49 protein-coding genes and 7 pseudogenes (1 of these 56 running past the window's edge) are annotated in these 57,671 nt (G+C 59.3%); 24 read left to right on the forward strand and 32 right to left on the reverse strand.

Annotated elements, in window-relative coordinates:
• Positions 1-545: HEPN domain-containing protein (locus AC1DMK_RS14670; RefSeq protein ID WP_477859909.1), on the forward strand; the 545-nt coding region annotated here is incomplete at its 5' end.
• 58 nt (positions 546-603) lie between these two features.
• On the opposite strand, the gene AC1DMK_RS14675 is transcribed toward AC1DMK_RS14670, so the two are convergent.
• From AC1DMK_RS14675 to AC1DMK_RS14690, 4 genes and pseudogenes are all read right to left on the reverse strand, one after another.
• Positions 604-1,431: a hypothetical protein gene (locus AC1DMK_RS14675; protein WP_477859910.1), complete on the reverse strand. Its 828-nt coding sequence runs from the start codon at positions 1,429-1,431 to the stop codon at positions 604-606.
• Positions 1,432-1,439: 8 nt separating this feature from the next.
• A complete protein-coding gene (locus AC1DMK_RS14680) occupies positions 1,440-1,640 on the reverse strand; it encodes a hypothetical protein (protein WP_080725581.1) in 201 nt (66 codons plus the stop codon).
• Positions 1,641-1,818: 178 nt separating this feature from the next.
• A pseudogene (locus AC1DMK_RS14685) lies at positions 1,819-2,487 on the reverse strand (IS30 family transposase); the annotation flags it as partial.
• A 70-nt stretch (positions 2,488-2,557) separates the two neighbouring features.
• On the reverse strand, positions 2,558-3,697 hold the full coding sequence (locus AC1DMK_RS14690; RefSeq protein ID WP_037065082.1) for a sn-glycerol-3-phosphate ABC transporter ATP-binding protein UgpC: 1,140 nt from the start codon (positions 3,695-3,697) through the stop codon (positions 2,558-2,560).
• Positions 3,698-3,884: 187 nt separating this feature from the next.
• Here AC1DMK_RS14690 and AC1DMK_RS14695 point away from each other — a divergent pair, with 187 nt between their 5' ends.
• Positions 3,885-4,865 carry a DMT family transporter gene (locus AC1DMK_RS14695; RefSeq protein WP_477859913.1) on the forward strand — a complete coding sequence of 327 codons (981 nt, stop codon included), beginning with the start codon at positions 3,885-3,887 and terminating at the stop codon, positions 4,863-4,865.
• A gap of 3 nt (positions 4,866-4,868) precedes the next feature.
• Here AC1DMK_RS14695 and AC1DMK_RS14700 read toward each other — a convergent pair whose 3' ends face one another.
• Complete coding sequence (locus tag AC1DMK_RS14700; protein ID WP_477859915.1) at positions 4,869-6,071, reverse strand: ROK family protein; 1,203 nt, start codon at positions 6,069-6,071, stop codon at positions 4,869-4,871.
• 185 nt (positions 6,072-6,256) lie between these two features.
• Between AC1DMK_RS14700 and AC1DMK_RS14705 the strand changes: the two genes are divergently transcribed.
• A complete protein-coding gene (locus tag AC1DMK_RS14705; protein WP_477859917.1) occupies positions 6,257-7,231 on the forward strand; it encodes an ROK family protein in 975 nt (324 codons plus the stop codon).
• Positions 7,228-8,973: a glycogen debranching protein gene (locus AC1DMK_RS14710; RefSeq protein ID WP_196246789.1), complete on the forward strand. Its 1,746-nt coding sequence runs from the start codon at positions 7,228-7,230 to the stop codon at positions 8,971-8,973. Before AC1DMK_RS14705 ends, AC1DMK_RS14710 begins: the two co-directional genes overlap by 4 nt.
• A 118-nt stretch (positions 8,974-9,091) precedes the next feature.
• Here AC1DMK_RS14710 and AC1DMK_RS14715 read toward each other — a convergent pair whose 3' ends face one another.
• Genes AC1DMK_RS14715 through AC1DMK_RS14725 form a run of 3 tightly spaced genes read right to left on the reverse strand, consistent with a single transcriptional unit; the run spans position 9,092 to position 12,098 of the window.
• Positions 9,092-9,910: a carbohydrate ABC transporter permease gene (locus tag AC1DMK_RS14715; protein ID WP_477859919.1), complete on the reverse strand. Its 819-nt coding sequence runs from the start codon at positions 9,908-9,910 to the stop codon at positions 9,092-9,094.
• Positions 9,907-10,860: a carbohydrate ABC transporter permease gene (locus AC1DMK_RS14720; protein WP_477859921.1), complete on the reverse strand. Its 954-nt coding sequence runs from the start codon at positions 10,858-10,860 to the stop codon at positions 9,907-9,909. Before AC1DMK_RS14720 ends, AC1DMK_RS14715 begins: the two co-directional genes overlap by 4 nt.
• Positions 10,857-12,098 carry an ABC transporter substrate-binding protein gene (locus tag AC1DMK_RS14725; protein WP_477859923.1) on the reverse strand — a complete coding sequence of 414 codons (1,242 nt, stop codon included), beginning with the start codon at positions 12,096-12,098 and terminating at the stop codon, positions 10,857-10,859. The genes AC1DMK_RS14720 and AC1DMK_RS14725 overlap by 4 nt, the downstream gene beginning before the upstream one ends.
• A gap of 216 nt (positions 12,099-12,314) precedes the next feature.
• Here AC1DMK_RS14725 and pglB point away from each other — a divergent pair, with 216 nt between their 5' ends.
• Positions 12,315-13,622: a polygalacturonase PglB gene (gene pglB / locus AC1DMK_RS14730; protein WP_477859925.1), complete on the forward strand. Its 1,308-nt coding sequence runs from the start codon at positions 12,315-12,317 to the stop codon at positions 13,620-13,622.
• 188 nt (positions 13,623-13,810) lie between these two features.
• On the opposite strand, the pseudogene AC1DMK_RS14735 reads toward pglB, so the two are convergent.
• From AC1DMK_RS14735 to AC1DMK_RS14765, 7 genes and pseudogenes are all read right to left on the reverse strand, one after another.
• A pseudogene (locus AC1DMK_RS14735) lies at positions 13,811-14,385 on the reverse strand (IS6 family transposase); the annotation flags it as partial.
• A gap of 72 nt (positions 14,386-14,457) precedes the next feature.
• Positions 14,458-14,567: pseudogene (locus AC1DMK_RS14740) on the reverse strand (FMN reductase); the annotation flags it as partial.
• Between the two features lie 249 nt (positions 14,568-14,816).
• The gene (locus AC1DMK_RS14745; protein ID WP_037065094.1) at positions 14,817-15,554 is read right to left on the reverse strand and encodes an ABC transporter ATP-binding protein; all 738 of its coding nucleotides are present in this window, start codon (positions 15,552-15,554) and stop codon (positions 14,817-14,819) included.
• The gene (locus AC1DMK_RS14750) at positions 15,551-16,399 is read right to left on the reverse strand and encodes an ABC transporter ATP-binding protein (protein ID WP_477859928.1); all 849 of its coding nucleotides are present in this window, start codon (positions 16,397-16,399) and stop codon (positions 15,551-15,553) included. The genes AC1DMK_RS14745 and AC1DMK_RS14750 overlap by 4 nt, the downstream gene beginning before the upstream one ends.
• Positions 16,386-17,288, reverse strand: a complete 903-nt coding sequence (locus AC1DMK_RS14755) for an ABC transporter permease (protein ID WP_477859930.1) — start codon at positions 17,286-17,288, stop codon at positions 16,386-16,388. Before AC1DMK_RS14755 ends, AC1DMK_RS14750 begins: the two co-directional genes overlap by 14 nt.
• On the reverse strand, positions 17,288-18,313 hold the full coding sequence (locus AC1DMK_RS14760; RefSeq protein ID WP_477859931.1) for an ABC transporter permease: 1,026 nt from the start codon (positions 18,311-18,313) through the stop codon (positions 17,288-17,290). The genes AC1DMK_RS14755 and AC1DMK_RS14760 overlap by 1 nt, the downstream gene beginning before the upstream one ends.
• Positions 18,314-18,327: 14 nt before the next feature.
• Positions 18,328-19,929: an ABC transporter substrate-binding protein gene (locus AC1DMK_RS14765; protein ID WP_477859933.1), complete on the reverse strand. Its 1,602-nt coding sequence runs from the start codon at positions 19,927-19,929 to the stop codon at positions 18,328-18,330.
• A 127-nt stretch (positions 19,930-20,056) separates the two neighbouring features.
• Between AC1DMK_RS14765 and AC1DMK_RS14770 the strand changes: the two genes are divergently transcribed.
• The 5 genes and pseudogenes from AC1DMK_RS14770 to AC1DMK_RS14790 form a co-directional block, all read left to right on the forward strand.
• Positions 20,057-20,776, forward strand: a complete 720-nt coding sequence (locus AC1DMK_RS14770; protein ID WP_477859935.1) for a FadR/GntR family transcriptional regulator — start codon at positions 20,057-20,059, stop codon at positions 20,774-20,776.
• A 60-nt stretch (positions 20,777-20,836) separates the two neighbouring features.
• The gene (locus AC1DMK_RS14775) at positions 20,837-21,811 is read left to right on the forward strand and encodes a mannonate dehydratase (protein WP_477859937.1); all 975 of its coding nucleotides are present in this window, start codon (positions 20,837-20,839) and stop codon (positions 21,809-21,811) included.
• Positions 21,812-21,862: 51 nt separating this feature from the next.
• Positions 21,863-22,765 (forward strand): 5-dehydro-4-deoxyglucarate dehydratase, encoded by a 903-nt coding sequence (kdgD, locus tag AC1DMK_RS14780; RefSeq protein ID WP_477859939.1) that lies wholly within the window; start codon positions 21,863-21,865, stop codon positions 22,763-22,765.
• A 51-nt stretch (positions 22,766-22,816) separates the two neighbouring features.
• Positions 22,817-24,118 carry a GH1 family beta-glucosidase gene (locus AC1DMK_RS14785; RefSeq protein WP_477859941.1) on the forward strand — a complete coding sequence of 434 codons (1,302 nt, stop codon included), beginning with the start codon at positions 22,817-22,819 and terminating at the stop codon, positions 24,116-24,118.
• 190 nt (positions 24,119-24,308) lie between these two features.
• A pseudogene (locus tag AC1DMK_RS14790) lies at positions 24,309-24,469 on the forward strand (leucine zipper domain-containing protein); the annotation flags it as partial.
• 84 nt (positions 24,470-24,553) lie between these two features.
• Here AC1DMK_RS14790 and AC1DMK_RS14795 read toward each other — a convergent pair.
• The 3 genes from AC1DMK_RS14795 to AC1DMK_RS14805 all read right to left on the reverse strand — a co-directional run bounded on the left by AC1DMK_RS14795 (position 24,554) and on the right by AC1DMK_RS14805 (position 27,694).
• Positions 24,554-25,450 (reverse strand): SMP-30/gluconolactonase/LRE family protein, encoded by an 897-nt coding sequence (locus AC1DMK_RS14795; RefSeq protein WP_477859943.1) that lies wholly within the window; start codon positions 25,448-25,450, stop codon positions 24,554-24,556.
• Between the two features lie 254 nt (positions 25,451-25,704).
• Positions 25,705-26,736 (reverse strand): L-idonate 5-dehydrogenase, encoded by a 1,032-nt coding sequence (locus tag AC1DMK_RS14800; RefSeq protein ID WP_477859945.1) that lies wholly within the window; start codon positions 26,734-26,736, stop codon positions 25,705-25,707.
• A gap of 10 nt (positions 26,737-26,746) precedes the next feature.
• Positions 26,747-27,694 carry a 2-hydroxyacid dehydrogenase gene (locus AC1DMK_RS14805; RefSeq protein ID WP_037065119.1) on the reverse strand — a complete coding sequence of 316 codons (948 nt, stop codon included), beginning with the start codon at positions 27,692-27,694 and terminating at the stop codon, positions 26,747-26,749.
• A gap of 86 nt (positions 27,695-27,780) precedes the next feature.
• Here AC1DMK_RS14805 and AC1DMK_RS14810 point away from each other — a divergent pair, with 86 nt between their 5' ends.
• From AC1DMK_RS14810 to AC1DMK_RS14840, 7 genes are all read left to right on the forward strand, one after another.
• A complete protein-coding gene (locus tag AC1DMK_RS14810) occupies positions 27,781-28,539 on the forward strand; it encodes an SDR family oxidoreductase (RefSeq protein WP_477859947.1) in 759 nt (252 codons plus the stop codon).
• Complete coding sequence (locus AC1DMK_RS14815; RefSeq protein ID WP_477859949.1) at positions 28,508-29,044, forward strand: gluconokinase; 537 nt, start codon at positions 28,508-28,510, stop codon at positions 29,042-29,044. The genes AC1DMK_RS14810 and AC1DMK_RS14815 overlap by 32 nt, the downstream gene beginning before the upstream one ends.
• Positions 29,041-29,928, forward strand: coding sequence for an NAD(P)-dependent oxidoreductase (locus AC1DMK_RS14820; protein WP_477859950.1), 888 nt, complete (start codon positions 29,041-29,043; stop codon positions 29,926-29,928). The genes AC1DMK_RS14815 and AC1DMK_RS14820 overlap by 4 nt, the downstream gene beginning before the upstream one ends.
• Positions 29,925-30,257, forward strand: coding sequence for a hypothetical protein (locus AC1DMK_RS14825; protein WP_037065122.1), 333 nt, complete (start codon positions 29,925-29,927; stop codon positions 30,255-30,257). The genes AC1DMK_RS14820 and AC1DMK_RS14825 overlap by 4 nt, the downstream gene beginning before the upstream one ends.
• A 185-nt stretch (positions 30,258-30,442) precedes the next feature.
• Complete coding sequence (locus AC1DMK_RS14830) at positions 30,443-31,462, forward strand: LacI family DNA-binding transcriptional regulator (RefSeq protein ID WP_037065163.1); 1,020 nt, start codon at positions 30,443-30,445, stop codon at positions 31,460-31,462.
• 45 nt (positions 31,463-31,507) lie between these two features.
• Positions 31,508-32,170, forward strand: coding sequence for a helix-turn-helix transcriptional regulator (locus tag AC1DMK_RS14835; protein ID WP_477859952.1), 663 nt, complete (start codon positions 31,508-31,510; stop codon positions 32,168-32,170).
• 187 nt (positions 32,171-32,357) lie between these two features.
• Positions 32,358-32,651 carry a substrate-binding domain-containing protein gene (locus AC1DMK_RS14840; RefSeq protein ID WP_477859954.1) on the forward strand — a complete coding sequence of 98 codons (294 nt, stop codon included), beginning with the start codon at positions 32,358-32,360 and terminating at the stop codon, positions 32,649-32,651.
• Between the two features lie 116 nt (positions 32,652-32,767).
• On the opposite strand, the gene AC1DMK_RS14845 is transcribed toward AC1DMK_RS14840, so the two are convergent.
• The 3 genes from AC1DMK_RS14845 to AC1DMK_RS14855 are packed head-to-tail and all read right to left on the reverse strand — an operon-like array spanning position 32,768 to position 36,498.
• Positions 32,768-33,868 (reverse strand): ABC transporter substrate-binding protein, encoded by a 1,101-nt coding sequence (locus AC1DMK_RS14845; RefSeq protein ID WP_477859956.1) that lies wholly within the window; start codon positions 33,866-33,868, stop codon positions 32,768-32,770.
• Between the two features lie 47 nt (positions 33,869-33,915).
• A complete protein-coding gene (locus AC1DMK_RS14850) occupies positions 33,916-34,980 on the reverse strand; it encodes an ABC transporter permease (protein WP_477859958.1) in 1,065 nt (354 codons plus the stop codon).
• A gap of 21 nt (positions 34,981-35,001) precedes the next feature.
• Positions 35,002-36,498 carry a sugar ABC transporter ATP-binding protein gene (locus tag AC1DMK_RS14855; RefSeq protein ID WP_477859959.1) on the reverse strand — a complete coding sequence of 499 codons (1,497 nt, stop codon included), beginning with the start codon at positions 36,496-36,498 and terminating at the stop codon, positions 35,002-35,004.
• Between the two features lie 174 nt (positions 36,499-36,672).
• Here AC1DMK_RS14855 and AC1DMK_RS14860 point away from each other — a divergent pair.
• A pseudogene (locus tag AC1DMK_RS14860) lies at positions 36,673-37,367 on the forward strand (IS66 family transposase); the annotation flags it as partial.
• 165 nt (positions 37,368-37,532) lie between these two features.
• Here the strand turns inward: AC1DMK_RS14860 and AC1DMK_RS14865 are convergent.
• Together AC1DMK_RS14865 and AC1DMK_RS14870 are read right to left on the reverse strand one after the other, a co-directional pair.
• Complete coding sequence (locus tag AC1DMK_RS14865) at positions 37,533-41,693, reverse strand: lysozyme inhibitor LprI family protein (RefSeq protein ID WP_477859961.1); 4,161 nt, start codon at positions 41,691-41,693, stop codon at positions 37,533-37,535.
• Positions 41,694-42,812: 1,119 nt separating this feature from the next.
• Positions 42,813-43,712 carry a LysR family transcriptional regulator gene (locus AC1DMK_RS14870; RefSeq protein WP_037068405.1) on the reverse strand — a complete coding sequence of 300 codons (900 nt, stop codon included), beginning with the start codon at positions 43,710-43,712 and terminating at the stop codon, positions 42,813-42,815.
• A 96-nt stretch (positions 43,713-43,808) separates the two neighbouring features.
• On the opposite strand from AC1DMK_RS14870, the gene AC1DMK_RS14875 reads away from it, so the two are divergent.
• A complete protein-coding gene (locus AC1DMK_RS14875; protein WP_477859963.1) occupies positions 43,809-45,011 on the forward strand; it encodes an MFS transporter in 1,203 nt (400 codons plus the stop codon).
• Between the two features lie 13 nt (positions 45,012-45,024).
• Positions 45,025-45,312 (forward strand): annotated as a pseudogene (locus tag AC1DMK_RS14880) (SDR family oxidoreductase); the annotation flags it as partial.
• On the opposite strand, the pseudogene AC1DMK_RS14885 reads toward AC1DMK_RS14880, so the two are convergent.
• From AC1DMK_RS14885 to AC1DMK_RS14915, 7 genes and pseudogenes are all read right to left on the reverse strand, one after another.
• Positions 45,277-45,507, reverse strand: a pseudogene (locus AC1DMK_RS14885) (bifunctional methylenetetrahydrofolate dehydrogenase/methenyltetrahydrofolate cyclohydrolase); the annotation flags it as partial. The pseudogenes AC1DMK_RS14880 and AC1DMK_RS14885 overlap by 36 nt on opposite strands.
• A 124-nt stretch (positions 45,508-45,631) precedes the next feature.
• Positions 45,632-46,516 (reverse strand): formyltetrahydrofolate deformylase, encoded by an 885-nt coding sequence (gene purU / locus AC1DMK_RS14890; protein ID WP_477859965.1) that lies wholly within the window; start codon positions 46,514-46,516, stop codon positions 45,632-45,634.
• Between the two features lie 87 nt (positions 46,517-46,603).
• Complete coding sequence (locus AC1DMK_RS14895) at positions 46,604-47,686, reverse strand: ABC transporter permease (protein ID WP_037068410.1); 1,083 nt, start codon at positions 47,684-47,686, stop codon at positions 46,604-46,606.
• Between the two features lie 21 nt (positions 47,687-47,707).
• On the reverse strand, positions 47,708-49,228 hold the full coding sequence (locus tag AC1DMK_RS14900; RefSeq protein WP_477860160.1) for a sugar ABC transporter ATP-binding protein: 1,521 nt from the start codon (positions 49,226-49,228) through the stop codon (positions 47,708-47,710).
• Positions 49,229-49,320: 92 nt separating this feature from the next.
• Positions 49,321-50,244, reverse strand: a complete 924-nt coding sequence (locus AC1DMK_RS14905; protein ID WP_477859967.1) for a sugar ABC transporter substrate-binding protein — start codon at positions 50,242-50,244, stop codon at positions 49,321-49,323.
• A gap of 112 nt (positions 50,245-50,356) precedes the next feature.
• Positions 50,357-51,169 carry a TIM barrel protein gene (locus tag AC1DMK_RS14910; protein ID WP_477859969.1) on the reverse strand — a complete coding sequence of 271 codons (813 nt, stop codon included), beginning with the start codon at positions 51,167-51,169 and terminating at the stop codon, positions 50,357-50,359.
• 163 nt (positions 51,170-51,332) lie between these two features.
• Positions 51,333-52,364 carry a LacI family DNA-binding transcriptional regulator gene (locus tag AC1DMK_RS14915; RefSeq protein WP_037068421.1) on the reverse strand — a complete coding sequence of 344 codons (1,032 nt, stop codon included), beginning with the start codon at positions 52,362-52,364 and terminating at the stop codon, positions 51,333-51,335.
• A gap of 171 nt (positions 52,365-52,535) precedes the next feature.
• On the opposite strand from AC1DMK_RS14915, the gene AC1DMK_RS14920 reads away from it, so the two are divergent.
• From AC1DMK_RS14920 to AC1DMK_RS14935, 4 genes are read left to right on the forward strand one after another with little or no spacing between them, the layout of a single operon-like run.
• Positions 52,536-53,627: a fatty acid desaturase family protein gene (locus AC1DMK_RS14920; protein ID WP_477859971.1), complete on the forward strand. Its 1,092-nt coding sequence runs from the start codon at positions 52,536-52,538 to the stop codon at positions 53,625-53,627.
• Between the two features lie 32 nt (positions 53,628-53,659).
• Complete coding sequence (locus AC1DMK_RS14925) at positions 53,660-53,974, forward strand: MocE family 2Fe-2S type ferredoxin (protein ID WP_477859973.1); 315 nt, start codon at positions 53,660-53,662, stop codon at positions 53,972-53,974.
• 1 nt (position 53,975) lies between these two features.
• Entirely contained in the window at positions 53,976-55,196 is a 1,221-nt protein-coding gene (locus AC1DMK_RS14930) for an NAD(P)/FAD-dependent oxidoreductase (RefSeq protein ID WP_477859975.1), read from the forward strand.
• Positions 55,197-55,221: 25 nt separating this feature from the next.
• Entirely contained in the window at positions 55,222-56,043 is an 822-nt protein-coding gene (locus tag AC1DMK_RS14935) for a 3-methyl-2-oxobutanoate hydroxymethyltransferase (RefSeq protein ID WP_037068448.1), read from the forward strand.
• A gap of 167 nt (positions 56,044-56,210) precedes the next feature.
• Here the strand turns inward: AC1DMK_RS14935 and AC1DMK_RS14940 are convergent, their stop codons facing one another.
• Entirely contained in the window at positions 56,211-56,507 is a 297-nt protein-coding gene (locus tag AC1DMK_RS14940) for a calcium-binding protein (protein WP_477859977.1), read from the reverse strand.
• A 232-nt stretch (positions 56,508-56,739) separates the two neighbouring features.
• On the reverse strand, positions 56,740-57,671 hold the final stretch of the coding sequence (locus tag AC1DMK_RS14945) for a hypothetical protein (protein WP_477859979.1). The gene runs 1,438 nt beyond the window's last position; the window shows 932 of its 2,370 coding nt (coding positions 1,439-2,370); its start codon lies beyond the right edge, outside the window — the gene reads right to left on this strand; the stop codon is at positions 56,740-56,742.

Here is a 57,671-nt window from a genome sequence, read left to right on the forward strand (position 1 = left end):
AAAACGACAAGCTCGCACGCGGGCTGCCGTTTTTCGTCGACATTGCCCGTGACGGTATTGTTCTCTACGAGACGCCCGGCCATCCGCTGGCCGAGCCGAAGCCGCTCACGCCCGAGGCGGCACGACAGGAAGCGCAACGGCATTTCGATCAATGGTTCACGCTGTCCACCGACGCACTGGCATTCGCCGAGTTTGGAATAGCGAGCGAGCGATGGCGTCACGGCGCGTTCATGCTGCATCAGGCTACCGAAGAAGCTTACCACTGCGCCCTTCTCGTTCTCACCCTCTATTCGCCGAAATCACATCGGCTAAGCGTGCTTCGAACCCATGCGGAACGCGTTGAACCGCGGCTGATAGAAGCTTGGCCGCGGGATACCAAGTTCGCGCGAAGATGTTTCTCCCGGCTTGATCGGGCCTATGTCGATGCGCGTTACTCAGCGCAATACGTCATCACGACGGACGAACTTGCCTGGCTCGTTGAACGTATCAAGATGCTGCAAAGCCGGGTTCATGACGTTTGCCGCGAGCGCCTGCAGCAGAACTAAATTTAGGGGCTTGGTCGCTCGAGCGAGTCTTCACCGGATTCGCATGATTTCCCAAATCTCAGCCGAGCGATTTAGGAGCGTGGCCACTGTTTCTTCGGTCAGCGACTTCCTGTTTGTGCGTGAGGCGGTCCAGAATTCCCTGGAGCAGCCTTTCCCGCACTTTCTCGTGGATACGCTCGTCATCGATATAGTGGCGAATGATGGCGACGGGATCGAGCCTGTCGCCGAAAGCCTGCTGCGTTGTCTTTCCAACGTGGTAATCCCTGATCACGTATTCCAAGTCACGCAGGGCATCAAGGGCACGCCTGTTGGCGGCCTTGTCTTCGGTGTTCAATTGGTCGTCGATATAACAGTCGAGAATAAGCAAGCTGGCTTCAGCCTGCACGATTGAGTGCTCTTCGGTTCGACCGAGCGAGTTGATGTTGCTCAACCTGCTCCGCACGCAATCCATCGGATGCATCAGAGTGATCGACACGCTATCTGGATTGTCGGCGTCGGCAAATGTGATCGAGTTCTGTAGAATTGACTTGTCGTCGACACCTTTCACATGTGCCATAAAGTCGACAACCACCTCTTTGTCTCCAAGCATGCCGGTCACAACGGCGGCACTGGGGGTGTGGTCATCGCCCTGGGGGAGTTTCAGCTGTCCGTTTTCGAGGCTTTGAGCGAGTGCGCGCTCGGCGGATTTGTTGTGGAAGAAATCTAGGTCTTTGCTAGTCAGCGGTCCTAGTTCGTCGAGTTCCTCGTTCTTGCCGTAAAACAACTCTGCCCAGATATTGATCGATTGTCCGCCGACAATGATCGGACGGCATTTCTCAACAAATCTAAGGAGGGTAAGGACTTCTTCGGGAGTAAGGTGCGGCGCAGCGGCTGAATCGTCGTTCACAGCGTATGTTATCGATGCACGATCGACTTGCCGCCAATCGCGACCATCTGATAACGATTGAGAGGAAGCGCCGAAAAAAACGAGTTTTCCCTACGAAGCTCGGCTCGGTTCACTGAACCCTCACGCAGACGCGCAGCATCTCTATCACGACTCTCTTGCTTTTCAAGAGCGCGCTTCCGAGGATCGAGAGGGGCGACTACATAGCTCATGTCATTCTTCCTAGAGGGAAAAGCTTTATATTATTTCCATATCGATATCAACAATCGAAAGTTCAAGCTGGTTTCCCGATGTCATGACGAAACCCTGGCTTCTGCTATCTGCGCATGGTTCATGATGTGTTGGAAAACCTAACCGAAGTGCATCATGCCTGTTTTGTAGGGTAGGAGATCACTCCTCTCCCTGCAAATGTGTAGCAAAAACCTCTGCCGGGGTTCTGTAACCGAGGCACTTTCGCGGCTGGTTGTTGAGGTCGCGCGCCAGCCGATTGAGCGCGTGCTGCGGTATGACCGCGAGGTCCGTATTGCCTGGCATGAAGCGGCGGATGCGCTTGTTGGTGTTCTCGACTGTCCCTTTTTGCCACGGTGCGCTGGGGTCGCAGAACCAACTGCGTGCGCCGATGCCATCTTCCAAAGCCCTGAATCCGGCAAACTCCTTTCCGCGATCAAAGGTGAAGCTCTGCCGAGCCAAGGCTGGCAAAGGAGAGAATGCTTCGATGATCTTGTCCATGATCGGTCGCGAATGCCGGCTCTGGTTTTTGATCATCACGGTGTAGCGGCTTTTGCGCTCAACCAGGGAGGTGACGTTGGCAGTACCAAGGTCCCGTTGGAAGATCAGAAGGTCGCCCTCCCAGTGGCCGAACTGCGATCGATCATCAATAAAATCAGGCCGTTGCGATATCCTGCAGGCTCCAGGAAAACCGCCGTCACGGGGTTTCCTGGAGCTGCGAGGGCGCCGTTTGCGGCGGCCTTCCGGCAAATGCCGATAGAGCTCCAGCGCATAATCTTCCTTGCCGTAGATGAAGCGATAGATCGTCTCGGTGCAGACACGCGATCGGCGAGGGTGATCTGCGTATAGCATCGAGACATGCCAAAATCTCCAAAGTGAAGCCATCGCCCTCAGAGCGCCTTCATGCGAGCCCAACTTTACCAATCGGAGCCGCAATACGAGTCCTCGGAAACGAAAGACCGCTTTCGCTATGGAATAAGTGGCAACGGGAGGGTGCCACAGCGAGCTGCAGTTCGGAGCCATCCTCGATTGCAACGTGATCTGGCAGGTGAACGACGACGGGAGCATCACTTCCCCCAACCTTGCCATAGACATAGGTTTCGGTGCCGACGCTTTCTGCGTAATCGACATGGAAGTGTATTTTCCTGCTGTCATTTCCATCGTGCTTCGCCATCTCGAAATGGTTGGGGCGGATGCCTAGAACAATCGGCTGCCCGGTGGTGGCGGTGTCCGCCGCAACAGGAATGATCATGTGGCCGAAACCAGGCACTTCGACGGACGCTCCGTCGGAACCATGGTGGGTCAGCGTTCCCTTGAAAAAGTTCATCTGCGGCGAGCCGATGAAGCCGGCGACAAACTTGTTGGCAGGCGTGTCGAACAGTTCCAGCGGAGTGCCAACCTGCTCCACCTTCCCCGCATTGAGTACGACGATACGGTCAGCCATTGTCATGGCTTCGATCTGATCGTGCGTCACATAGACCATGGTAGCACCAAGCCGCTTGTGTAGCCTGCTGATCTCTCCTCGTGTCTGCACCCGAAGTGCGGCGTCAAGGTTTGACAAGGGTTCATCGAAGAGGAAGAGTTGCGGGTTGCGCACGATCGCCCGGCCGATCGCTACGCGCTGACGTTGGCCGCCCGACAGCTGTTTGGGACGGCGCTGCAGAAGCGGTTCGATCGCCAGCATTCGCGCTGCCTCGATCACACGCTCATCGATTTCCGCGTGGCTCATTTTCAGGTTTTCCAGCCCGAAGGACAGATTTTTGGCAACGGTCATGTGCGGATAAAGCGCATAGGATTGAAACACCATGGCAATGCCGCGATCGCCCGGAGGCGCTGTTGTCACATCTTGATCGCCGATGAAAATCTGCCCGTCGGTAGCATTTTCCAAACCGGCTATGAGGCGAAGCAGTGTGGATTTTCCGCAGCCCGAAGGGCCGACGAGCACGACGAACTCCCCTTCCTCCACATCGAGATCAACGCCATGCAGAATCGAATGATGGCCGAAGCTCTTCTTGACGCCGTTCAACTTGAGACCAGCCATACACCTATCCTTCAATTCTCAATCGTTGCCTGAGGGCACGGCAGTGCGAACCTAAAACGCGCGCACTCTGCCCTCAATTCGGGAGACAGTTTGGGGATAGATAATTAGTTCGTCAAGATGACGAACGTAAAATTATCTGTTAGTGCTTCGGTGCTCCTCCTACCACCCGTAAGACAGGATCCCTCCCATGAACTTTCAATCAGGCAGGCTTGTGCCTGCCTCCAGACGAACGTTGGCCAAGGCATTTTCTTCGGGTGCCAACGGCCGTCGCCTTGATCCGCTTGCCTCTCCACCAGAAGAAAACAGACCAAAAGCAGTTCTGTACATGCTTCTCGCAGTCACGCTTTTTTCCTTCCTGGATTCGGCTGCAAAACTTTCAGGACGCGAGGTGCCGACGCTGGAGGTCGTCTGGTTCCGTTTCGCTGTACACTTTCTTCTGGTCGCAGCCGTTCTTAACCCGTGGCGCGCCCCGCATGCCTGGCGGACGCGGGCGCCGAAGCTTCAGATTTTGCGCGCCGGGGTTCAGATCTTCTGCACCGGGCTCAATTTTCTGGCGCTTGGCTATCTGCAAATTGCGCAGACACTCTCGATACAGTTCACGACTCCGATATTCGTCACAATCTTATCGATCTTCTTTCTCTCCGAACAGGTCGGCCGATACAGGTGGTTTGCGATCTTCGTGGGTTTTGCCGGCGTGCTTGTCGTAACCCGTCCGGGGATGGACGGATTTCACTGGGCGTTCGGCATTTCGCTGATCTCGGTCATGGTCGGTGCAAGCTACAACATCCTGACCCGGCGACTGGCCGCAACGGAATCGCCTGGAAGCATGCTGCTCATTATGGCCGCCTTCCCGGCGATCGTGCTCTTATTCGTAATGCCCTTCATCTGGAGTTGGCCGAAAAGCGGCTATGCGTGGACCGTTCTGTTTGCGACTGGATTCTTCGGTGCCATCAGCCACTTCTTCATGATTCAAGCCCATCGATTTGCGCCAGCGTCGTTCCTGGCGCCGCTGCAGTACGCTCAGTTCCTTGCGGTCATCCTGCTTGGGTTCCTGATCTTCGGCGATGTGCCGACGATCTACACTTTTGCCGGCGCGGGCATCGTCATCGCGTCGGGCCTGTTCATCTGGTACCGCGAGAGCCAGCTGTCGAAGCGGACCGCGGACTGACGATCAGCGCGGCGGCGGCGGGAGGCGCCGCTGTTCTGGTAGGATCTGCGGTGAGAATAGCAGATTGTGCACGTGGTTCAGGCCGATGGCGAGGGATCCTACCAGGGTCGCACGATTGCCCAGCGCGCTCGCCTTGACGTCGATTGCGCGACGGCTAGCCTTCGAAATGCCCGACCGAATGCCCGCCACGATCAGCGGGTGACTACCGATGCTACCGCCGAGAACGACTGTCTCGGGATCTACGATCGCATTGACGGAAACGACGAGCAACGCTGCCGTATCGCAAACCGTGCCGATCACGCTGACCGCGACTGGATCATCCTTTTCGGCAAGAGCCAGGATGTCGCGAACGGATGTCCCAGCGCTGCCGCCGACCCTGGTGTATAGATCGCTGATGCCCTGCGCTGCTATTGCACACTCCAGTGCTCCGCGCTCCAAACTGTCGTCCGCATATGGGTCTGCGCCGAACGGCATATAGGAAATTTCACCTGCTGCGCCGCTCGTGCCGCGCATTAACTTTCCATCCAGCAAAACGCCGAGGCCGATGCCCGTGCCGAGAGATACGAAGGCGACGGTGTTTATGGCAACCGCGCAGCCCTGCCAGGATTCTCCGATCACGGCGGCGTTCACGTCATTCTCCAGTACGGCGGCATATCCAAGCCGTTCGCTCAGCGCACGACCGAGGTCAATCCCCTCGATATCGGCCAGATTTGGAGCCATGGACAGTGCTCCGGTACTCGGGTCGACGACGCCTGGCGTCGCAATTGCGGCAACAAGCACGAGATCGGAGGAGATTCCCGTGTCGGCCAGCATCTTGGCCAGCATTGTCTCGACCTGGTCAATGAGATGATAGCCGCCCCGCCGGTCCGATAGATACTCTATCTCACCGACGATCACGCCGACGATGTTGACCAGCGCGATCCGTGTAGTCGTCGCACCTATGTCGACGCCAACCGCATAGCCGGCGTTGCCGTTGACCTCATACGTGATCGCCGTGCGCCCGATACGTCCGCTGGTCACGCCCTTTTCGCGAACCCAGCCGCTTTCTTCGAGCGTGCGGATGACCTCGGACATCGTCTGCTTGGAAAGACCGGTGATCTTGGAAAGTTCGGCGCGGGACGTCGGCCCTGCGTGAAGCAGAACGTCCATCACCGCACGAACAGAAATCTGACGCAACACGGGCGGAGCGTTTTCGGTTATGGCCATATCTGAGCTATCCCGCCCGTCGATCTTGTGTTTGCAAACTGTGTCCCTGCTTTTTCCATGAAAACCGGTGGAATTCAAACTGCTTGTTGACAGCTCACGGACGCAGCAATAATAAATTCGTCAACCTGCCGAACGAATACCGCAGAGGTGTGCTTTTGTCAAATATTTCAACCATTGCGTCGAGCTTGCGCAAAGCGCCCCGCAACCCTGGCGTCGCCGCGACTGCCACGTGTTCCGATGTGGTCATCGGCGTCGATCTCGGTGGCACCAAGGTGCTTGCGGGCGTTGCAGATCGGAATGGAAATGTTCTGGCTAGGACCTCGGAGCCGACGGAGCACGGAGCTGACGCGCCGGTTCTCAAGCAGATACCGCGGATGATTCTGTCTCTTCTTGATCAATGCGGCGACGGCGTCCGACCAAACAAGGTTGTCGTTGGCATTCCGAGCGCGGTCTCACCGGCCACAGGGCTTGCTTCCCTTTCCCCCCATCTTGCGATTCCCGCAGACCGCCCGCTCGCTAGTCTGCTTTCGGAGAGCCTGTCATGTCCGGTCATTGTCGAGAACGACGTCAATCTCGCCGCATTCGCGGAGGCCACGCTCGGCAATGGGCGCGACTTGGGGTCGCTTGCGTTCGTTGCGTTTGGAACGGGTGTCGGCATGGGCCTTGTTGTTGGCGGGAACCTTTTCCGCGGTCAGCACGGCAGGGCCGGCGAACTCGGCTTGCTGCCTCTGGGCTTCAATCCGCATGAGACTGCGCCGAAGGCCCGCGCCGGCCTGTTCGAGGATCAGGTCGATTCACCCGCAATCCGCAGTCTCTACGGCGATGGAACGGTGACGGTGAGCGAGATTTTTGCCCGTTCTTTGGCAGGCGACGAAGAGGCCAGAGCGGTGATCGAGACATTGGCGAAATCGGCTTCGGTCGGCATTGCGTCCGTCCAGGCATTGTTCGATCCCGCGCTCACCGTGCTCGGTGGCGGCATCGGCTCGCGTCCGGAGTTCGTCGAGGCGGTCAGGCGGCAAATGAACGCCTTGCTGCCATTCGAAGCCCGAATCGAGGCAACGAGCCTCGGCCCTGATGCCGGCATGCTTGGAGCGGTCATGCTCGGGCTGACCAATACCGCCGATTTTGGAGAAGATGGACAACAGGAGGCCGCCCTATGACGACATCACCAACCAAGCAGACCCTGCTCACGCCCCTTCCCGACGGGCAAGTCCGCTCTGAGCAACCGGCGCTGCTTCCCTTCATGGCGCCGCGCCTGCAAGGCGATTGCCGGCCTGAGGGTAGGCTCGAGCTCTCGCTCTGGGGTGCCGGCAGGCTTGCTACCCTCTCCTTCTCCGGTTGGACGGGGCCGTTTGTATATGCTCCCAACCGCGTCGAAACGGCCGACGGCGGAGGGCTGCATGTGGCTCAGTCTGCACCGGCGCTTTTTCTCAAGGGCGCGAAGCTTCGATCGATCACGCCGTCCCGTCGCTGCGCCTGGTGGGGCAGTCTGATGCCGCGCCAGCCGATCGAGCGTCGCGGCGCTCGCAGGACCGCCCGCACCGCATGGGGTATTGTCATTGCCGAGCAACGAACGGACGGTGTTCTTGTTGTGGCCGGCGCTACACAGGACGAAGCGGAAGGAGCCTTGACCATCGATCCGGCAGCGGTGGTCTGTGAGGCGCGCGCCTATGTGAAGCGGTGCGACGAGATGCCGGAAGCGCAGCCGCTGATGCGCAGCATGATTTCTCAGAGTCTGCATGCGGCATTTTCCAGCATAAGACGCGATGAGCACGGTGCCTTTGCCGGTCTGGCTGCGGGCCAGGCCTACAGTGCTCCAGCGCGCACCTACTACCGTGACGGATATTGGACACTGCAGGCCCTGCTCGACCGTGAGCCGGGCGCCGTTCGTGGTCAGATCGACCTGCTCGCCCGAGGCATCCAGCCGGATGGCGAGGCGCCAAGCGGCGTCATTCTGACCGGGCCTGCCCAGGCCGAAGAATGGGAAAAGGTTCGTCGATCGCATCCTAAGATCAAGCTCGAACACCTGCGCCCCGGCGACTGGTGGAGTGATCACTTTGACAGCCCGCTTTTCTTCATCCTCACGATCGGCGACTATGTTCGGGCAACAGGCGATAGCGAGCCTGTTTCGCTCTATTGGGACAAGATCAATGCGATCTTTGAACGCTATTGCGGGTTCGACACGGCGGGCAACGGCCTGCCCTTGAAGCCGAGACATGATCGTGATTGGGCCGACAATGTCTACCGCCACGGCTACGTTGCCTATGATCTCGGTCTTTGGATAGGAGCGCTCGACGTCATCGCCGAACGCGGTGTCGATATCGATCCTGCACTCGCCGAGAAGGCTGCCGCTGTCGCGGTCAAAGCACGAGCATCGCTGGATGAGGTGCTCCTTCAGCCGAGCCACACCTATGCTGATTACGGCACGAAGGAGGATTTTGTCGAGGATCACCTGACGCTCGACAGCTTGACGCTCCTGCGTTTCCGGGCTGTGTCGCCGGAGCGTGCAAAGATAGTCCTGGCCAAGGTTCAGGAAACACTGGAGAGCCGCAACAATCAAACCCAGCCTTATGGCGACTGGGGAGTACTGTGCGCCTATCCGCCCTTCAAGCGCCCTAAGGATACGCGTGAGAAGTCCTATTTCGCCTATCGCTATCATAACGGTTCTGACTGGCCATATCTCACTGGCCTCTATGCCGAGCAGCGTCTTGCCTATGGCCTGGACGGTTTCGACTATCCCCTACTTCGCTGGTGGCAGACCTGCCTGGAAGAAGGCTGGATGGGAGCGGTCGAGTATTTCTCGCCACCTTGGGGGCGTGGATCGCTGCTCCAGGGATGGAGCAGCATGCCGGCGGCCGCGGCCTTGGCCTACAAAGACAAGGTTTCGGCTGCAATCGGGTGACGCTCCCCGACAGACCGCCTTCGGGCGGTCTTTTTTTGCCCACAGATACATCCTCTTCGGCACAACAAAAAAGCCGCCGGGAAACCGGCGGCTTTCATACTGACGCAATACTGCAGGCCTATTCTTTTGTGGCCCCTGCCATCAATCCGCTCATCAGCATGCGTTGCAGAGCAGTAAACATCACCAACACCGGCAACACGGAAAGAACCGACATCGACAGAAGGCGCGGCCAGTTGATGCCGTATTTGCCGACGCTGTTTGCCAGCGCCAGCTGCACGGTCCATTTGTCCTGATCAGTGATAATCAGGAACGGCCAGAGATAGTCGTTCCAGCGCCAGACAAGATTGAACGCCAAGAGCGTGCCAACTGCCGGCAGCGCAAGCGGCACGATAATTCGCAGAAGAATGCGCCATTCCGGCGTTCCGTCGATCCGCGCAGCTTCAAGCAGGCTATCGGGTATGTTGGTTATGTACTGCCGCATCAAGAACACGCCTGTCGGTGTTGCGGCTGGAGCGATGATCAGTCCGGCGAGCGTATCGAGCATTCCGAGGTCGCGCAGAACAAGGAACACCGGTATCATCACGATCTGCAGCGGTACCATCAATGACGACATGATGAGCAGGAATACCAGAGTGTCGCCCTTGAACCGGAACTTCGCCAGGGCATAACCGGCCATGACGCTGATGGTGACCGAAAGCATCGCCGACAGTACGGACACGATTGCGGAGTTCTGGAAGAACAGGAGAAATTTGGCCCGCGACACCGTATCGACGAAGTTCTGCAGCGTCGGCCGTTCTGGCAGGAATGTCGGAGGCCACTGGAAGATCTCCTGCTGCGACTTCAGGGATGACAAAAACAGCCATACCGGCGGCATCAGGAAGACGAAGAGGGTCAGGGCGACAAAGGCGAGCCGCCACGGAGTATAGATGCGCGTCATTTGTCGCCTCTCGATATGCGGAGCTGGAAGACGGTGAGAAGCAGCAAGATCACAAAGAGGACCATTGACTGCGCAGCCGCAACGCCAGCCTGCATGGGCTTTTGAAACGCCGTGTCGTAGATCGTCTGGATCAGATAGACCGTGGCTTTCCCAGGTCCACCGCCTGTCAGTGATACCACGAGCTCATAAACCTTGAAGGCCTCGATGGATGAGAGAACGAGCACGACGGCCATCGTCGGTTTTAGCAAAGGCAACGTGATATGGGTAAACTGCCGCCACTTTGTCGTGCGGTCGATCGACGCTGCTTCGTAGTAGTCGGGCGAGATGGCGGTCAAGCCTGCGATAAAGATCATCATGTTGAAGCCGGACTGCGCCCAGATCCAGGCAATCACGACCGCAACCTGCGCCATCGTATCCTGTTCTAGCCATGCGACCGGTGCGATATGGACTAGGGATAGCAGATAGTTGACCAGCCCGTTATTCAGTCCGAACAGCCAGCGCCAGGCCACGCCGATGATCAGGAGACTGATCATCGAGGGGAAGAAAACGATCGTACGCACGAAGGCGAAGAACTTCGTCTGCGGCGACAGTAGCATCGCAAGCGCCAACGATACCGCGATGTTCAGCGGTACGGCTACGACAACGAAGACAATCGTCTTGATAAGGGAGATGCGGAATTCCGCATTGTCAATCAACCCGGCGAAGTTCTGAAAGCCCACAAATTGCGGCCAGGTATTCGGCATTTGATCCAGAACCACCACACCGCGCCGGAAAAAGGCCATCAATAGCCCTTGCGCCAGCGGATAGAGCGTGAAGGCCACCAGCAGCGCAACGGTTGGAACCATCAGGAAATACGGCCACATCGCGCGTCCGACAGAGCGCCGAAAGCCGGCTGATGCCGGGCGATTGCCCGGCATCAGTTGCTCGTGTTTGACCAGTACGTCCGTCACTTGCCGGCCTCTACTGCCTCATCCGCCGCCTTCTTGATCTGAGCGATCGCCTCAGCGGACGTGATTTGCCCGGCGACAGTCTGGGTCACCGCCGTCTTTACGGTTCCCCACACGGCCTGCATTTCCGGCCATGCCTGGTCTGTTGCCGCGTAGGCGGGGCTGACGTTCAGCTCGTTCTGCATGATTCGCACGGCTTCGGTCGCGGCCGGATTGCCGTATTCGATCGATGGCGTCTTCAGGTTTGCCGGGATCATGCCGAATGTCTTGGCGTATTGTGCCTGAATCTCCGGAGACGTGACCCATTTGATGAAGTCCACGGCTTCGGGCAGATGTTGGCTCGTATTGAAGGCGACCAGGTAATCGCCACCGTAGATCGACGAGGCAACCGTTCCGCGGGGTGTCGGGCCCGCCTGCCAAGTGAAGCCGGCATTCTGCGCAAGGCCGGCGATCTGCCAGCTACCGGACATGTAGGCAACTGCCTGACCGGCTGTGAACAGTTCCTTCGGATTGTCGGAGCTTGCACCGCTCCAGAGACCGGGCGGCATTGCGGACTTCGAGAGGTCGACGAACTTGTCGAGCGTCTTTGTCCAGGCAGCCTCGTCCATGACGACCTTGACTGGCTCCTTTTCGGAGAAGATGTGGTTGCCATACTGATACTCATGCACGATCCAGCGGCTTGCCGAAACATCCCACACGAGCGGATAGCGCGTGCCGGACTTCTCTGCGACTTCCTTGATCTTGGGCAGGAATTCTTCCCAGGTCCAGCCGGTGGCCTGATCCGGGATCGGGACGCCTGCCTTCTTAAATGCGTCGACGTTAAGGAAGATGCCGGTAGAGGTCACCTGCAGGGGGGCTGCAATAACCTTGTCGCCGAGTCTTGCGCCATCACCCCATCCCTTGACGAAGTCCTTGATCCAGTCCGGGCCGATCTCCTTGTTCAAATCAGCGAGGAACGGGCGTATCACCGGCTCCATCGCAGAGGTCAGCGACAGGTCAGGCATGATGCCCGATGCCGCGAACTGCTGGAACTTCTGGATCATGCCGTCGTACGGCGTGATCTGCAGGTCGAAAATCGTATCGGGATGCGCCTTCGTATACTGGTCGAGCAGCGCGCGCACATTGGTTTCCTGCTCATCGCCATCGACATACCAGACGATCTTCAGTTCGGAAGCCATCGCGCTTGACAGCGTCAATGCGGTTGCGGCGGCGGCCATTACAATTGTCTTGAGCGGTTTCATGGGTTCCCCTTCTCTGCTCATTTTTTTGACGGATCTGCAATTGCGATGCTGACCTGGTCCCAGTTTGGCTCCAAGCCTTTGTTCGTAACCATGACGAATTAAATACGAGTTTTTAACGCTGTCAATAGACCGAATCGACTGACGAATCATTAGTTCGTGTGGTTGACGAATAAATGTTTGCGGCTTATCGATCTTTCTAGCGAGGAGGATGCGCAAATGGAAATTTCTGTCGAAGCCAATGATGCGGGAAGTGAGGAACTCCAGCTATTGGTCAGCCGGCTGGCTGCCGCTGGAGGTGGGACGCTGAGGCTCCGCGCCGGACGCCACTTGACCGGTCCACTCACGCTCGCCGCTGGTATCACCCTTTTCATCGACGCGGGCGCGACGTTGGAGTTTATTCCCGACTATGACTTGTATGCCGCGAATTCCGTAAGCGTAATCGCGGAGGCATCCGACCGCGCCTATATCACGGCACGCAATGCCAGCGACATTTCAATCGTCGGCAAAGGCAGCATCATGGGTGTTGGTCGAGCGTTCATGACAGGCTTCGACGAAAGTGTCGGCACCTACCTGCCGAACGAGAAACGACCCAGGGTTCTGGTGCTTGAAGATTGCCAAAACGTCCGGCTCGATGGAGTGTCCATCGAAGATTCGCCGATGTGGACCGTCCATCTCGTTCGATGCGAAAACGTGTCCGTGGTCGATGTGCAGATACTCAACAATCGACAGCTGCCGAATACCGATGGCATCGTAATCGACAGCTGCAACAACGTATCCGTTCGAAACGTCGTCATTCGCACAGCCGACGATGGGATCTGCTTGAAGACCAGCCGCAGTGACAAGGGCATAGGTCGTTGTGACAATGTCGATGTAACAGACTGTGTCGTCGAGAGCAAAAGCTGCGCGCTCAAGATCGGAACCGAGAGCTTCGGTGATTTCCGCGGCGTCCGCTTCGCGCGCTGCCGGGTGGAAAGCTCAAACCGGGCACTTGGTATATTCTCCCGCGATGGCGGCGTCATCGAGGATGTGACATTTTCGGACATCGAGCTTGATTGCGATGAGACGCCGGACGGTTTCTGGGGTTCGGGCGAGCCGCTGACGATAACCCAGCTCGATCGTCGACCGGAATTGCCAGCCGGCACGATCCGAAACGTGATCGTGGAGAATGTCAAAGGACGATGCCATGGCGCCGTCAACCTCTATGCAGAGAAACCTGGTGGCATCGATGGCGTCACTTTACGCAATATCGAGATTACCATGACCGAGGGGCCGCTCGGAACGTCGAAGCGATACGATCTTCGCCCCACTAACGCCGACCTCGCGCCGCCGGCAGGCGCCGAGGGGCGCGGAAACGCTTGGGTAAGGGGTGGCGACGGGACCATAGTCGGACTGATTGAATACCCGCAAGGCATCCCCGCAATCTTCTCCCACAATACGCTTGATCTGAGCATCAGCGACGTGCGGGTTCACAGGCCGCTCCCACTGCCCCCTGGTTGGAACCCGCAGGAGATCGTGGCGAGTTGAGCCGCCGAAAATGCCCTCTCGTCGATCAAGAGGGAATTTTCAGCAATGGCAGACAAAGCAAGTTCCCCGCCAAGCAAAACGGCCAGGCCAACCATCACAATACCCAGCAACATCACGATCAGCCCCACACGCAGCGGCTGGAACGGTGAGCGGTCTTTGGTCGCAGGCAGTCTGCTATCAAGCAAACGCCCGGTGACAGCTTTCCAGTGCGCCGTTGCGCGGATACGATGAATGTGGTGGCCAGTGCGGATCGTTTGTGACGTGGGGTGACGAAGAGATTTCGAAGCGCGGAGTAGTTCGAGATGAAACGCTGCAGACTGCCGGCTGATCGGAAACCCTGCATCGTTCGTTCTCGTTTTCGCAGCCGCAGATGAGAATTTTCCGCTCGATTGCTGAGACCCTTGTGGGATCGGTGCTCGACAGCCGGCATAACCTCACGCTTGGCTGCGCTATACGAGCGGAGCTTGTCGGTGATGATCCGCTTGGGCGGCATGCCTGCTTTCTTCAGCAAACTGATGAGCAATGGCTTGGCGGTCTTCGTATCGCGTCGGCTCTGAACAATCTCGTCGGGAACATAGCCATCTTGATCAACGGCACGCCATAGCCAGTGCTTTCTGCCCGCGATGGAAATCACCACGTCGTCCAGATGCCAGACATCCTGGCGCGAAGGTCGCCTGCGACCAAGTTGTTTTGCGTAGGCTGGTCCGAATTTCCGACCCCATCGCCGGATCGTTTCATACGAGACGACAATTCCGCGCTCCATTCACTGACACCGCGTTTATGCGACAACACCGGCGTCGACCTTGCAAAGGCGCAAGGCAAGGCCCTTCATGCCCTCAGCGGCCTCAGCGGCCTCGACGATCGCACGCCCCGCGCGTCGAGCTGGTCGGCCCGCAATGCCCGGAACAACACGGGGGCAGCGTCAACGAGCTCGATGATCCGGCTGTCTCCGCCCAATCGCCCGTGTACGTGCTCCACAATCCCTGAATTTGTTGCCATAGTTTAAACGGAAAATTCTAGCGCAGGAGGCGCGTAGAATATCCTATCTCAGCGGCCAACCTGAGTCAGAACGTCAAGCTGAAAAGCAGCCTTGTGCAATTCATCCGCAAAGGGATCGAAGCTTGCTTGCTTCTGGCAACAAGCTCTCCGCGCTGTTAGCAATCCGCTAAGTTCAGGACGGCCTGCAGCAGTCCGTTACAAAAAGCTTGAATGGAACAAAACCGACGAATAGTCCGCATTTGTGCGCCCTGCTTCCAAGTCTGCCTTGTCCAGTTCGTCGACAAAGGCCCCTTCCTTCATCACCAGAACACGGTCACACATATGGGCAATGACCGAGAGATCGTGGCTGACCAACACATAGGTCAATTCCTGCTGTTCGCGCAGATCGCTCAAAAGGTTCAGCACCTCTGCCTGGACGGAGACGTCAAGCGCGGAGGTGGGCTCATCTAATAGCAGGATTTTCGGCTCCAGCACGAGCGCGCGCGCGATGGCGACCCGCTGGCGTTGGCCACCGGACAGTTCGTGCGGAAAACGCTCGGCGAAGCTGGCGGGCAAACCAACCCGTTCGAGCGCCTGAGGAACACGATCCCAACCCGCCCCCTTTTTCATCGCCCGCAACGGCTCGGCCAGCACCCGCTCGATGCGGTGGCGGGGATGGATCGACCCATAGGGATCCTGGAACACCATCTGGGCCAGCAGCATCTGTTCGATGGTGCGGTTCTTGTCGACCGACTGGCCGTTCAGGCTGATATGCCCCGTCCAATGGCGATCGAGACCGGCCAGCGAGCGCAGCACCGTGGATTTTCCACAGCCGGATTCGCCGACGATCCCAAGGCTTTCGCCCCTGGCGACGGAAAACGACACCGCCTTCACCACCCGTTTGAGATTGCCGCCCTTGCCGAAGGTGACTTCAAGGTTTTTAACGTCGATCACGATCTTACCTCCGCGGCGTCGATTGACGGCCGGTCGAGCACCTGAAGCCTTCTTACGGGATGGCGTGGGTTGGGCATGGCAGCGACAAGGCCCCTTGTGTAGGGATGTTGCGCGTCTTCCAGCCTGACGAGGTTCTCCACCACCCGGCCCTTGTACATCACGAGGATGCGCTGGCAGAACGCGGCCACCATCCGGATGTCGTGGCTGATCAGGATCAGGCCGGAATTGTTCTCGGTGACGAGTTCGTCGAGCAGTTTGAGGACATCCCCGCGCACGCTGACATCAAGGGCCGAGGTCGGCTCGTCGGCAATGACGAGGCGCGGCTTGGCGAGCAGCATCATGGCGATCATGACGCGCTGCCCCATCCCGCCGGAGATCTGATGGGGATAGAGGCGCATGGTCCGCTCTACATCGGCGATACGCACCCGCTCGAGCATTCCCGCCGCGGCCTTGTAGGCCGCAGCTTTGCCCAGGCCAAGATGGAGCTTGGCGGCTTCGGCAACCTGTTTGCCGATCGACAGCACCGGGTTCAACGAATAGCGGGGGTCTTGCATGATCAGCGCCATCTCGTTGCCGCGCAGTTTCCGCATCTGTTTTTCGGAGGCGTTCCCAAGTGATATGCCTTCGAATTCCAAGGCCTCCGCATCGATTTTTGCCGAACTGGGCAAGAGCCGCATGATGGCACGGCCCAGCGTGGACTTGCCCGAACCGGACTCCCCGACGATGCCGAGCCGCCCTGCGCCGAGTGTAAAACTCACGCCCTCGACGGCTTTGAGCGTGCTGCGCGCGAAGTTCACGTTCAGATTTCTGACGGTCAGGATGTTGGTGCTATCAGGAACGGGCATGGCGCGGATCCAGAAGGTCGCGGAGGGCGTCGCCCACCAGGTTGAAAGCAAGGCTGGTCAACAGGATCGCGATCCCCGGCATGACCGCAACCCACCAGTTATCGATCATGAACTTCCGTCCGCTTGAAATCATCGCTCCCCATTCCGGCGCCGGAGGCTGCGCGCCGAGGCCGAGAAAACCGAGCGCAGCAGCGGTGAGAATGATACCGGCCATATTCATGGTCAGCCGGACAACCACCGAAGGAATGCACATCGGCGCAATGTAGAGAAACAACAGGCGCAGTGGCGACGCGCCGTAGAGACGTGCCGCTGCGACATAATCGGTGTTGCGGACGATCAGCGCTTCGGCGCGCGCCAGTCGGGCGATCGGGGGCCAGCCTGTCAGCGAGATGGCGATGACCGCCGTTCCCAGACCGGCTCCGAGAGCTGCGGCAAACGCCAGCGCCAGGATTAGCGAGGGAAAGGACAACACTATGTCGGTGGCCCTCATCAAGATAGCGTCCGTCCTGCCGCCGATGAAGCCGGCGACCACGCCGATTATCAGACCAACCGGTCCAACAATGACGGTGACGGACAAGACTGTTTGAATGGTGATCCGCGCACCATAGATGAGACGGGACAGGATATCGCGGCCAAACTCATCCGTGCCTGCCAGATGGACCCAGCTTGGCGGCTGAAGTGCCTGCGGCAGGTTCTGAGTGATGGGGCTATAGGGCGCGATCCAGGGCGCAAATATCGCCACGAGGATTAGGAGCGCGAGCACGGCAAACCCCAGCATACCCAGCGGCTCACGCGTCAGCTTGTCGATGCTTTTTTGAAGCGACCGGTAGAGGCGGCCAGCGCCTTGATACGGCGCATTGTGTTGAGCAATCATCTTCGCCTCGGTCATCAGATAGCCTCGCGGGTACGTGGGTCAAGCAACACGTAGGCCAGGTCGGCCAGAAAATTGAGCACCATGAAGATCAGCCCAATGACCAGCGTTCCGGCAACGACAGCGTTCATATCGCCGATCATCAGGGCATTGGTCATGTATTGGCCGATGCCTGGCCAGGAAAAGACGATCTCCGTCACCACGGCCCCTTCGAGCAGGCTGCCATAGGAAATGGCAAGGACAGTGATCAGCTGCACGGCGATATTGGGAAGAATGTGCCCGATGACGATCCGGCTGCTTGAGGCGCCTTTCGCGCGGGCAGCCACCACATAGTCCTGGTTCAGCTGCTCKAGCGTGAAGCTGCGTGTCATACGCGTGATATAGGCCATGGCCGAATAAGCCAGAATGCAGGCCGGCAGGATAATGTGGTTGACCGCGCTCCAGAACACTTCCATGTCGCCTGCGAGCAGGCTGTCTATCAGCAGAAGTCCGGTTTGCGGCTCCACGAGGCCTTCGAGATAGGTCTCGACCCGCCCCGGCCCGCCGACCCAGGAAAGGCCGGCATAGAAGATCACCAACCCCACGATGCCGAACCAGAAAACCGGGATGGAATGTCCGACAAGCGAAACCACACGGGCGATCCGGTCGATCAGCGTATCGCGAAAAATAGCCGCCGCCATGCCAAGGGGAACGCCGACGGCGGTGGAGATGATGACGGCCAGCGTGGCAAGTTCAAGGGTCGCCGGAAAGGCCGTGGACAGATCCTGCATCACGGGATTTCCGGTCAGAACCGCCGTCCCAAGATCTCCATGCAACAGCGCCTTTATGTAGAGAAAGAACTGTTGGTAGAGCGGCAGATCGAGGCCAAGCTTTTGACGCATGGCCTCGAACGCGGCGGGGTCGGCCAGTTCGCCGACGATTGCGCCGACAGGATCCGCCGGCAGAACGCGGCCGATCACGAAGGTGACCGTCAGGAGCACGAACAGACTGACGAGCAGCTGGACCGCTCGTTTGCCGAGCTCTTTCAGATTAAACTCTTGCATGATCGGCCACTCGATTACTGTGCGTCTGATTTCGTGACTTTGTTCAGCCGCGACATGCCCATGGGATGACCGCTGTATCCCTTGACGCGGGCATTGAGCGCAATTGGCTCGAAACGTTCGAACATCGGCAGCACAGCAGGGCTTGCCGCTACGAACTTGTCCTGGATCTCCGTGATCAATGCCTGGCGCCGTACAGCGTCCCGTTCGGCATTGGCCTCATCGCGCAGTTTGCTGATTTCCGGGATATCCCATGCGGAACGCCAGACAAAATTGCCGGCGTTTTTCGCTTTTGCCGAGTTGTCCGGATTGTAGGCGAAATTATCCAGCGCGCCGAGGGCGGTCGGCATGTAGGCGGACGTTTGCGGGATAAGCAGATCGAAATCCCGCGCCCGATGTGCTGCGACGATATCGGCGCCATTGCCCTGCTGGATCGTCACCCGGATACCGACTTCGGCCAGATTGGCTTGAATGGCGGTCGCCATATCGACCCGGGGGGCCTGCGAAACGACCTTGAGCGTCAGATCGAACCCATTGGGATAGCCTGCTTCCGCAAGCATCTTTTTCGCCTCTTCGGGATGAAAGCCCCAGTCCGGGTTCTTGATGGCGCCGGCCCAGTCTGCGGGGACAGGCACGTTGCGAGCTAGGCCATAGGCACCGACGATCGTTTTCTCGATGCCGGCATAGTCTATGCTGTTGGCAATCGCCTTGCGGACCAGGGGCTTAGCAAGCTCCTCGCGGCCGGCGTTCATCGACAGCACGTAAAACCCGCCCGTCTGAACCCGATCGATGGCGAAGCCCTCCTTATTCTGGAAGTAACCGATGTCGGAGGCGCTGAGCGCATTGGCGATATCGATGTCTCCGCGCTCCAGCATGAGCCGGGCAGCCTGGCTTTCTGGAACGTGGCGCATGATAACACGGCGTAGAGTGGGCACGCCTTGCCAATATTCCTTGTTTGCCTCCAGCATCACCAGATCGTTGGGTGTCCAGCGCCGCAGCGTGAACGGACCGGATCCGGCGGTGTTGGTCCTCAGCCATTCATTTCCATAGTCGTCATTGCTGACGTGCCTTTGCACTTCGACGCTATCGACCACGCTGGCGACGCCCATCGACATCCGGTACAGCAGAGCTTCGGGAATGACAGATTTCGGAACCGCGATCCGGAATGTCCGCTCGTCGATCGCCGAGACCATGCTTTCGATGTTGTCCTTGGTGTAGCCGGCCGTCTTGAAGTTGGCGGCGGAGGCCTGGTCAAGCTTCATCAAGCGCACCAGCGAGAACACCACGTCACTCGCCGTTACCGGGTTTCCGGACGCGAACTTGGCCTCGCGCAGATGAAAGGTGATCGAATCGTCGGCGATATCCCACTTTTCCGCAAGCTGCGGTGCGATGGCATTGCCATTTTGATTGTCGGTATAGACCAGACGATCATAGGTGTTCGTCAGGATCTCGATCGTCTTTGCATCGACACCCTGCTGCGGGTCCAGCGACAGGACTTGCACCAGCGAGGTACCGATCACCAGCTGGTCATCCGGCGTGGCCGCGAGCGTCACCGGCGCATGCGTTGCAAAGAGCGAAACGGCCAGCGCCAGACCGATGGGCTTCCAAAAAGATTTCACAATTCCTCCACTTCTGATACTTCTAACGTTAATGCATCATTCGTATCTCATCATATGACTTACGTTAAGTGATGAACGCTTGCAAGCCCGTTAAGCTCCAGTGAAACCAAATGCCGGGGAAGAATGAATGAAGAATAGTGGCAAAGTGGAGACCCACCGTCGGCAACGATTGGCGCAGGTTGTGATTGACACCCTACGCGAACGCATCGTGACGGGCGACCTGACGGAGGGCGACCAATTGCCGACGGAGGGTCAGCTCGAAACCGAGTTTGGCGTGAGCAGAACGGTGGTGCGCGAGGCGATCGCCGAACTCAGGGCGGGCGGACTGGTAACGCCACTCCAGGGCAAAGGCGTTTTTGTAGCAAAACAGCAGCCTGGCCGTCAGCACGCCAGCCTGACCCCCAGTGAGATCAAAAGCATCCCGGAAACACTGGAATTGCTGGAGTTTCGGATTGCAGTGGAAGCGGAGGCCGCGGCGATTTCGGCCTACCGGCGCTCACCGCATCAGGAAGAAGCCATCCGTGCAGCCAATCAACAAATGATCGCGGACATCAAGGCCGGCAACCCCACGGTGGACGCTGATTTCGCGTTCCATCTCGCCATCGCCCAGTCCACGGACAACCGCTACTACATCGAATCAATCGCCCGTTTCGGTGCGCGCTCGATCCCGCGCAGCCAGTTTCCGACACTGCCCGATACCAGCAATGTCGATTATCTCATGGGCATTGCCGCCGAACACGACCGGATCATCGAGGCAATCGCAGACCAGGATCCGGATGCTGCGCGCATCGCCATGCGCGACCATCTTGTGAATAGCCAGAAGCGATATCGCCGTCTCGCGCGATAACGTCTCGACAGTCGCTATAATTCATATTATGTCATACGTCTTAGGCAAAAGAGGCATGACATGTATATTGGAACACAACTCGCCGCACGAGACGACGACGATTATCGGGTTTGGGCCCAGCTCGGCATTAAGCACATTTGCGCCGATCCTGAAGGACCGCTTGGAACATGGACGCTCGATGACTTGAACCGTCTTCGTGACAAGGTGGAGAGCTTCGGCCTGACACTCGACATGATCCAGCTGCCGCTCCCCTCCAGCCCGATCGAGACCGCGACCTACCCCGATATTCTATTGGCCGGACCGGGTCGCGATCGACAGCTCGACAGCCTATGCGCCCTCATCGAGAATCTGGCAAAAGCCGGCATTCCCGCAGCCAAGTACAATCTCAATCTCATCGGCATTCCGCGCACGCCGGACGAACCGGGCCGTGGCGGCTCGCTGAACGCCTCGTTCCGCTGGGAGAAGATCGACCAGTCCGCGGCTCCCGGCCTTGCCGGCGCGCTGTCGGAAGACAAAAACTGGGAGCGGATCGACTATTTTCTGTCCCGCGTCGTGCCGGTCGCAGAAGCGAGCAAGGTCCGGCTCGCCTGCCATCCGCATGACCCATACACCCCGCCGGGCTTCAAGGGTGTCACCCGCGTGCTCGGCACGGTCGAAGGCCTCAAAAAGTTCGTCACCATGCACGAGAGCCCCTACCACGGCCTCAACTTCTGCCAGGGTACCGTTGGCGAGATGCTCGACAATCCGCGTGACGAAATCGAGGACGTCATCCGCTGGTTCGGCAGCCGGAAGAAGATCTTCAACCTTCATTTTCGCAACATTCGCGGCAGGAAGCTCTCCTTCATGGAAACCTTCCCGGACGAGGGCGACATGGATATGGCCCGTTCGCTCAAAGTCTACCGGGACACAGGCTACGAATACATGATCATGCCGGACCACGTGCCCGCGATCAGCGGGCGCGATCCGCAGGGCGTCGCCTTCGCCTTCTGCTACGGCTACACGGCCGCCCTGCTTCAGGCCCTTGACGCCTACTGAGCTGTTCTCCTCTTCGTCTTCTCCCCTGCCTTTTCAAAAGGACCCTTTTTCATGTCTCCCAATGAACTCAAGATAGCGCTCGGTAGCGGCCTGCTCTCTTTCCCGGTCACCACGTTCAAACCGGATCTCAGCATCGATGAGGAAGCCTACCGTACCCATATCGACTGGCTCGATGGATTTGGCGCCGCCGTGCTGTTTGCGCCCGGGGGCACCGGCGAGCTTTTCTCGCTGACACCAGCAGAAGTGGCCTCCGTCACGAAAATGGCCAAGACCTCAGCCGGTAAGACGCCGATCCTCGGAGGCGCCGCCTATGGCACGGCCATGGCCGTGGAGATGGCCAAGGCAGCCGAGGCGGCCGGTGCCGACGGTATCTTGCTGTTGCCCCCCTATCTGATGTTCTGCGAACAGGAAGGGTTAGTCGCCCATGTGGAAGCGGTGTGCAACGCGGTTGGAATCGGCGTCGTTGTTTACAACCGCGACAATATCGTCCTTACCGCTGACAGCCTGCAAAAACTCTGCGACCGGTGCCCCAACCTCATCGGCTTCAAAGACGGCTATGGTGAAGTCGATCGCGTGATCGAAATCACGACCAAGCTGGGAGACCGCATGGTCTATGTCGGAGGCATGCCGACCCACGAACTCTATGCGACGGCCTATTTCGCAGCCGGCGTCACAACCTACTCTTCTGCCGTTTTCAATTTCGTGCCTGAACTGGCCCAGCGCTTTTACGCAGCACTGCGCGCCGGTGATACGAAGACGACCGATACCATTTTGAAGAACTTCTTCTTCCCGCTGACCGCTCTGCGCAACCGACGAAAAGGCTATGCTGTTTCGATTATCAAGGCTGGATTGCAGGTCAGGGGCCGGCAGGCTGGCCCCGTTCGTCCTCCCCTGGTGAATTTGACGGCTGGCGAAATGGACGACCTCAAGGCGCTGGTCGACGCCAATCTCTAGTCGGGAGCAGTCGCGCTCCTTTCAAACAAGCAGCTCGGAACGGGAAAAATGATGTTTTCGCACGATCGCAAGGACTTCGGTCCAGACTTTGTCTTTGGTGTCGCGATGGCCGCCCATCAGGTCGAGGGCGGACAGACCGATGGCAGGGGCTCGTCCATCTGGGACAGCTTCTCCGCCACGCCGGGCAATATCAAGAACGCCGAAAACGGCGTGGTTGCCTGCGACCACTATAACAGATGGGCGGAAGATCTGGATCTGATCCGGGACGGCGGCTTCGATGCATATCGTTTTTCCTTTTCCTGGCCTCGGCTTATCCCTGACGGGACAGGCGCCCTGAACGAAGCAGGATTCGATTTTTACGACCGTCTCATCGACGGCATGCTGGAGCGCGGTATCAAACCATTCGCGACGCTCTACCATTGGGACCTACCAAGCGCCCTGCAGGACAAGGGCGGCTGGATGAACAGGGATACGACCCGGGCTTTCGCAGATTATGCCACGCAGATCACACGGCGTTTCGGCGACCGGCTGGCCACCACCGCCACCCTCAACGAGCCTTGGTGCATCACGATCTTGAGCCATTTTCTCGGGATACACGCACCGGGCTATCGCGACATCCGCGCCACATCCCGTGCGATGCACCACGTCTTGCTCGCTCACGGCCTAGGCATCGAAGCGATGCGGGCGGAAGGCGGCAAAAATCTTGGCATCGTCGTCAACATGGAAAAATGCGAACCGCTGACGCAATCTTCGGAGGACGCGGTGGCCGCTGAACTCGGCGACGCGATCTTCAATCAGTTTTTCCTCGACGGTGCTGTGAAAGGTCAGTATCCGAAGCTCGTTACCGACAGAATCGAGCAATATCTGCCGGCGAACTGGCAGGACGATTTCGATCCGATTTCCCGCCCATTGGACTGGATCGGTCTCAACTACTACACGCGATCCCTTTACCAATCTGATCCGACTGTTCCCGTCTTTCCCTTCCGTCAGTCCAGAGGCGAGCTTGAAAAGAACGATCTCGGCTGGGAAACTTATCCACAAGCACTGACAGAGTTTCTCAAACGTGCTTCCCATCGCTACCCCGGACTTCCGATCTATGTCACCGAGAATGGCATGTCGGATAGCGACGACGGTAGGCGCATCGATTTCTTCGACAGGCATTTCAGTGCTATCCGCGATGCTCAGGCGCAAGGCGTCGATGTCAGGGGTTACATGGCTTGGACTTTGATCGACAACTTTGAATGGGCCGAAGGCTACGGTGCAAAGTTCGGCATCGTCGCCATGGATCCGGCGACGAGAGATCGAACGCCCAAAAACAGCTATCGGGCGTTTCAGAAAATGCTCCGCCGATAGGCCCAAAGGTCCAGCTGGCAAAGTCTTCCATATGAACGCCGGCAGATTGCTTGGCGCGGCGGAATAAAACTCTGCCAGTAGAGGCTCTCCTCTTTTTGAGGTGGCCGAGGATGTTTGTCGTGGAGAGCTACGCCGCCGTTCACCGTTTCGTATTTGTTGAAGGTCACAGTCGCCGAGAGGTCGAGAAGAAATGGCTCTCGCTGTGATAGAGAGGCATATCTCTCAAGCCCAGGCGGCGCAGATCTAATGGTGTCTCGGCCAAGATCGTCGCCCGCTGGGTCGAACGTTTCAAGGCCGGTGGTCGCCAGGCCCATGCTCGATCGCTCTTCGCGGCCGCATGCCGGGCCTCGTTCCGGTTTTGGCGGGGGCATCAGCACGAGAGGACTGCAGGTAACCGCCCACGATGATGTCCGCGGAATTGACGAACGCTTGAACTCATGGATTTTGGGCGCCTTTGCGGTTCAATGTGATCGAGTAGACGCTGGTCGTGGCAGTAATGAAGAGTTGATGCTTTGCGTGACCGCCAAAGCAGAGGTTCGAGACCAGCTCCGGAACAAGTATCTTTCCCATCRGGCAACCGTCCGGGGAAATGCAGTGCAGGCCATCAGCCGCCGAGGACCACAAATTGCCGTCGCCATCAATTCGGAAACCATCTGCACATCCTGGGCTGATGCGGTGGAACACATCTCCGCCGGAAAGCGCTCCGCCCAAGCCAACATTGAAAACCCGAATATGCTGTGGATCGGATCCGAACATGCGCCCGGTATCTGCGACGTAGAGGCGGGTTTCATCGGGACTGAAGGCGAGGCCGTTCGGGCAGCTAAAGTCCGTCAGTACTGCCTCAATTGCTCCAGAAGGATCGACACGGTAGACGTGGCAAGGCAGTTCCTGCTCGGCTCGAAAACCTTCGTAGTCCGTCATGATCCCGTAGTGCGGATCGGAAAACCAGATCGAGCCGTCCGATTTTACCACCACGTCATTGGGCGAGTTCAGGCGCCTGCCCCGGTAGTTGTCAGCCACTACAGTGACGGAACCGTCGAGTTCCGTTCGCGTCACGCGCCGGGTGCCATGTTCGCATGTCACGAGCCTGCCCTGCCTATCCCGGGTGTTGCCGTTGGCAAAGTTTGACGGCTGCCGGAACGTCGAGACGCCTGCGCCTGGAGACCAGCGAAGGATACGATCATTCGGAATGTCGGAAAAAAGGAGGCATCCCGCATCACCGAACCAGACCGGACCTTCTACCCAGTCAAAGCCGGTTGCAATCTGTTTCACCGGCGCATTGCCGAGCACGTACCGGCCAAACAGCGGATCCACCACCTCAAAGAACGACATGCTGGCTTTCCCTTCCTAGAAGCTGTGAGATACTATCGATACCAGCCGATAGCATTGATATGAATGGTCAACGGTGCATTCACGCTTGGAGGTCTGCCCGCGGGATAACCCAATAGGTTGCCGCCAAGACCGGCTTGAAACTGTCGCTCAGCGGAACGGCAACATCCGGTTCTGCCGATCTCGCAGAAAACAAAGGCGGCCCTGATCTGGATCACGCCGCCTTTTTTCTTTGTCAGAAGGCCTCGCGTTGGAATTCAGATGAAGACAATCTGCGCCTTCATCGCCTGACTCCGGTCGCTCGCCAGTTCAAAGGCTGTGACGGCTTCCGACAGAGGAAGCGTGTGGGTGATCAGCGGCTTCACGTCGACTAGACCCTTCTGCATGAGTCCAACTCCTGTCGCGAACTCCTCATGGAAGCGGAAGGATCCGCGCAGATCCAGCTCCTTGGCCGTGATGGCCATCATCGGAACGTGCATATCCCCGCCGAGGCCTAGCTGGACGATCACCGCCCGCGGCCGCAGAGCCGCGATGCCCGCAGCCAGTGCGGGCGCGGCACCTGAGCATTCGTAGAGGACATCGAACGTGCCCTTGCCGGCCGCATAAGGGGTCAGCGCGTCGGGTTCGCTGCCCATATTGATCGTCCGGTCGGCGCCGGCCTTGCGGGCCAGCGACAGGGTGAAATCGGAGAGGTCTGTCGCAAGGATCTCGGCTGCACCAGCGCGGCGCGCGGCGAGGATTGCCAGAACGCCAATCGGCCCACAGCCCGTCACCAAAACTCGTTTGCCCAGCATTTCTCCGGCCCGGCGAGTTGCGTGGAGGGTCACAGCCAGCGGCTCGGCCATCGCCGCCTCTCCGGGGGAAAGGCCATCGGCGGGCACGCACTGAATGGCATCGGCTACCAGAACTTCCCGGAAGGCGCCTTGGATATGCGGAAACGGCATGGCACTGCCGTAGAACCGCATATTGAGGCACTGGTTGTGCAGTCCCTCCTGGCAGTAGCGGCAGGTCCGGCACGGACGGGAGGGCGAAACGGCAACGAGCTGCCCCAACTCCAATCCTTCAACATCCGGCCCCAGGGCTTCCACATGCGCGGAAACCTCGTGTCCGAGGATCATCGGCTCGCGCAGCCGGACCGCGCCGAAGCCGCCGTGATTGAAATAGTGGAGATCGCTGCCGCAGATTCCACCAGCCGCAAGGCGAAGGCGCACCTCTCCGGCGCCTGGCGCCTCAACCGGACGCTCCTCGATGCGCAGATCTTTCGCGCCGTGAACAACGATGGCTTTCATCGCGGTCTCCTCAAAGGACTGGCGTCAGCAGGGGCTGACCGGAAAAATGCGCGGTGAGATTGTCGCGCACCAGTTGCCCCATGGCCTTGCGGGTCTCGATGGTTCCCGAGGCGTGATGGGGTTGCAACAGGACATTGTTCAACGCCAGAAAGCGCGGATTAAGCGACGGTTCACCCTCGAACACATCAAGAGCGGCTGAGCCGAGTGCACCGCTTTCGAGCGCGGTCAGCAATGCCTCCTCATCGATATTGGAGGCGCGCGAGATGTTAATCAACATCCCCTCCCCGCCCAGCGCCGCAATCACCTCACGGCCAACGATGTGACGGGTGACGGCGGAAGCAGACAGAGTGACAAAGAGAAAATCCGACCGCGCGGCGAGCGCGACAGGATCGGCGATGTACTCCCAATCGGACGCAAAATCCTTTGGCGCGACATCGGAGTAGGCGATCTGCATATCGAAACCCTGGAGGCGCTTCGCTACTTCATGGCCGATGCGGCCAAGGCCGAGCACGCCTGCGCTTCGTCCCCATACACGGCGCTTGAGCGGATAGAGGCCCTTTTCAGCCCAGCTTCCATCTTTCACCCAACTCTCCGCGCCGATCACACCGCGTGACTGGCACAACATCATCGCGACCCCCAGATCAGCCACATCGTTGGTCAGCACGTCGGGAGTATTTGTGACGCGAATACCACGTTCGCGGCAAGCTGCGAGATCGACGGCATCGAAGCCTACTCCGTAGACGGAGATCACCTCGAGTGCCGGGCAAGCCTCGATCATCGCTCGGTTCGCGCCGAGTTCGCCCCTTGTGGCGATGGCTTTGACACTTGGGCCGACAGAGGCGAGGAAGCCCGCCTTGTCATCGGCCTCGAAATACCGATGGACCGCAAACGCGGCATTCAGGGGCGCTTCGTCCCATTCCGGATAGGGTCCGACCTGGAGGATTTGGTGCTTGTTCATTTCTAGTACCCGTCCCTTGACAATTAATGTTATCGATAACATAAAGGCTGCTATCGAGAATGTCGAGATGAAAAGTGGAGAGAAATATGGAGCGAGGCCTGTTTGATTTGACCGGGCGTAGGGCGCTCGTTACGGGCTCCTCGCAAGGGATCGGCTTTGCCCTTGCACGTGGCCTTGCCGACGCAGGCGCGGAGATCGTGCTGAATGGGCGCAATCCCGACAAGCTGGCCGAGGCTGCGAAAAGTCTTGGTATCGGCACGCATCAGCTGATTTTTGACGCCACCGACCATGAGGTCGTGCGAGCGGCGGTGGATAGCTTCGAGGCGAGCAACGGTGCTATCGACATTCTCGTCAACAATGCGGGCATGCAGCACCGCGCGCCACTTGAGGATTTTCCAGCGGACGCTTTCGAGCGGCTCTTGCGCACCAATGTTTCCAGCGTTTTCAACGTCGGACAGGCGGTTGCGCGACATATGATCAAACGAGGCGCCGGCAAAATCATCAATATTGCGAGCGTTCAAACGGCGCTGGCCCGGCCGGGCATTGCGCCCTACACCGCGACCAAGGGCGCGGTTGGCAATTTGACCAAGGGAATGGCGACCGACTGGGCAAAATACGGACTGCAATGCAATGCGATCGCGCCAGGCTATTTCGACACACCGTTGAACGCGGCCCTCGTCTCAGACCCCGCCTTCTCGGGCTGGCTGGAAAAGCGCACCCCGGCCGGCCGCTGGGGCAAGGTCGAAGAACTGGTGGGCGCCTGCATCTTCCTCGCCTCAGACGCATCCTCTTTTGTGAACGGACACGTGCTCTATGTTGACGGCGGCATCACAGCCTCTCTCTGAGGCAACACAGCGACTGGTGTTGATGGGTGTTGCCGGATGTGGCAAGTCCTCTGTCGGTGTCGCGCTCGCAGCCCGACTGGCGGCGACCTATGTCGACGGAGATGATCTGCATCCGTCGGCAAATATCGAGAAGATGAGCCGCGGCCTCGCTTTGAACGACACGGATCGCTGGCCGTGGTTGACGCTTGTGGCACAAGTGCTGGCCACGCCTGGAGGCCCGCTGATCATCGGCTGCTCAGCCCTCAAGCGAGTGTATCGTGCCCATATCACGCTAAGCGCGGGGGTGCCTGTCACCTTCATCCACCTTGCCGGCACGCCCGACGTTATCAAAGCGCGAATGAACGCCAGAAGAGGCCATTTCATGCCGCCCGGTTTGCTGGCGAGCCAGTTCGCGGCGCTGGAACCACCGGAAGCGGACGAAAGCGCGATCGGCGTGAATATCGATCGTCCACTCGGCGCGATCGTTGATGACATCATTGCCCAATTGGGAGGAATGGAAATATGACAAACAAGGTTGCATTGATCGGCGCAGGCGCGATGGGCGGTGCCATCGGCACTCGGCTCGTGGAAACCGGCAATCACCTGACGGTCTTCGATCTGGATAAGGCAAAGGTGCGCGAATTGGTAGACAAGGGCGCCACGGCGGCGGCGTCCGCCGCTGAGGCTGGAGCCTGTTCGGACTATATCATCCTCAGCCTCAATTCTGCGAAAATCGTGCGGCTCGCCGTCTTTGCCGAGGGAGGCGTCGCCGACGGCGCCAAGCCTGGAACGCTCATCATTGACATGTCTTCGATTGATCCTGAAGCCACGAAAGCGCTGGCATCCGATGCGGCGGAGAAGGGTCTGCGCTGGGTCGACAGCCCCCTTTCCGGTGGAGCTCCCAGGGCATTGGTCGGACAGCTCACGCTCATGGCCGGTGGCACGGAGCAGGATGTCGCAGACGCGCACCGGGTTCTGCAACATGTCGCCTCGAACTACACGCATATGGGTCCATCGGGCGCCGGCCAGACGACGAAGCTGATCAATCAGGTCCTCTGCGGGTTGAATTTTCTGGCAGTGGCCGAAGCAACTCAGTTGGCGCTCGACGCTGGCGTCGATGCAGCGAAGATCCCGCAGGCGCTGAAAGGCGGGCGAGCCGACAGTGCGATCCTGCAGGAATATATGCCGCGTTTCGTCACGAGGGATTACCGGCGCACCGGCCGGATCGACAACATGGTCAAGGATTTGAACGGCGCTCAGGATCTGGCGCGCCGCACCAATACGGCGATGCCGCTGACGGCAACCTGCGCCGAAGTGCATCGCATGCTCACCGCCGCCGGTCTCGGCGGTGAGGATCAGGCCACTCTGATGGAATTTTTCAAGGGACCCAACAAGGACATCATACAATGATTACACGCTACGCCCTCTTCGAAGGAAAAGTGAAGGACGGCCAGACGGAGGCGTTTCGAGCTGCCGTCCTGGAAGATATCCTACCGAAATGGAAGGCCTTTCCCGGTGCGCTCGATGTGCGCGTCACCTTCGCAGATGCCCGCGATGAGGGCGCACCGGAAATCCCCATGATCCTCGCGATCAACTATCCCGACCTTGGAACCGTCGAAGCGGCGCTGGCAAGCCCCGCCCGTGCTGCCGCCAAGGCAGCAACGGAAGAGGTGCTGGCCCGATTTTTCGACGGCCGGATCCACCATCATGTCACCCAGGCAAATGAGTTTCCACTCTGAGACCATACGACGACGCCGACCGGCGGCGCCTCAAGGAGGCGCCGTTTCTTCTCGTCTATCAGCTCCGAAAAGCAGCCACACTCAGCTACTGAGCATCGCACTCAAGCTCCAGGGGTGCAACAACGCGCTTGCAATCATGAGTCAAACTCGGTGTAGTGTCTCTGATAACGATAACATGGATGCAAATGCAGAATATCCGCAAACCACCAACCATGGCGGACGTCGCTCGTAAAGCTGGGGTATCGCCGATGACGGTCTCCCGTGCCTTCAAGCGGGACACTTCCGTCAGCCAGGACACGCGCGAAGCCGTGCTGAGAGCCAGCGAGGAGCTTGGCTACGTCTTTGACAGCACTGCGTCCAATCTGCGATCGCAACGAACTGACTTTGTGGCAGTGACCATCCCTTCGATCAACAATGCCAACTTCGCCGATACGGTGCGGGCACTGTCTGACGGCCTGTCGGGCAAGGGCCTGCAGATCCTACTCGGCTACACCAACTACGACGTTCGTGAAGAGGAGCGGCTGATTGAGCAGCTTCTGCGGCGCAAGCCGGAAGCGATTGTGGTTACGGGCGGGAAACACACGCCCCGTTCACGGAAGCTTCTTTCGAACGCCGGAATCCCCGTCGTCGAAACCTGGGACCTGCCCGATGAACCAATTGGACATGTAGTCGGGTTTTCGAATGCCCTCGCGGTTCGTGAGATGGTCGATCATTTCGTCGCCGTCGGCTACCGAAAGATCGCCTTCATCGGGGGCGACGCCGACCGCGACACAAGGGGTACAGATCGCCGGGCCGGTTTCATCGCAGCGATGAAGGATCATGGACTGGACGCGTCACGCCTGATCGCCGCCGGACCGCCGCCGATTTCAATGCGCGAGGGTGCAAACGCTATGGGGTGGTTGATCGAACACTTTCCCGACACCGAGGCGGTAATCTGCGTGTCCGACCTTTCCGCCTTCGGCGCGCTCACGGAATGCCAGCGGCGCGGCGTCACAGTGCCCGAAAAAATTGCCGTCGCAGGATTCGGCGACTACGAGATCGGCGCAATCTGCGTTCCAAGTTTGACGACGATCAACGCGTTCGCGGCTGAGATCGGGACAAAGACAGCGCAACTCATTCTCGACGTTCTGGATGGGGTACTGACGGACGAAAACGCACGGGTGACGATCCAGCCAGACCTTATTTTGCGACAGACCAGCCGCTAGAGATCAGCGACGAGGGCTTGCGTGTGGCGATGGGGTCGCTTCCATTTGGGCTTCGGCGAGGACGCCCACCCTTACTACCTGCATAGTGCTAAACAACCGAAGACGACAATACCGCAGCGCCGCGTCTGGCGCGGCGCTGAAACTACCTTCATTCAGACCACCAGGCGCTATCCGGTGGTTGCGATACATCATCGACGTGGCCTACCGGTTGCCTACCTGACGTCGGCCTTCACAAACTGGCGCAGTTCCKGTGTCGTCGGATTGGCAAACAGCTCGATGCGGGACGTCGGTAATATTTCCGAGGAACCGCGACAGAGGGTTAGGCACGCCATAGACGAGCTCGGATATCTGCCCAACAGCCTCGCCGGGTCACTGAGCTCCCGAAAGAGCCGAATGGTGGCAGTAATTATCCCCTCGATCAGCGATATCGTCTTCTCTGAAGTACTGAGGCTAAACGCGGTCCTCAGGCCCAGAGGCTTTCAGACATTTATAGGGGAGTCCCATTTTGATCCCTGCATCGAAGCCGACCTGCTGCGTGCGATGCTATCGTTCCAGCCGGCGGGACTTTTGCTGAACGGCGGCATGGCGCGGAACCAGGATTCGGAAAGGCTGCTGGAAAAACGCAACTGCCCGGCCATTCACCTTTGGGACTACAACAACAGTGACCTCGATTTCTGCGCCGGTCCTTCGCACGAGGAGGCGGGATAACTGGTCGCGACCCACTTTCTCAAGCGCGGCTTAAAACGCATCGCTTATATCGGCGCCGAATTGGATAAGGACCTTTGCGCGCCCGCAGTCGGTATCTCGCGCTGCGATCTTCGCTTGGCGCCGATGCGTGGATCTAGTCAGTATGATTTGCGAGGAAAAGCCGAGACAGGCGGAAACAGGATGCACTTTGACGCAGCAACTGATGAGAGCCCATCCGGGCATTCAGGCTATTCACTTCCTGAACGACGCCATGGCGCTGGGGGGATTGTCGTATTTGCATGGAGCCGGAATAGCTGTCCCAGACCAGGTTTCAGTGGTGGGATTTAACCGTACACCCATTCCCAACACGGTGCGCACTCGGCTCACCACGGTCGACATGCCCAGGGCCGCGATCGGTGAGATGGCGGCCCTGGCGCTATTGAACATACTTGCGAACGCGCCTGTGAACAGGTCGTGGCGAGCAGCGCTACAATTGATTTAAGGCAATACGACTATGGAAATATAAGTTGTCGGTGCTCAAGCCTACTCTTTTGTCCACCTGACGTACTCGATAGAAAAATGGGCGCCATTCGCGGTGCCCATTGATCGGCAGGGCTGTTACATCTTGCCCCAGAGTTTCTTGTACTCGTCGCGGTAGCCATTGTCCGGATCGAAGCTGTTTTTCGGCCCGCCGTCGAACTCGACATTGTCGGATGTGACGACGTGGAGCGGCGACAGGTAGCCCGACCACTTTTCGCCGGCAAATGCACGGTTCAGTTCGTCGACAAGTTGCCAGCCCTGCAGGTTCAAAGGCTCGGCAACCGTCACTTTCTGGAACTGGCCGGCGCGGATGCGCTGATAGGCCGATTCCGAGCCGTCTCCGGCCGCGACGTTGATCGGTGCATCCGTGCCGCCCTTACCGGCGGCTGCGAGAGACGGACCCATGAAGTCGAAATAGAGGTCGTTGATAGCCAGCGAATGGGTCCACTGGTCGCCGTATTTCTGCAGCAGCGACGTCGTCAGCTGCGGCATGCGCTGCGAGGTCTCGGCGATCGGCGTATCGACATATTCGAGAACAGTGCCACCGAGAGCCGCGATCTCGGCCTTCATCTTGTCGGCCTTGGCGATGGCGATCGCGTACGTGCTGTCGGTGAAGATGATCACGCCCGGCTTGCCCTTGGCATCGACATAGGCATAGTCGGCCGCGGCCTTGGAGACTTCCATGGCATCGGTGCTGACATTGGCGAAGAGGCCGGTCTTGGGATCAGGGCCGATGACGGGGCCTGCATGCCATGCAACCAGTGGAATGCCGGCAGCCTTTACTTGTTCGAGGGCCGGAGCCTGTTCGATGGCATCGAAGCCGTTGATGATGATGCCGGCGGGTTTCAGGGCCAATGCCTGGCCGAAGGCTGCCGTCCGGCCGCCGATCGAGCCTGCACCGTCCAGCACCTTGACCTCCCAGCCAATGGCCTTCGCAGCTTCCTCGACGCCGGTGGTGACACCGAGGATGCCACCGTTCTTCAGGTCGGCGGCGAGCACGACGATCGTCTTGCCCTCCTGCGCCTTCGGACTTGCCCTCGGTCCGTCCCAGGCGGTGACGCGGGTGGCGTATTTGTCCGCTACGGCCTTGGCGTCGGCCATGGCATCGGCGAGCGCCGGTCCTGCCAGCATCAGCGCCAGCATGACGGCCGAGCCCTGGATCAGAGTTCTGCGTTTCATGGTTCTTCCTCCCTTTGAAGATGGTGCGTTTCGCACGATCGGTTCCCTCAGTTTTTCTGTGTCTTGGCGAGCTGCGGGCCAGGTGCCGCCGCTTTACCCGCAGCGCCCCTCTTGCGCTGGGCATAACCGGCAATGCCGATGGCGACGAGCAGGGTGACGCCGTTGAAGAGCGGCTCGACGAAGAACGAACCACCGATCTGCTGGATGCCGGAAATCCCAACCGCCAGAATGATGACGCCGGTCATCGTGCCCCAGACATTGACGCGGCCGGGCTTGATGGTGGTGGAACCGAGAAAGGCGCCGACGAGGGCCGGCAGCAGGTATTCCAACCCGACGCTGGCCTGGCCGATGCGCAGCTTCGAGGCGAGCAGGACGCCGGCAAGCGCTGCCAGCGTTCCCGAGGAGACGAAGGCGCCGATGACGTAGCGGCGAACCGGGATGCCGTTCAGCGCGGCAGCCTTCGGATTGGCGCCTATGGCATAGACGTAGCGGCCGATCGGCAGGTATTCGAGGATGACCCAGAGCGCGACGGCGATGGCGATCACGTAGAAGCCGGTGATCGGCAGGCCGAAGACCATAGTGCCGTTGAGCGCATAGAAACCTTGCGGCAGAACACCGACCACCTGCCGGCCACCGGTATGCCAGAGCGCCAGCGCGTATAGAATGGTGCCGGTGCCGAGCGTGGCGATGAAGCTGTCGATGCGCGCGACCTCGACGAGAAGGCCATTGAGAAAGCCGGTGAAAGCGCCGAGCGCCAGAACGATGATAACGGCAATCGGCCACGGAACGCCGAACATCGTCTGCAAGCTGATCGCCAGAATATGCCAGAGCACTATGCCGTAGCCGACCGTGAGATCGATGCGGCCGGATGCCATCGGGATCATTGCCGCCAGCGATAGCAGAGCAATGATCGCCTTGTCGGAAACGATCGAGCGCAGGTTAAGCAGCGTTGGGAAGGTGCCCGGCAGCAGGATTGAGAACAGCACGATCAGGCACGCGGTCAGGATTACCAGGCCGTAGACCGGAATATAGCGGGCGATTTTCTGGCCCAGTGTGAGGCCTGCCAGTTCGCCGCGGGTCGGCTCGAGGGCGGTGGATTCGATCGATTGCATGGTTCTAGCTCCCGTGGTCTCTTATGCGGCTTCCGATGCCGACGCGGCGGAAATGACGGCGGATGTGGTCAGGGCCTCGCCCTGAAGTTCGGCAACGATGCGGCCGCGCGAAAATACCAGCGCGCGATGGCAGATATGGGCAATTTCCTCGAAATCGGTGGAAACGACGACGACGGCCAGGCCTGCTTCGAGCGCCCGGGCGATCAGCTTGTAGATCTCGGCCTTGGCGCCGACATCGACACCGGCGGTCGGGTCTTCGGCAACCAGCAGCTTGCGGCCGGTCACCAGCCAGCGGCCGACGACGACCTTCTGCTGGTTGCCGCCCGACAGTGCCTCGATCGGTAGGTTCTGGTCGTTCGGGCGCAAGCCCACGGTTTCGCCGATCTTGCGCGCCTGCTCGGCCTCATCGGTCGGAGACAGGAACGAGAACAGGCCGCGACCGGATGCGCCGGGGTTGATGAAGGTGTTTTCCCTCAGTGACAGCGACATGGCAACGGATTCCTCCGTGCGGTCGCGCGCGATCAGCCCGATACCAGATTTCATCGCCGCCACGGGGTTGGAAAGGTCCGGCGTCTCGCCGTTCAGGTGTATTGTGCCGCCAAAGGCCTCGCAGCCGAACAGGGCGCGGCCGATCAGCTCCTGTCCGGCGCCGCGCAGGCCGACAAGGCCCAGAAGTTCGTTCTGGCGAATATCGAACGAAACCGGGCCGGTGCCGGCGCAGATCAGATTTTTCGCCGCAAGGACTGTCTTGCCCGGCGTGCAGGCGGCCTTGACGAAAAGCTGGTTGGCCGGGCGGCCGACGATCATCTCGATCAGGTCGTCCGGCCGCGTCTCGCTGACCGGGCGCTGTCCGACCAGCTTGCCGTCGCGCAAAACGGCGACCCTGTCGGCGATGCGGAATATTTCGTCCAGTCGGTGCGACACGTAGATCATGCCGACGCCGCGCTCTTTCAGTGGGCGGATAGCGTTGAACAGCCGTTCAACCTCGTCGGCCGGAAGACTGGCGGTCGGTTCGTCGAGCACCAGAACGTCGGCCTCGACGGCAAGGGCGCGAGCAATCGCAACCAGCGATTTTTCCGTGCGGGTGAGATCCTGCACGCGGGTGCTCGGGTCGAAGTCGCAGCCGACCAGTTCCAGCGCCTCGCGCGCCCGGTCCTCGGTGCGGCGCCAGTCGATCATACGTGAGCGCATGGAAAAACCCTGCGCAAGGCCGACATTCTCGCCGACCGTCATCCATTCGATCAGGCCGAGATCCTGATGGATGAAGGCGACGGGCTGACGCGTGTTGGGTTTGGGGGGGCGATGGGTGTAGGGCTCGCCGCGAAACAGGATCTGGCCCCCATCGGGCTTGTAGATGCCGGCAAGCGTTTTGATCAGGGTCGATTTTCCGGCGCCGTTCTCCCCGAGAAGGGCGAGGATTTCGCCTGGGAGTAGATCGATGGACACGCCCTCCAGCGCACGGGTGCCGCCAAAGATCTTGGTAATACCCTTGAATTCGATGAGTTTGCGATTGTCCATCTCTGCTCCTCCGAAAGCTCAGCGACCACGAGACACTATGTTATCGATAACATCGGCGTCAAGCGATAAATCTGCTTTGCGGGGCGCAAATGTCTACCAAACGTTGGAGCTTCACTTTTGGTCGCCGACGCATCACCAAGGCCGGCGTCGACGAGTTGCACCATGTGCCGATCTATCTATGACACACTGAAACTGCGGCTCAGATCGCAGCCCCTCATCCATGGCGACGAGACGACGGTTCAGGTATTGAAAGAAAATGACAGAGAGGCCACCAGCCGATCGTGCTTCTCGATTATCAGCCGGGCCGCGGCCAGATTTACCCGCAGGCATTCCTGATGAGCGACGGCTATTCCGCATGCCGCACGCTGGAGGGGCAACCGATCTTGGATGCATGGTCCATTCCCGACGGCGCTTTGTCGACGCCCTCAAGGCAAGCAAGAAAGGTGACGGACCGCCGGAGCAGGCTCTCCGGTTCTTCGAGCAGTTCTACCGCGTTGAAAGGCAGGCGCGGGACAAAGAGCTGGAGGACGGCGAAACGCAAGCCGACGGCATTCGCCGCTTTCGCCAGCAACACAGCGTGCCCATTCTGAACGCTCTCAAGTCATGGCTTGACGACATCGAGCCGAAGGTCCCGCCTGACAGCAAGCTCGGCGATGCCGTCTCCTATACCCTGAACCAGTGGGAATATCTGACGCGCTGGAGCCAAGGCCAGCACCGTCGTCTACAGCGCGATGCCGCCCTGCCGGGCCGCTGGCATCGAGCCGTTAGCCTGGTTGCGCCACGTTCTCACCGAGTTGCCTCAGCGCACCGAAGCCGCTGATATCACCGGTCTTCTGCCCTTCAACTTCGCCAAAGTCACAGCAGCCTGACCCAACGTAACGCATTCGTCCGAAAGCAATCGGTCATCGCAAGAGACGTCAACGTGCGTGGAAAAGAGCGCTTAGGCTTGAAGGTGCGCGTTATACTTCGCCAAAGCGAGAGCGTTGATCGCATGACGATGCCGATCCTTCAGGTTGCCAGTTGCAGCTATGCAGTTAGAATTTGGTTGCAGCCGTCGGGATTCCCTGGTTTGCCTGCGAGCGCACCTGCTTTAGGTTCTCGCCATAAGCCGCCTCATAGCGCTCCGGGTCTGTGAGTGTTGTATCGAGTTCCATCATGGCGCCGCCGGCGTTTCTGGCGTCGAGCAGGGACACGGTAACCAGGGGRCCGCAACCCTGAAACAACTTGTTGTTGGCGCTCAGCGGATCATAGAGCGCAGCCGATAGAAACGGGCCTTTCGGATAAGTCGAATTAGGGGACTGATAGGAGGGAGAGGCACCGGCATTCGTCCAGTCTTCGGCCAGCGGTTTGGCTTTCACCGCGCCGAACAGGCCGCTGCAATTCTGGCCCGAGGGCGTGTACCAGCCCGAAATCGTGCCGGTCTGCAGCGCCTGCACATAGGGGCCCGTCGGCGGGCCGTATTTTTCAGTGACCTTGGCAAAGATCTCCTCGGGCAGGACGGTATTTTCAGGCACATAGACGCGCCGCCACATGGCGACGACGCGGTCGGCGGCGGATGGTGGCTCGTCGAGCAGAGCTATGAGCTCCAGCCCGTCTTCGGATATGAAGAGCTTTCCCGATGACATCGGCGTGCTGATCTGGGTGCCATCAGCGGCTCCGAAGGCGCGTTTGCCCTGCAGGACGCGGCCGACTTTCATTTCGTTGCGGACGATCGCCTCGGCCTCGGTTAAAGTCATGCCTAGACGCAGGCCGACCATATCAGGCCCATAGGCCCCGGAGGCGATTGCGGGGGCGGTCGTCGCTGTCTTGCTTTCGCGGAATTCGTCGAAGAGTTTTGTAAGCGGGGACGGGCTGGCTGATGCGACCTCCTGCAGCGGTTTGCCGTCTTCGTCTCGGACTTTGAAATCGACGAGTTTCGCATCGAAGGTCACGAATTCGGTATCGGGCTTGGCCACGGGTGTGGGAAGGGTCATGGCCTGCGAGAGCGCGGCCAGAATATCCTGCGGCAGCAGATCGCGTGGGCTCGGCGGTGCATGCGACCATGTGGCACCGTCTATATCAAGGCTGAGCGTGACATCCACCTTCATGCTATCGCCGAGCATATCGACCACGAGCCCCGGAAGATCCTGAGCGAAGCGGAAGGAAACGTTCAGCGGATCGCTGAAGCCGAGGCTGAGCGGCATCTTGCAGGCGCCGCCGACCGATTGTGTCGCGTTGACGCTTGCCGCTGCGGCCTTTAGCGCGATGCATTGCGAATGCTGTTGCGGGCTTTCCTGCCCTGCGGTTCGCCGCCGCTCACAGCTGCCAAGCTCCGAATTGATCCCCATCAGCAGATTGAGGCTTTCCGAGAGACTCTCTAGTCCGCCGAAGCAGTCGAGATTGGTCCAGGCTATGCCGGCTTGTCCCTTGCGGATCTCCGCCTGTCGGTGCAGCGTCACGCGGGCGGGAAGCGAAGGTTGTTTTTCAGCCGACCAGGCGATGAATTGCGGGCCGAGTTCTGCGGCCTCCTTCGGGCTCGGTTCGCGTTTGCCGACGGCGAAGAAACGATCGTCGGGGGCTGCGCGGAGCTGGTTTTCCCGCTCCCATTGCCGCGTGACTATAAAGGCCATCGTCTGTTTGGAGAGCTTGTCGCCGACAGCGCGGGCCGCCAGCAGGTCAATTGCGCCGCTGTCCAGCGAGAGCGGGCCGGAAGAGGCTCTGCCCGGCGCGGGAGCGCTGGTGAATGCGTCGCCGAGCGGTTGAATCTGGTCGTATCTGTTGGAGTAGATCACATCGCCGCCGATGGCGGTGACGGACATCGATTGCGGCTCCAGCGTCACGAGCAGGACGGGGCGACCGTCGTCCGTCGCGGCGAGCTTTGCGGCACCAACCTTGAAGAGGGTCTGAGCATGATAGGGGGTTGCATGGCCGACCAGAACCTCCAGAGGCACGGTGGAGGAATAGACCGACGCCCGGTTCGGGAAGGCAAGGAGTACGGGCTGATTATAGACGGAGACGCTGAGCAATTGATCGGGCTGATAGTGCTCGGCGGCCAAAAGCGTCTGCAGTCCGGAGCCCGAGGGCACATTGCCCTGCAGCATGGCAAAGACCTTGCCTGTGGGGGCAGTCGTTTCGCCCGTTTGCGGCGAGATCAGCTGTGCGTCACCAAGGCCGGCGGCATAGGCGCTCGCCCAACGCAGGAAGGCTGCCCTGCTTTCGACGGTCAAGGCCGCGCCGCCACGGGGGAAGAACGGATGGTGCGCATCCGTTGCGCCAGGCTTGCCGACCGCGCCCGTGTCGTAGGCGGTCTGGTCGCGCGTGGCGATGGTTTGCCAGCACCACTGGAATTCATCTTCCGGCGTTTGCGCCCCGGCCGCGGCAAGAAGCTCGACGCAGAGAAACTCGCTGTCGAGCGGGACCGGCTCGCCTATGGCGAGCTTTGCGGGGGAACCCCCAGCGAGATAGGAGGCGGCGTCGTTCTGAATTGGAAAGTCATAGAGCTTGGAGCGCAGGTCCGACGTATAGAGGCTCAGCGCATCCAGCCGGTATCGGGTGGCGGCCGAGGTGCCGTCGACGCTTTCGACAAGCACGTGCGCCACGATCCGCGCCGAGCGACCCTGGCCCAAGGCACCGAGCATATCTTGTGCTTTTGATGGTGGAAGCGGCCAGTCCAATCTGTCCGGGAGCTGAAAGTCGGGCATGGCCCGCAGGCCGCCGGATTGCATATGGTCTGTGATGTTGAGGGAATCGACGAGAAAGGCCCCGCGCGCGTTGTCATAGGGCCGAACATGGACTTCCCCTGAAAAGTAGAAATCGAAAGGCGCCTTTGGCGCAAGGCCGGTGATCGACTTCTCATAGCGGGCTTGAAAACTCTGACGCGCCTGCGCCTGGGCAAATTCGTCATTGCCTTTCCACACGCCGGGGAACTGGCCCATCACCTCATTTCTGGCCCGTTCCGTCAGATAGGCCCCCGCCAGTCTCGTCTCGGTAAAATTGTCGAGTGGTCCGGGTAACAGTGCGCCGAGACGCACGAGCTCGAAGAATTTGTCGCTTTGGCGCACGTCGATCACCGTGTGCCCGGCGACATCAAGCAAGTCCCAAGGCTCAATGCCACGCGGTGGATGGCCAAGGATCGCGAGAGGGTCACTCTTTGCCGGCGCGCCGTGATTGAGCGCGGAAACATCGAAGGAGTGGAGCTGCGTCGTCAGCGCGTCGTCGTAGATGGCAAGGCTTTTCAGCCGTGTGGCAATCGTCAGGGTCTCGGCATTGCCCTCGGTGGCTTCCAGGACTGCCAGCAGGCGTACGCGCCGGGGCGACTGCGGGTCTGTAAGCGCGCGGATTTTCTCCACCGCCTGTCGCGCCGCGCTGTCGCTCGCCGGCCAGAATAGCGGCTTCGGCAAGTCGAAGTCGGGCCGCAAGGTGATGCCGCCCGACTGCTGACCCGACATGGATGTGTCGTTGAGGTGAAGGGTTCCGATGTCAGGTAGGCGGAAGCCGCCGCGCGCGGCATCATATTTCGGAAGATTGAACTCGTAGGTATAGGCGAACTGGAAAGGCAGCTTCGGCGCCATTTTCCGCAGCGGCTCTGCATAGCGGGCAAGAAATGCGTTGCGCGCGTCCTGCTGCTCGAATTCGTCATGGCCGGGAAAGCTGTCTCCGTCGGTCCGCAGCGGGTTGCCATTGGCGAGAAAACGACCGGAATAATAGGCCGCGTTATCGCTGTAGCTCTTCCTCTCCTCGATATAACTCGGCCGTATCCCAAGTATCATCAGGTCGATGAAGGACTCCTCATCCACGCTTTCAGGATGATTGAGCACGACGAGCCCGTTCCAGACGAACAGCCGTTGCGGCTGTACCCCGTCTGCGTCGGGGTGCAGAAGGGCGTCGACCCTGTAGGCCGAGGCCTTTGCCCGAGAAGCGCCGGAGCCCACACCGGAAGGCGAAGCACCTTGGTCCCTGTCGGTGCCGGCTGGGTCGATGCCTGCATCTGGTTGCTGCGAGAAAGCGGGCGCGGTCGGCGACTGACTGTCTCCGACGGCACTTCCGCCTGCATATTGCAGTTCCCGCATGCGGTCCAAAAATGCCTGCTGAAGACAGTCGACATCGTTGCCGCAGGCATCACGTTGCTCCAACCAATTCCGTTGTTCCTGACGGATTTGGTTTGCCTCATCGGGGGAGGACGCCGCAGCACGTACCGCGACGTAGGACTTGGCCATTGCCATGTCGAGGGCCGCAAGAGCGGGTACCCGGCATATGGTTTTTTTCGCCGCACCTTTGGCGCGACGACAATCGAAACTGGGCTGGACCGCCGATTGAGGCCCGCCTTGAACCTTTCCCACAGCAGTATCCGCCTGGCGGCGCTGAGGTCGCGGTGGAACTCTGAGAGGTTCGAGATCAGGACCTGGAGGCAAGCCCATCAAGCCCTGAATCAACCTGTCGATGCCTGCCGCCGGGGCCGTCGTTGGAATGGCCAACACCAGAAGAAGCGCTGTCAGAGCTGCCGCAATCAGCGCTTTGCCACATTGCCGCAGATCAATCGGGACAAGAAAGGCAAATAAATCGTGCCTTTGCATCGCATCTATCCAAACCCATAAGACAGGAAACGAACCTTGCCTCGCAGCTTTCAGCGTGAACAATGCGAGGAATTAGATCTCCGACCAAGACGCTCTTCAAAGCCGGCTTTCGACCTGCTTCCAAGCAGTCGGCGCGCCCCATCACATTTCTCGTGTGTGTCTTCCACGGACAGCGTCGATCTTGAAGTGAAGCAGAAGGCTCATGCATCTTCATTTTAGCGAGCGCGTGGCATTCTTTACTTCGGATTACCGCTTTTCACACTGAGTGTCGATTGCTCCTTACGGATGAAAGCGAAATACACAGTTCGGAATAGAGATGGCAGCAGCGTGTCGATCAATCGTTCATAGTCGCCTCGCGATGCGAGAAGGCCGCCTTGCGGCGACGGGCAGCAGGTCCTCGTCGAAGAAGGCAAAAGCGCTCGGAAAACTCCTGTCCAATGCACCAAGGCGGCCCAACGGCCCACTTCATGCAGCAGGGATTGGTGTGTACTTCTTCGATGAGCGCGGCTGCTCGCCCTAAATCACCATTCGCGATGAGCGATGGGCAAAGAACCCGCGGGAGGGGCCACCTGACCAAGCCAACGCTTTGCCCTTAAAGCAATGAACTTCCGTCGCCTTGAAGGGATCCGAACCGACGACCCTGTTTTTACGAAAACCTTTTCCTCTCAAAGGCGCGAGCAGCGGTGATTGCACACACCGACCGCTCTGCGGTCATTGACCCGGCTTCGCCAACTCTAAAACAACGCGCTAACCGTTAGGTACCTATCGGTCCTGTCTCCATCGGTAGAAATCCACGAACGCACGGAAGGCCGGCGAAGGAAGGCGACGGCTCGGGTAATAGAGATGGTAGCCTTGGAATGTCGGACACCAGTCCTCGAGGACATTGCGGAGCGAGCTGTTTTCCACATGTTGGCGAACCAGGTCTTTCGGCACGTAGGCGAGCCCGATTCCGTCGAGAGCAGCGTCGATTGCCGAGGCGATATTGCTGAGCGTCAACGGTCCTTCCACCCGGACACTGAACTCACGACCGTCTTGCTCGAACTCCCATGCGTAGAGCGTCCCAGATGTAGGCAGCCGCAAGTTGACACAGTCGTGGCCTGTCAGTTCCTGAGGGTTTGATGGAAGCGGAAACCGCGCGAAGTATGCAGGCGCGCCCACAACAGAGTAGGTGACATCCGGCCCCACCCGAACAGCTATCATGTCGCGAGCGACGGCCTCGCCAAGCCTGAGCCCGGCATCGAACTGGCGCTCGACGATATTGGTGAACCCGTTATCCACGATGAGTTCTACGGTGATGTCCGGGTTGTCTCTGAGGAAAGCGGGAAGCCTCGGTCGGAAGACCAGATCGATAGCGTCATCGGGGCAGACGATACGGACATGCCCCGCTGGCCGATCCCTCAGTTCCTTGATCGCATTGATTTCCGACGCGATGCCTTCAAAATGGTGTGTAATCCTCTCGACAAGACGCTCCCCTGCGGCTGTCGGAGCTACGTCACGTGTCGTCCTCGCAAGGAGACGTACACCGAGCCGCTCCTCCAGCGCCCTGATGGTATGGCTTAGAGCCGAGCGTGTCACACCCAGCTTCGCCGCTGCGCGCGTGAAGCTACGCTCCCGCGCCACCTCCAGGAAGGCTTTCATTTCCGCGAATTCGTCACGACGCATTGTTGAGTCTCCTTCACCACAACATACAGACTATACCCTCTAGTGGCTCGAAACCAACCTGACTATCTTGCTTCACAACAGAAGCGAGATGCACGAATGACTGAGATCACACTGCAGGAAGGTTTTACAGGGCGCGTGAAGACAACGCCTTGGGGCGCGGTCGCCTGCCTATCGCTCCTCACCTTTCTCCTGGTGGGGCTCGAGTTCTTGCCGACCAGCCTTCTGACCCCGATCGCCCGGGACCTCTCTGTCACAGAAGGTCAAGCGGGGCTTGCGATCGCGGTGTCCGGCTTTTTCGCGGTCATTACCAGCCTGTTCGGAAATATCGTCTTGAGCAGATTGGACAGGAGAACAGTTGTCCTCGTCTATACCGCGGTGTTGGCGGTCTCCAGCCTCGTGGTAGCGCTTGCAGGCAGCTTTCCAGTTTTCCTGATCGGCCGAGCGATGGTCGGCATCGCGATCGGCGGCTTCTGGTCGCTCTCGACTGCCATCCTCGCACGCCTCGCATCCGGCCCCGACCTCCCCAAGGCCATCGCCCTGCTTCAGGGTGGGACCGCGTTGGCGATCGTTGCCGCCGCGCCGCTCGGCAGTTTCCTCGGCAGTCTCATCGGCTGGCGAGCTACCTTTCTGATTACCGTACCCATCGGTCTCGCGGCATTGGTATGGCAACTCGCTGTGCTGCCGAAGATGCCGCCCGCCGCAGCCGTATCGGTGACTCAAATGTTCGGGTTGCTCAGAAAGCGCGCCTTCGCGATCGGAATGGCGGCAACGGCGCTCGCGTTCATCGGCATGAACTCGCTATCGATCTACCTGCGGCCGTTCCTCGAACGCGTCACTGCCCTCGATATCAACATCCTGTCCATGGTCCTGCTGGGCTTGGGCGTTGGCGGACTGGCCGGAACGTTTGCAATCGGGCTCGTGCTGCGACGACATCTGAGTGCTGTATTGATCGGGATTCCATGCGTCCTCGCGTTCCTCGCAGTCCTCCTGGTCGGCATCGGCTCATTCAAAGCCGTCACAGCAGCCGTCCTCGTGCTGTGGGGCTTCCTCTCAACGCCGATTCCCGTGGCGTGGAACACGTGGATGACACACATCATTCCGGACGATCTCGAAGCTGGCGGCGGACTTCAGGTCGCGTTGATCCAGTCTGCAATTGCGGGAGGCGCTTTCGCCGGAGGGATGCTCTTCGACACCGTCGGTTGGTGGAGTGCGTTTCTGCTGGCTGCCGTCCTGCTCGCCGGGYCTGCCGTGCTCGCCACAATGTCGCGTCCCGGCACCCAACACCAATCCAAATTTTGAACTGGAGATCATCATGGCCCAGGGGATCGAAAACAAGGTCGTGGTGATTACTCGCGCAAGCAGTGGACTGGGTGAGGCGACGGCCCGACATCTGGCCGAGCGTGGGGCCATCGTCGTCCTTGGTGCTCGCAGGGCCGATCGCATCAAGGCACTCGCCAATGAACTCACCGCAAAGGGTCATAAGGCAAGAGCCGTCCAGACAGACGTGACTAATCAGGTTAAGCATCTCGTGGACTCGGCAGTCCGGGAGTTCGGCCGCATCGACGTCATGCTGAACAATGTGGGCCTGATTCGTTTTGCCCTCGCCCTTTTCCGGGGCTGGAACGCGATTGATACCGACATCGATCACGGTGGCGCCGGGCTTGACCCAATCCGCCTTGACCATTTCCGGGCGACCGACGGCAGCAACGAGAATATCGGCATTGCGGCAGACTGAAGCGAGGTCCTTTGTGCGCGAATGGGCGACAGTGACCGTAGCATTGGCGGCCAGAAGCAGCGTAGGTTCGAACGGCAAGGCCGGGCTTGACGCCGGCTTCACGCTCGAGCGAAACAGTTGCTGATTTCACTGCATCGATCACGGATGCGGCGGCCTGCTTGCCATCGATGACAATCGCCATGCTTTAGCCCATCCGCTCGGACTTGTAAGACCCCGGGCTTGCCGGGAAGACGATCGTCTTGTTGCCGTTCATGAACACACGCTGGTGGATGTGGGCGTGCACGGCGCGGGCCAGGACCTGACTTTCGACATCGCGGCCGATTGAGACGTAGTCTTCCGCCGATTGCGCATGGGTAATGCGGGCCACATCCTGCTCGATGATCGGACCTTCATCGAGATCCTCTGTGACGTAGTGGGCTGTCGCGCCGATCAGCTTCACGCCGCGCTCATAGGCCTGCTTGTAGGGGTTTGCCCCCTTGAACGATGGCAGGAAGGAGTGGTGGATGTTGATGATCCGGCCCGACATCTTCTTGCAGACCGCCTCCGACAGAACCTGCATGTAGCGGGCAAGCACGATCAGTTCGGCTCCGGATTGCTCGACGATTTCCATCAGCCGGACTTCGGCCTGTGGCTTGTTCTCCTTGGTCACCTTCACATGGTGGAAGGGAATGTCGTGATTGACGATGACCTTCTGATAATCGAAGTGGTTGGAGACGACGCCGACGATCTCGATCGGCAGCGCACCGATCTTCCAGCGGTAGAGCAGATCGTTCAGGCAATGGCCGAAACGGGAGACCATCAGCAGCACCTTCTCGCGGTGTTCGCTGTCACGGACTTGCGTCTTCATGGCGAAACGCTCGTTGACAGCGGTAAAGCCCTTTTCCAGCTCCTCCATCGTTGCGCCTTCCTGGCTGATGAAGGTGAGACGCATGAAGAACAGCCCGGTTTCGAGATCGTCGAACTGCGAGCTGTCGGTGATGTAACAGCCCTTGTCTGCGAGATAACCGGTAATGGCCGCAACGATGCCGCGGGTGGATTTGCAGGATACGGTCAGCACATAGCTTTTCATTCGCGTTCTCGGTCGCTGAGGATAACGGGAGTGTAAAAAAAGCGATGCGGTGGAGACACCGCATCGCAAGCCCACGCCAGGGAGGTTCTAGGCGCGGGACTTTTTGCGCTGGCGGTGCACGTCGATCACGACGGCAGCGACGATGATCGCGCCCTTGACGATCTCCTGGTAATAGGCGCCGACCTTGAGGAAGGTGAAACCGGAGGTGACGACGCCGAGAATGATCGTGCCGATTACGGTGCCGGTAATGCGGCCGACGCCGCCGGAAAGCGAAGTGCCGCCGATGACCGCTGCGGCAATCGCATCAAGTTCGAAGGCGACACCCATATTGGGCTGACCTGACTGGGCACGGGCGGCAAGCATCACCCCCGCAAGGCCCGACAGCAAGCCAGCAACTGCATAGACCTTGATCAGATGCTTGCCGATATCAATACCGGACACGCGGGCGGCTTGAGGGTTGGCGCCGATGGCATAGGTGAACTTGCCGTAGCGGGTGTAGGACAAGGCTATATGAAAGATGATCGCGACGATGAAGAAGACAATCACCGTGCGCGGCACGGGAAAGCCGCCAACCTCGAAGCTCTGCCCAAGCCAAGTGAAATTCTCATTTAGAAGTGCGACCGGCTGGCCTTCCGTGTACCATTTTGCCAAACCGCGGGCCGACACCATCATGCCGAGCGTGGCGATGAAAGGCGGGATACCGGTTTTCGCGATGATGACGCCGTTGACGTACCCCAGCAGCAGACCAAGAGCGAGGCCGACCGCAATCGGCCAGAACGGACTGGCGTCGATGAACCAGCTCAATCCGAATTGCGCATATTCCGGCTGCAGAAACACCGCGCGTGCGTTCATTGACGTCTGCGCGAAGCTGGCGGCAACCATGGCAATGAAACCGACCATCGAGCCCGAAGACAGATCCACGCCCCCCGTGATGATAACCTGCGTTACGCCGACGGCGATGATCCCGGTCACGGCCACCTGCAGAACGATGATGGACAGGCGCTGCTTGTTTGCCAGAAAGCTCTCGCCGACGACGTACCAGCCCAGAATCTCGAAAACCAGAGCGATGCCGACAAGCACGACCAGGATCGTAAATTCGGGCGGCAGACGGCGGATCTTCTTCAAGCCCGTCTTCGATATGCTGGTCAGTTCGTTTGTCCCTTCAGACATGATTTCCTCCCCCCAGGGCCGTCAACGCGACGCCAGTTCCATTATTTTGACCTGATCCGCTTCGGCACGATCGAGAATGCCGGTCACGCGCCCCTCGTGCAGGACGACAATGCGGTCGCTCATGCCCAGAACCTCCGGCATTTCGGAGGAGATCATGATGACGGCAACGCCCTGGCCGGCAAGTTGCGAGATCAGTCGGTGAATTTCGGCTTTGGCGCCCACGTCGATGCCGCGGGTCGGCTCGTCCAGAATGAGGATTTTCGGATTGGTCATCAGCCAGCGACAGATGAGAACCTTCTGTTGGTTGCCGCCCGACAAATTGATAATCGGCTCGCGCATATCGGGCGTGCGAACTCGCAGCTGGTTCGCCATGATCTCCGCCTGGTGGCGCAGCTTCTTCTGCTGTACGAAACCGAACCGGGCGTAACGCTGCTGCAGCACCGCGATCTGGGCGTTTTCCTGAATATCCAGGAGCAGGAAACAGCCGGTCTCTTTTCGATCTTCCGTCAGGAAGGCCATACCATGGCGCATGGCGACAGCAGGAGACGCCACCGCAACGTCCTTCCCAAAAAGCGTAATCGTGCCTGCGTCTGCCGGTGTCACGCCGAAAACGGTCTCCGCGACATTGGAGCGGCCGGACCCCACCAACCCGGCAAAGCCAAGAATTTCACCGGCACGGAGATCGAAGGTGACGTCCTGGAATACACCCTTGAGCGTCAAGCCCTTCACAGACAGGACGACATCGCCGATGTCAGCCGGCTGCTTTGGGAACATCTGCGTAATCTCGCGCCCGACCATCATGCGAATGATATCGTCACGCGTAACATCGGCCGATTGACAGGTCGCTATATATTTGCCGTCGCGAAACACCGAGAATTCGTCGGCGATCTCGAAAAGCTCGTTCATCTTGTGGGTGATGTAGATGATGCCTTTGCCGGCCTCCCGCAGAGACCGGATGATGCGGAAGAGATGGTTCACCTCCTTGTCGGTCAGGGCCGAGGTCGGCTCGTCCATGATTAGCACGTCGGAATCGAAGGACACCGCCTTGGCGATCTCCACCATCTGCCGGCTTGCAACGCTGAGCTTGCCGATCTTTATGCCAGGATCGATGTCGATGCCCAAGGCTTCGAACAACTGCTCGGTTCGCCGGCTCATCTCGGTGTGATCGATCAAGCCAAACCGGCCATACGGTTCACGGCCAATCCAGATGTTTTCCGCGACCGTCATCGGTGCCATCAGGTTGAGTTCCTGATGGATCATCGCGATACCGTTCTGCAGGGCATCAAGCGGATTTTTCAGCCGGATGATTTGGCCACGCAGGCGAAACTCGCCGCTGTCCGGCGTATAGATGCCGGCCAGGATCTTCATCAGGGTGGACTTGCCGGCGCCATTCTCCCCCATCAGGGCATGAACGCTGCCACGCCTAAGCTTCAGCTGCACACTGTCGAGAGCGACAACGCCTGGAAACTCCTTGCGGACATCCTCGACCTCCAGCAGGAATTCGCTGTTGGGAACGGCACCGCTGTGTCGCACCGCCTGCATGGTCTCTGGGCTAATCGTTTGCAATCCTGCCACGGCATCTCCTCCCTGCAGGGTCCGCCACCCGAAGACGACGGACCGAGCATTCCAATGGCTCAGTTTTTGGTGACAAACTTATCCATGTTTTTGGGTGTGACGAGCTGGAAGGGGATCCAGACTTTGCCGTCGATCTTATCACCCTTGGCAAGTTTGATGGCGGCATCAACCGCACCCGCACCCTGGCCAAAGGCATCCTGGAACACGGTCACGTCGAGATCGCCGGCCTTCATGTAGGCCAGGGCTTCCTGGGTCGCATCGATACCGCCGACGACAACATCCTTCATGTTCCAGCCGGCAGACTTCATGGCATTGATCGCACCGATCGCCATGTTGTCGTTGTTGGCAATCACGGCGGCGGGCTTATGGCCTGCGGCGATCCAGTTGGTCATCAGGTCCTGCGCCTTGACCGGGTCCCACACGGCGGTTTGCTCGTCGATGATCTTCATGCCAGCGCATTCCGGCGTGGCAATCACATCATGGATATCCTTGGTGCGCTGCACTGCCGCCTGGTTCGCGAGGTCTCCGACCATGACAAGGATATCGCCCTTGCCGCCGAGGAAACGACATACTTCTTTGGTTTCCAGCGTACCGGAGTCGACTTCGTTCGACGCGACGAAAGCGCCCTTGGGACCAAGCGCGTCAACATCGACGGGCATGCGGTTGACATAGACGATCGGGATGCCGGCATCATTGGCAAGCTTGGTCATCGGTGCTGTTGCCGAGGTATCGACGGCATTGACGATGATCGCATCGACCTTAGCTGCGATGAAATTCTGGATCTGCGACAATTGCTTCTGCACGTCGTCGTCAGCGATTTCAATCTGGACAGGCTGGCTGGCGTCACCGGCAGACTTCTCGATACCCTTCCTGAGCACCGTCAGGAACGTGTCCGAATTGGCCATCGAAACGCCGATGTCACCTGCATGGGCACTGGATGCCATTAGGACACCCAGCAGGGCGCCAGCAAAGAGTTTCTTCATGTCTTCCTCCTTTTTCGGTGCCGGCGATCACCTGGTTTGCGCCGGTTCCGCCTCCTCCCGGGAGGCAATGCATCACCGCAGCGCCGCTCCTCTTGGCGTCGCAGAGATCCGTTCAGAGCTTTTGGCGCACATACTCCACACTCGCACGAACAATGCCTTCGACATCGGCGCTGGCGTGGACAGAGGGCGAGAAAGGCTCGAAAGAGAATGGTCCCGAGTAGCCGGCAACCAGAAGGCTGTGGATCTGCCCGACATTGTCGAGGCGATCGTTTTCGGTGACCATGACACGGTGGGGATCGCGCATATCGTCGATAGCGACCTGCGGATCATCGACACCGGAGATGTGTACGAGACCGGTCAACTGGGGAAAGATTTCCGGTTCGCCCGCAAGGACATGATGGAACGTGTCATGGACCAGCTTGAACCGGTTTGCGCCGCCGACGGCAGCAATCGCCTCGGCCGCTTCCTTTTTGGAGCGAAGCGAACAGATCTGGAAACCGAGCGGCTCGACCAGCCCGATCAGGCCGGCTTGCTCCAGAATGAGCTTCAACGCGCCCAACGCCTTTTTCAGGCTTTCCTGCCGTTCGCCGTCGCGCTGGCCCGTACCGTCGTTGACGGGAACCAGAACAAGGGCCTTTGCACCGCAGGCGGCGGCATAGTCGGCAAGTTCCGTCGCTTCCCGCTCCCGCGCCTCGTTCCAGTCGTTGAAGCGCTGCAAGGCATTGATGGAAAGAAGAACAGCGCCCTCTGCCAATGCCTGAGCGCGGATCGCCTCCGGCGACGTGCCGTCAAGGATGGCGTTGCCCTCGAGATCGTTGCGGATTTCGAACTGGCGAATTCCGACGGCGTGCCCAACCTTGAGCAATTCAGCGAAAGAAAGCGAAGGCGCAACCATGTGGTTCAGCGCAAAGGTTGGTCCTGCCATGAATATCTCCCGAAACTTCTTATCCCGGGCGGCTCGTCTCCCCTGCCCGGTGAACAAAAGGTCATCAGGTTTCATGACATTCGTCAAAGCGGAATCAGCAGGATTCTCCTTCATTTCTGATATAATTTGACAACGTCTTTGATGTAATTATTGCATTCAATACCTAGATATTTTCGGGCACATACATCTCGAATGGAAGGAAGGTCTGCCCCGGCACGTTGGCTGGCCCATTCTCGATCGCATCGACCATCAACTGCACAAGATCACGGCACAGATGCTGAAGCGGCGTGCGGACGGCAAGCGTGACGACATCATCGGCAAGGCCCGCGCGGGAATCCGGCGTCAACTCATTGACGACCACCACATATTTCCCGGCAACCCGTTCTTCCCTAATCGCGGATATCGCCCCCTCCATGCCGCCGCCTGCGACGTAAAGGCCTACGAGATCTGGATATTTCTGGATCAAGTCCACTGTCGTCTCGTGGGTGATCTCAGCCATATCGAGATTGACGAAGGTATCGAGGACCTCGAACTCCGGCGCGCACTCCCGAAAGAACGACCGAAAGCCGATTTCCCTGAGTTCGTGACCGTTGAAGCGGTGACTGCCAACGAAGACGGCCACCTTTCCCGGCCGCTTGGCCGCCTTCATGATCATCCAGGCAGCGGTTCGCCCGACCTTGCGATTGTTCAAGCCGACATAACCTTCGCGGATACCGGGAGCGAAATCGGAGAGAAGCGAGAACACCGGGATGTGCCGGCTCTTCAGATCCTCCACAACGGCCGCAATCGCCGGATAATCCGGCGACACCATCGCCACGGCATGGCAGCGCGATCCGACGTCTTTCAGCTTTTCGGAACGCTCGACGGGCGTCTGACTTGAGGAATATTCGATTTGCGCGATGCCCCTGATGCCGGGATGGTTCTGAACGGCACCTTCAAGCTCGCGTGCGAAGGCCTGGTAGAATGGCTGATCCGGCTTCTGCAGAACAAAGCCCAGGCGATACTGCGGCAGCCCTTCGAACACGCGCTGCCGCAACAGGCTGACAGCGTGAAACCCGATCTCGTTCGCCGCCTCGTAAACCCTCCTGGACGTATCTTCCCGGACCTTGTGACGTCCATTCAGAACGCGATCGACAGTCGCCACGCTGACACCCGCCGCCTTTGCAAGATCGGCGATCGTTGGTCTCGATCCCATCGTCTACCCTCCCATTTCTGAGATTAATATATCATGGAATGGAAATTAAATGATAGCTTTTGATAGAATATATCGCAGCCCCATTGAGATCGGCTGAAAGCGCGATAATCCTCTTGCCATCCGTCAAGAACAAGACGTCGGGACCGGGTCCCGCGGATCGAGGAGCACGTCATGGCGAGGATTGCGACGAAGCGGGACTACAGTCTTTTGGGACAAGACGCGCAGGCTGCCGTCGAGAACGGACTGTCGGCGGCTGAATGGTATCATACCGATGTCCCGCGCAAACAGATGAAGGAGCTGATGAAACGCGAGGATGGACCCGCGATCCGAGACACCGCGATCTGGCTCGGCTGTCTCGTGCTTTTCGGCGGGCTTGGCATCTATTTCTGGGGAACCTACTGGGCGATCCCCTTCTTCCTGGCGTACGGGGTTCTTTACGGCTCCGCATCCGACAGCCGCTGGCATGAATGTGGCCATGGCACGGCCTTCAAGACGATGTGGATGAACAATGCCGTCTACCAGATCGCCTGCTTCATGATCATGCGCAATCCAGTCACCTGGCGCTGGAGCCACACTCGCCATCACACGGATACCGTGATCGTCGGTCGCGATCCCGAAATCGCCGTCATGCGTCCGCCGCATCTCCTGCGGCTGATCCTGAATGTCTTCGGCCTGTTCGACGCCAGCTATTCGATGATCGACATGATCCGCAACGCTTTCGGCATCATCAGCGCCGAGGAAAGCACATTCATTCCAGAAAGCGAGCAGCCGAGGGCCATTCGCATCGCCCGGATATGGCTTGCCATCTACGGCGCAACGATCGCGCTTGCGGTCACCATGGGCTCCATCCTGCCCCTGATGCTGATCGGACTGCCGCGGCTCTACGGTGCCTGGCACCACGTCATGACGGGTCTTCTGCAGCATGGCGGCCTGGCCGACAATGTCGTCGATCATCGGCTGAACAGCCGCTCCGTCTATATGAATCCGGTAAGCCGCTTCATCTACTGGAACATGAATTACCATGTGGAGCACCACATGTTCCCCATGGTGCCCTACCATGCCCTGCCGAAGCTGCATGAGATGATCAAGCACGATCTGCCGGCACCCAATCCTTCGATATTGCACGGCTATCGCGAAATGATCCCGGCCTTCCTGCACCAGCTCCGCAACGAGGATTATTTCTTAAAGCGGGAGCTGCCTGCGACCGCCAAGTCCTATCGTGAAGAGTTGCACGGCGATGTCATGGCGCCGGCCGCCGAATAAGCCGCGACAAAACTGAGGAGGAGGAGAAAACCATGAGCAACTGGGTCGACGTGTGCGCCACCGACGACATTGACGAGGAAGATGTCATTCGCTTCGATCACGAAGGAAAGTCCTTTGCGATCTATCGCAGCCCGGAAGACAGCTTTCACGCGACAGATGGTTTTTGCACGCATGAGAACGTCCATTTGTCACAAGGCCTGGTGATGGACAACATCATCGAATGTCCGAAGCACAATGGCCGCTTTAACTACAAGACGGGCGAGGCTAAGGGTGCCCCGGTCTGCATCAATCTCAAGACCTATCCGGTTCGCGTTGACGGCGGACGTCTACAGATCGAGGTCGGCTGAGATGGCAGCGTCTGGAATGGTGATCGTCGGCGCCGGTGAAGCCGGCGTTCGCGCTGCCTTCGCGCTTCGCGAGCGCGGCTATCAGGGTACTGTCACCCTGATCGGTGGCGAGGCATGCCTGCCTTACGAACGCCCGCCCCTGTCAAAAGCTGACAGCAATGCCGCAGCAGCCAAGCTGATTGCGACAGAAGATCGTTTCGATGATGCCCGCATCGCCTTTCGGCCGGGCATCGAGATCAGCGGTATCGATCCTGCGGCAAAAGAACTGCACGTCGAAAATGGTGATGCGATCGCCTATGAACGCCTGTTGCTGGCAACGGGTGCACGACCGCGACAGCTTCCACACCTGCCTCTTGGCGCACGGGTCCATGTGCTGCGCACACATCCACAGGCCCTTGCCTTGAGGGCGTGGATGAAGCCGGGATGCCATATCGCGGTCCTGGGTGGCGGTTTCATCGGTCTTGAGCTTGCGGCAATGGCACGCAGCCTGGGCGCAAGCGTCACGCTGGTCGAAATGCAGCCCCGCATCCTCCTGCGCGGCGTGCCGGAAAAAATCGCGCTTCGTCTTCAGGACCGACACCGTGCGGAGGGCGTGGCGCTGCATTGCGGCCAGGCGATCACGGCGATTGCAGCCGATGATACGGGTGTCGAAATTGGTCTTGCCGACGACACGATGATCTCGGCGGATATCCTTGTGGTTGGCATCGGCGCCCAACCCAATACGGAGCTGGCCGAGCGTTGCGGACTTCTCGTCGACAATGGCATAGCCGTCGACTCACGCCTTGCCACCAGCGCGACCGACATCTTTGCCGCCGGCGATTGCTGCTCCTTCCCCATCCCGCATTATGACGGTCGGCGCTTTCGTCTGGAATCCTGGCGGAATGCCCAGGAACAGGGCGCTTGTGCAGCGGCGAACATGATGGGTGAGACCGAACACTTCACCTCCGTTCCATGGTTTTGGTCCGATCAATATGATCTGACCCTCCAGGTCGCAGGGCTCGCCGATGGCGCAAGCCACGTCATCGAGAGAGCTTTGTCGAGCGAAGCGGAAATCCTGTTCCACCTCGACGACAACGGGCGCCTTCTCGCCGCCAGCGGCCTCGGGCCGGGAGGTGCCGTCGCCCGCGACATCCGCCTGGCGGAAATGCTGATCGCCCGGGGCAACCGCCCCGATCCGAGCGTTTTGGCAGACTCGCAGGGCAAGCTCAAATCATTGCTGTAACCTTTCATAGCCGGGAATGAATTCCATGAAATCTCATCGACTTACAATTGCCGACCTGCTGGCGCTGAAAGGTAAGAGGCAACTCAGTATGCTGCGTGTGGTGACACTTGAAGAGGCCGAAGCTGCGGAAAAGGCCGGTATCAAAATGGTCTCCGTGCCCCCTGCCCTTTTGACAGCAGCCTTCCGTGAGGCGGCACCGACCGTCTTTGCCGTCCCCGGTCTGGAGTATGGCGATTTCGTCACGGCAGAGGAATATCTTCGCGCCGCATTCACAGCCATGCGGGCCGGCGGCGATGCCGTCTATTGCGCCGCTAGCCTTTCGATCATCCGCCGCCTGCGGGATGAAGGCATTCCCGTCTGCAGCCATGTCGGCCTGATCCCCTCGAAGGCCACCTGGACCGGCGGCTTTCGCGCCGTCGGCAAGACGGCGGACAGTGCATTCGCGATCTGGCAGGCTGTCAAGGCGCTGGAGGAAGCCGGAGCATTTGCCGCGGAAATCGAAGTGGTCCCTTCCGAAGTGGCAAGCCTCATCAGCGCAAACACGTCGCTGTTCATGATCTCGATGGGCGCCGGCGCCGGCTGCGATGCCCAGTATCTCTTTGCCGACGACGTGCTTGGACAGAACCGCGGGCATGTGCCGCGCCATGCCAGGGCCTACCGCAACTTCGCCGCCGAGTTGGATCGCCTCCAGCAGGACCGTATCGCCGCTTTCCGCGAATTTCGTGAAGATGTGGAAAGTGGCTCCTATCCGGAAAATCGACATATGGTTGGCCTGAGCGAGGAAGAGCTGGTCGGCTTCCGCGAAAAAATCGCAAATCAGCCAGCTCCCACGGCAGTGAGCAAGTGACGCATAGGCTTGGGAGCTAGGGTTTTGGAATCGGGATTCGGCTGATCATCGGCGAGCCGGACAGTACGAACAAAAACACAAGCGGTGGAGTGTCTGGTCCGCTATCACCAGTTCACCAAACCAGAGGCCGCTTCCCACCGCATCACGTACGGCCGCGATCGTCAGTATCAAAACGAGGACGACGGATGTCCGGATGGGCGCTCCGTCGTTGGCATCACCATAAGCTTTGCCACTGCCAAACGCTGTAACCGTATCATTCCCGATGCCCCATGGCCTTGTCCGCTGCTGACGACAATTGTGTCGTTCCCCGCATCACGGTTGATCGTGGTGTCGGCGTCAATTCCATCGCCGTAGTTGAACGACGCCCCCACATAGAGTTGGTCAGTTCCGATTCCGCCGCTTAGCGTGTCCGAACCGTCACCACCAAGCAGCTGATCGTTACCGTCCCCACCCGAGGGAGCCACCGGTCTGATCTCGCAACAGGAAATCGATGCAGCCAAAAGCGACTGGCACGAGACGTGCGACCTGTTCTTCCGGCAGGCCGGCAACCGGCACAAAGAGATTCAAAGGGTCATGCGCGCTCATCGCGATCCACTCGAGCCGATCAAATCGCCGGCACCTCCACCGGCTTGTCGAACGCAAGGTACCCGTCAATGAGATGGTGCTGCACGCAGCACTTCGCGGCTCGGCACTCCATCACAAACTGAGAAATAGCGGGGAGGTCCAGATGCGCGATTGGTCGGTCTGGCGAGCGGTGATGAACAACGGATGCTCGCGCCCCTTCTCAAGTTTCAAGGCGTCGATGTGGATTTCCCCCTCCAAATCGCGTGCCAACGTCTTCTCCGTGACGCATTCGAGAGAGATCCGGAGTTCGACGCCGGGAATATCCAGGTTGATCGCGCCGGAGGCGAGCAGCTCGCAGCCTGAGACCGAAAGGTTGACTGACGGCGCATCGATGTGCGGCGGCGGCTGTAGTGGATCGCCGACCTTGACATAGCCATAAAGATTGGCGCGGACGTCGATCCGGCTGCCAGCAAGGTCCGAAAGCGATAGTTCGACGCCGTCCACGTCGCCATGGGTCGCCGACTGAAAGCCTATGGTCGTCGCATCCTTTCGCCAGGCGCATTGTTCGGGATGGTCAAATCCTACGCCGCGGTGGCCAAGAAGCGCAGCGCCTGTCACGACTATCTCGCCCTGCCAATAGGCTGCACGGTAGCGATCCTTGATCCGCGCGCCCCCGAACCGTAGACGCATGCGGCGATTTGAAAACCCGGCCTCCTGATGCAGGTTCCGCGTCCATAGCCGGCGATCCGCATCATAAAGGCTGACCTCTTCCCACCCCTTATCGCCCAGCAGGCGATAGACAAGCGGTTGAGCAGGAACGGCAGCAACGACTTCGCCCATCCAGCTTTCGCCGAGGCGCAAACTCGCAAAGCTGCGTTCGCCCGTAGTGGCGAATGTACGCCGCGCGCGCAGGGCCTTGCCGACCGAAGCGCGCTCCAGCGTTTCGGCAAAGACCCCTGTCAGGCCACCACGTGAACCGAATGCTGCCGTCGCCGGTGCGCCGCCGCCACAGCGGCCCTGATGTTCGTCGCTGGCAGCAGACGCCCCAAGCCGATGTCCACGGC

The organism is Rhizobium sp. 05L419 (genome assembly GCF_056397845.1).

Excerpts from the sequence above, each read along its gene's own strand:
- AC1DMK_RS14680 (WP_080725581.1), bottom strand. The coding sequence starts at position 1,640 with ATGAGCTATGTAGTCGCCCCTCTCGATCCTCGGAAGCGCGCTCTTGAA.
- AC1DMK_RS14690 (WP_037065082.1), bottom strand. The coding sequence starts at position 3,697 with ATGGCTGGTCTCAAGTTGAACGGCGTCAAGAAGAGCTTCGGCCATCAT.
- AC1DMK_RS14695 (WP_477859913.1), top strand. The coding sequence starts at position 3,885 with ATGAACTTTCAATCAGGCAGGCTTGTGCCTGCCTCCAGACGAACGTTG.
- AC1DMK_RS14700 (WP_477859915.1), bottom strand. The coding sequence starts at position 6,071 with ATGGCCATAACCGAAAACGCTCCGCCCGTGTTGCGTCAGATTTCTGTT.
- AC1DMK_RS14710 (WP_196246789.1), top strand. The coding sequence starts at position 7,228 with ATGACGACATCACCAACCAAGCAGACCCTGCTCACGCCCCTTCCCGAC.
- AC1DMK_RS14715 (WP_477859919.1), bottom strand. The coding sequence starts at position 9,910 with ATGACGCGCATCTATACTCCGTGGCGGCTCGCCTTTGTCGCCCTGACC.
- AC1DMK_RS14725 (WP_477859923.1), bottom strand. The coding sequence starts at position 12,098 with ATGAAACCGCTCAAGACAATTGTAATGGCCGCCGCCGCAACCGCATTG.
- pglB (WP_477859925.1), top strand. The coding sequence starts at position 12,315 with ATGGAAATTTCTGTCGAAGCCAATGATGCGGGAAGTGAGGAACTCCAG.
- AC1DMK_RS14750 (WP_477859928.1), bottom strand. The coding sequence starts at position 16,399 with ATGCCCGTTCCTGATAGCACCAACATCCTGACCGTCAGAAATCTGAAC.
- AC1DMK_RS14755 (WP_477859930.1), bottom strand. The coding sequence starts at position 17,288 with ATGACCGAGGCGAAGATGATTGCTCAACACAATGCGCCGTATCAAGGC.
- AC1DMK_RS14770 (WP_477859935.1), top strand. The coding sequence starts at position 20,057 with ATGAAGAATAGTGGCAAAGTGGAGACCCACCGTCGGCAACGATTGGCG.
- AC1DMK_RS14775 (WP_477859937.1), top strand. The coding sequence starts at position 20,837 with ATGTATATTGGAACACAACTCGCCGCACGAGACGACGACGATTATCGG.
- kdgD (WP_477859939.1), top strand. The coding sequence starts at position 21,863 with ATGTCTCCCAATGAACTCAAGATAGCGCTCGGTAGCGGCCTGCTCTCT.
- AC1DMK_RS14785 (WP_477859941.1), top strand. The coding sequence starts at position 22,817 with ATGTTTTCGCACGATCGCAAGGACTTCGGTCCAGACTTTGTCTTTGGT.
- AC1DMK_RS14800 (WP_477859945.1), bottom strand. The coding sequence starts at position 26,736 with ATGAAAGCCATCGTTGTTCACGGCGCGAAAGATCTGCGCATCGAGGAG.
- AC1DMK_RS14805 (WP_037065119.1), bottom strand. The coding sequence starts at position 27,694 with ATGAACAAGCACCAAATCCTCCAGGTCGGACCCTATCCGGAATGGGAC.
- AC1DMK_RS14810 (WP_477859947.1), top strand. The coding sequence starts at position 27,781 with ATGGAGCGAGGCCTGTTTGATTTGACCGGGCGTAGGGCGCTCGTTACG.
- AC1DMK_RS14815 (WP_477859949.1), top strand. The coding sequence starts at position 28,508 with ATGTTGACGGCGGCATCACAGCCTCTCTCTGAGGCAACACAGCGACTG.
- AC1DMK_RS14820 (WP_477859950.1), top strand. The coding sequence starts at position 29,041 with ATGACAAACAAGGTTGCATTGATCGGCGCAGGCGCGATGGGCGGTGCC.
- AC1DMK_RS14825 (WP_037065122.1), top strand. The coding sequence starts at position 29,925 with ATGATTACACGCTACGCCCTCTTCGAAGGAAAAGTGAAGGACGGCCAG.
- AC1DMK_RS14830 (WP_037065163.1), top strand. The coding sequence starts at position 30,443 with ATGCAGAATATCCGCAAACCACCAACCATGGCGGACGTCGCTCGTAAA.
- AC1DMK_RS14845 (WP_477859956.1), bottom strand. The coding sequence starts at position 33,868 with ATGAAACGCAGAACTCTGATCCAGGGCTCGGCCGTCATGCTGGCGCTG.
- AC1DMK_RS14850 (WP_477859958.1), bottom strand. The coding sequence starts at position 34,980 with ATGCAATCGATCGAATCCACCGCCCTCGAGCCGACCCGCGGCGAACTG.
- AC1DMK_RS14855 (WP_477859959.1), bottom strand. The coding sequence starts at position 36,498 with ATGGACAATCGCAAACTCATCGAATTCAAGGGTATTACCAAGATCTTT.
- AC1DMK_RS14870 (WP_037068405.1), bottom strand. The coding sequence starts at position 43,712 with ATGCGTCGTGACGAATTCGCGGAAATGAAAGCCTTCCTGGAGGTGGCG.
- purU (WP_477859965.1), bottom strand. The coding sequence starts at position 46,516 with ATGAAAAGCTATGTGCTGACCGTATCCTGCAAATCCACCCGCGGCATC.
- AC1DMK_RS14895 (WP_037068410.1), bottom strand. The coding sequence starts at position 47,686 with ATGTCTGAAGGGACAAACGAACTGACCAGCATATCGAAGACGGGCTTG.
- AC1DMK_RS14900 (WP_477860160.1), bottom strand. The coding sequence starts at position 49,228 with ATGCAGGCGGTGCGACACAGCGGTGCCGTTCCCAACAGCGAATTCCTG.
- AC1DMK_RS14905 (WP_477859967.1), bottom strand. The coding sequence starts at position 50,244 with ATGAAGAAACTCTTTGCTGGCGCCCTGCTGGGTGTCCTAATGGCATCC.
- AC1DMK_RS14910 (WP_477859969.1), bottom strand. The coding sequence starts at position 51,169 with ATGGCAGGACCAACCTTTGCGCTGAACCACATGGTTGCGCCTTCGCTT.
- AC1DMK_RS14915 (WP_037068421.1), bottom strand. The coding sequence starts at position 52,364 with ATGGGATCGAGACCAACGATCGCCGATCTTGCAAAGGCGGCGGGTGTC.
- AC1DMK_RS14920 (WP_477859971.1), top strand. The coding sequence starts at position 52,536 with ATGGCGAGGATTGCGACGAAGCGGGACTACAGTCTTTTGGGACAAGAC.
- AC1DMK_RS14925 (WP_477859973.1), top strand. The coding sequence starts at position 53,660 with ATGAGCAACTGGGTCGACGTGTGCGCCACCGACGACATTGACGAGGAA.
- AC1DMK_RS14930 (WP_477859975.1), top strand. The coding sequence starts at position 53,976 with ATGGCAGCGTCTGGAATGGTGATCGTCGGCGCCGGTGAAGCCGGCGTT.
- AC1DMK_RS14935 (WP_037068448.1), top strand. The coding sequence starts at position 55,222 with ATGAAATCTCATCGACTTACAATTGCCGACCTGCTGGCGCTGAAAGGT.